Source organism: Embleya sp. NPDC025285 (assembly GCF_055558835.1).
Window position 1 is genome coordinate 1 of record NZ_JBVHLU010000092.1, and the last position, 42,223, is coordinate 42,223.

General features: G+C 71.2%; 29 protein-coding genes. 17 read left to right on the forward strand and 12 right to left on the reverse strand.

Annotated features, from left to right (window positions below; genetic code table 11):
• Positions 1 to 188 precede the first annotated feature (188 nt).
• From ACZ4FV_RS40160 to ACZ4FV_RS40170, 3 genes are read right to left on the reverse strand one after another with little or no spacing between them, the layout of a single operon-like run.
• Positions 189 to 1,181: a ricin-type beta-trefoil lectin domain protein gene (locus tag ACZ4FV_RS40160; protein ID WP_465325639.1), complete on the reverse strand. Its 993-nt coding sequence runs from the start codon at positions 1,179 to 1,181 to the stop codon at positions 189 to 191.
• Between the two features lie 47 nt (positions 1,182 to 1,228).
• Entirely contained in the window at positions 1,229 to 3,862 is a 2,634-nt protein-coding gene (locus ACZ4FV_RS40165) for a right-handed parallel beta-helix repeat-containing protein (protein ID WP_465325642.1), read from the reverse strand.
• Entirely contained in the window at positions 3,859 to 12,471 is an 8,613-nt protein-coding gene (locus ACZ4FV_RS40170; RefSeq protein ID WP_465325644.1) for a hypothetical protein, read from the reverse strand. The genes ACZ4FV_RS40165 and ACZ4FV_RS40170 overlap by 4 nt, the downstream gene beginning before the upstream one ends.
• A gap of 183 nt (positions 12,472 to 12,654) precedes the next feature.
• Here ACZ4FV_RS40170 and ACZ4FV_RS40175 point away from each other — a divergent pair, with 183 nt between their 5' ends.
• From ACZ4FV_RS40175 to ACZ4FV_RS40185, 3 genes are all read left to right on the forward strand, one after another.
• Positions 12,655 to 13,671 (forward strand): serine/arginine repetitive matrix protein 2, encoded by a 1,017-nt coding sequence (locus tag ACZ4FV_RS40175; protein ID WP_395864804.1) that lies wholly within the window; start codon positions 12,655 to 12,657, stop codon positions 13,669 to 13,671.
• Between the two features lie 109 nt (positions 13,672 to 13,780).
• On the forward strand, positions 13,781 to 14,089 hold the full coding sequence (locus ACZ4FV_RS40180; protein ID WP_395864802.1) for a hypothetical protein: 309 nt from the start codon (positions 13,781 to 13,783) through the stop codon (positions 14,087 to 14,089).
• A 52-nt stretch (positions 14,090 to 14,141) separates the two neighbouring features.
• Positions 14,142 to 14,480, forward strand: coding sequence for a hypothetical protein (locus tag ACZ4FV_RS40185; RefSeq protein WP_395864800.1), 339 nt, complete (start codon positions 14,142 to 14,144; stop codon positions 14,478 to 14,480).
• 83 nt (positions 14,481 to 14,563) lie between these two features.
• Here ACZ4FV_RS40185 and ACZ4FV_RS40190 read toward each other — a convergent pair whose 3' ends face one another.
• From ACZ4FV_RS40190 to ACZ4FV_RS40205, 4 genes are all read right to left on the reverse strand, one after another.
• A complete protein-coding gene (locus tag ACZ4FV_RS40190) occupies positions 14,564 to 19,255 on the reverse strand; it encodes an FtsK/SpoIIIE domain-containing protein (RefSeq protein ID WP_402238122.1) in 4,692 nt (1,563 codons plus the stop codon).
• A gap of 91 nt (positions 19,256 to 19,346) precedes the next feature.
• Entirely contained in the window at positions 19,347 to 21,017 is a 1,671-nt protein-coding gene (locus ACZ4FV_RS40195) for a hypothetical protein (protein WP_465325648.1), read from the reverse strand.
• A 123-nt stretch (positions 21,018 to 21,140) separates the two neighbouring features.
• Positions 21,141 to 21,704, reverse strand: a complete 564-nt coding sequence (locus ACZ4FV_RS40200) for a sigma-70 family RNA polymerase sigma factor (RefSeq protein ID WP_402238127.1) — start codon at positions 21,702 to 21,704, stop codon at positions 21,141 to 21,143.
• Between the two features lie 633 nt (positions 21,705 to 22,337).
• Complete coding sequence (locus ACZ4FV_RS40205) at positions 22,338 to 22,556, reverse strand: hypothetical protein (RefSeq protein WP_465325650.1); 219 nt, start codon at positions 22,554 to 22,556, stop codon at positions 22,338 to 22,340.
• A gap of 230 nt (positions 22,557 to 22,786) precedes the next feature.
• On the opposite strand from ACZ4FV_RS40205, the gene ACZ4FV_RS40210 reads away from it, so the two are divergent.
• The 5 genes from ACZ4FV_RS40210 (at position 22,787) to ACZ4FV_RS40230 (ending at position 28,888) form a co-directional block, all read left to right on the forward strand.
• Positions 22,787 to 24,946: an MMPL family transporter gene (locus tag ACZ4FV_RS40210; protein WP_402238131.1), complete on the forward strand. Its 2,160-nt coding sequence runs from the start codon at positions 22,787 to 22,789 to the stop codon at positions 24,944 to 24,946.
• Positions 24,947 to 25,124: 178 nt separating this feature from the next.
• A complete protein-coding gene (locus tag ACZ4FV_RS40215; RefSeq protein ID WP_465325652.1) occupies positions 25,125 to 26,603 on the forward strand; it encodes an MFS transporter in 1,479 nt (492 codons plus the stop codon).
• A 53-nt stretch (positions 26,604 to 26,656) separates the two neighbouring features.
• A complete protein-coding gene (locus ACZ4FV_RS40220; protein WP_402238136.1) occupies positions 26,657 to 27,247 on the forward strand; it encodes a TetR/AcrR family transcriptional regulator in 591 nt (196 codons plus the stop codon).
• Positions 27,248 to 27,791: 544 nt separating this feature from the next.
• Entirely contained in the window at positions 27,792 to 28,088 is a 297-nt protein-coding gene (locus ACZ4FV_RS40225; RefSeq protein ID WP_395864784.1) for a hypothetical protein, read from the forward strand.
• Positions 28,089 to 28,192: 104 nt separating this feature from the next.
• Positions 28,193 to 28,888 carry a DUF305 domain-containing protein gene (locus ACZ4FV_RS40230; RefSeq protein WP_465325655.1) on the forward strand — a complete coding sequence of 232 codons (696 nt, stop codon included), beginning with the start codon at positions 28,193 to 28,195 and terminating at the stop codon, positions 28,886 to 28,888.
• A gap of 186 nt (positions 28,889 to 29,074) precedes the next feature.
• On the opposite strand, the gene nadE is transcribed toward ACZ4FV_RS40230, so the two are convergent.
• Positions 29,075 to 29,917, reverse strand: coding sequence for an ammonia-dependent NAD(+) synthetase (gene nadE, locus ACZ4FV_RS40235; protein ID WP_465325657.1), 843 nt, complete (start codon positions 29,915 to 29,917; stop codon positions 29,075 to 29,077).
• A 253-nt stretch (positions 29,918 to 30,170) separates the two neighbouring features.
• Here nadE and ACZ4FV_RS40240 point away from each other — a divergent pair, with 253 nt between their 5' ends.
• Both ACZ4FV_RS40240 and ACZ4FV_RS40245 read left to right on the forward strand, forming a co-directional pair.
• On the forward strand, positions 30,171 to 31,313 hold the full coding sequence (locus ACZ4FV_RS40240; RefSeq protein WP_465325661.1) for a hypothetical protein: 1,143 nt from the start codon (positions 30,171 to 30,173) through the stop codon (positions 31,311 to 31,313).
• A 361-nt stretch (positions 31,314 to 31,674) separates the two neighbouring features.
• Entirely contained in the window at positions 31,675 to 31,905 is a 231-nt protein-coding gene (locus ACZ4FV_RS40245; protein ID WP_395864776.1) for a hypothetical protein, read from the forward strand.
• Positions 31,906 to 32,137: 232 nt separating this feature from the next.
• On the opposite strand, the gene ACZ4FV_RS40250 is transcribed toward ACZ4FV_RS40245, so the two are convergent.
• Entirely contained in the window at positions 32,138 to 32,338 is a 201-nt protein-coding gene (locus tag ACZ4FV_RS40250; RefSeq protein ID WP_395864774.1) for a hypothetical protein, read from the reverse strand.
• A 617-nt stretch (positions 32,339 to 32,955) separates the two neighbouring features.
• Between ACZ4FV_RS40250 and ACZ4FV_RS40255 the strand changes: the two genes are divergently transcribed.
• Positions 32,956 to 33,255 (forward strand): hypothetical protein, encoded by a 300-nt coding sequence (locus tag ACZ4FV_RS40255; protein WP_465325664.1) that lies wholly within the window; start codon positions 32,956 to 32,958, stop codon positions 33,253 to 33,255.
• 391 nt (positions 33,256 to 33,646) lie between these two features.
• Complete coding sequence (locus tag ACZ4FV_RS40260) at positions 33,647 to 34,012, forward strand: cupin domain-containing protein (protein ID WP_395864770.1); 366 nt, start codon at positions 33,647 to 33,649, stop codon at positions 34,010 to 34,012.
• 86 nt (positions 34,013 to 34,098) lie between these two features.
• Here the strand turns inward: ACZ4FV_RS40260 and ACZ4FV_RS40265 are convergent, their stop codons facing one another.
• Positions 34,099 to 34,344 (reverse strand): hypothetical protein, encoded by a 246-nt coding sequence (locus tag ACZ4FV_RS40265; RefSeq protein WP_395864768.1) that lies wholly within the window; start codon positions 34,342 to 34,344, stop codon positions 34,099 to 34,101.
• 413 nt (positions 34,345 to 34,757) lie between these two features.
• Between ACZ4FV_RS40265 and gyrB the strand changes: the two genes are divergently transcribed.
• On the forward strand, positions 34,758 to 36,848 hold the full coding sequence (gyrB, locus tag ACZ4FV_RS40270; RefSeq protein WP_402238193.1) for a DNA topoisomerase (ATP-hydrolyzing) subunit B: 2,091 nt from the start codon (positions 34,758 to 34,760) through the stop codon (positions 36,846 to 36,848).
• Positions 36,849 to 36,992: 144 nt separating this feature from the next.
• On the opposite strand, the gene ACZ4FV_RS40275 is transcribed toward gyrB, so the two are convergent.
• Entirely contained in the window at positions 36,993 to 37,523 is a 531-nt protein-coding gene (locus ACZ4FV_RS40275; protein ID WP_465325668.1) for a MarR family winged helix-turn-helix transcriptional regulator, read from the reverse strand.
• Between the two features lie 103 nt (positions 37,524 to 37,626).
• On the opposite strand from ACZ4FV_RS40275, the gene ACZ4FV_RS40280 reads away from it, so the two are divergent.
• The 4 genes from ACZ4FV_RS40280 to ACZ4FV_RS40295 all read left to right on the forward strand — a co-directional run bounded on the left by ACZ4FV_RS40280 (position 37,627) and on the right by ACZ4FV_RS40295 (position 40,477).
• A complete protein-coding gene (locus ACZ4FV_RS40280; protein WP_395864764.1) occupies positions 37,627 to 38,571 on the forward strand; it encodes an EamA family transporter in 945 nt (314 codons plus the stop codon).
• 2 nt (positions 38,572 to 38,573) lie between these two features.
• Complete coding sequence (locus ACZ4FV_RS40285) at positions 38,574 to 39,473, forward strand: SDR family oxidoreductase (protein ID WP_402238146.1); 900 nt, start codon at positions 38,574 to 38,576, stop codon at positions 39,471 to 39,473.
• Between the two features lie 142 nt (positions 39,474 to 39,615).
• Positions 39,616 to 40,056, forward strand: coding sequence for a helix-turn-helix transcriptional regulator (locus tag ACZ4FV_RS40290; RefSeq protein WP_395864760.1), 441 nt, complete (start codon positions 39,616 to 39,618; stop codon positions 40,054 to 40,056).
• 10 nt (positions 40,057 to 40,066) lie between these two features.
• Positions 40,067 to 40,477 (forward strand): VOC family protein, encoded by a 411-nt coding sequence (locus ACZ4FV_RS40295; protein ID WP_395864758.1) that lies wholly within the window; start codon positions 40,067 to 40,069, stop codon positions 40,475 to 40,477.
• 165 nt (positions 40,478 to 40,642) lie between these two features.
• On the opposite strand, the gene ACZ4FV_RS40300 is transcribed toward ACZ4FV_RS40295, so the two are convergent.
• The gene (locus tag ACZ4FV_RS40300; protein ID WP_465325672.1) at positions 40,643 to 41,788 is read right to left on the reverse strand and encodes an isochorismate synthase; all 1,146 of its coding nucleotides are present in this window, start codon (positions 41,786 to 41,788) and stop codon (positions 40,643 to 40,645) included.
• Between the last annotated feature and the right edge of the window lie 435 nt (positions 41,789 to 42,223).

The window sequence follows — 42,223 nt, forward strand, 5'->3', positions numbered from 1 at the left end:
GATACCGCCCCGTCCAGCCCACACCCCCCCTCACCACAGAGCATATGCCGGGCCGGCCGTGCCCCCCCCCCCCCCCCCGCCCCGACCCCCCCCCCCCCCCCCCCCCCCCCCCCCCCCCCCCCCGGCCCCTGTTTCGGGGCGGAGCGGCCCGTGGTTCGGTCAGGGCCGTCGAGCGGGCGTTGCGGCACTCAGGCGCGGGTCCACACCTGGTTCTGCCCGGCGTGGCAGGGGTGGAGGCGGATTGCCGCGCCGTCGTTGGTCTTGAAGTCCCAGACGTCGGCGCACATGTTGGAAGCCTTCGCGTAGATGTTGTTGCCGCGCAGCGTGAACTGTTGGGCGGGGTTCCCACTGCAGTAGGCGAGTTGGATGACGGTGCCCTTCTGGGTGGAGCCCCAGGCCGCGTCCATGCACAGGCCCTTGGTGCGGATCGTGCCGTCGGATCTGATGTCCCACTTCTGGTTCACGTCTCCGTTGCACGACCACAGGACCAGCGGCGTGCCGTCGGAACCCGCGGACCCGCTCAGGCACTTGCCGGAGTACCCGTTCCGCAGCGGGTTGCCCGGGACGTTCGGCTTCGGCTGGGCCGGCGGGGGCTGGGGCGCCACCTTGGGTTGCTCCGGGGCGGGTTTGGTCAGCGGCATTTGCCGGGGCTCCATCGCGGGTTGCGTCGCGGGTCGCCCGGCGGCAGGGGGTCGCTCGGCGACCGGCGGCGCGGGAGTCGTGGCGGGCGGTGTCGACCCGGCGCCCGTCGGGGTCGAGCCGGCCTCGCCGGGCGCGCCGGCCTCCCCCGGTGCGCCGGGTGCACCGGGTAGGCCGGGCGCGCCGGGTGCTCCAGGCGAACCCGGTGCCCCGGGTGAACCGGGCAGACCACGCGCACCCGGTGCGCCGACCGCCCCGGGTTCCCCGGGCGGCACGGCGCCCGGCACCCCCGCCCCCGTCCCCGCCCCCGCGGCCGCGACCGTGCGATCGCCGGCCGACGTGTCGCCGCTCGCGCCGGTCGGGGTCAGCGCCACGGCCAGCGTCGTGACCGCGGCGATGCCCGCGGCCGAGCCGAGCGAGACCCACACCCGGCGCCCCGGTGCGAGACCGCGTCGGGGCCGGGTCGGCCGGCGGGCGTACGCCTGCGCCAACGAGGGCGCGGACGAACCGACGTGCGCGCCGGTTTCGTTGGGTTCGGACACAAGCTCTCCTTCGTGGGCACGACATTCTGACGGGGCGGTGTGCGCCGTCAGTCGGAGCCGACCAGTCGCGGGAGGTCCATCTCGTCGAGGACGACCAGTTGCCGCTCGTCGGGCGTGTCGATCTCGGCCATCCGCATGGCCTGACGCTCGGTCATCTGCTGGAACACCTGGCGCGCGGTGCGGCCGTTGCCGAACTGCGCACCGCGCGGCATCGCGGTGAACAACTCGCCGAGCGCCTTGCGCGCGGGGATGCTGAGTTCGTAGCGGTGCAGGCCGGCGTGGTGCTCGACGATGCGCACCAGGTCGTCGGCCGAGTAGTCGTCGAACAGCAGGCTGCGGGTGAAACGCGAGGACAGGCCCGGGTTCGAGGCGATGAACCGCTCCATCTCGCCGGGGTATCCGGCGACGATCACGACGACTTCGTCCCGGTGGTCCTCCATGAGCTTCACGAGCGTCGCGACGGCCTCGCCGCCGAAGTCGTTCGCGACACCGGCGGGCACGAGCGCGTACGCCTCGTCGATGAACAACACGCCGCCGCGGGCACGATTGAACGACTCGGTCGTCTTCGGGCCGGTGTGCCCGACGTATTCGCCGACCAGGGAACTGCGGTCGACCTCGACCAGATGGCCGCGTTCGAGCAGGCCGAGCGCCTTCAACAACCTTCCGTACAGGCGGGCGATGGTCGTCTTCCCGGTGCCCGGGTTGCCCGCGAAGACCAGGTGACGACTCAGCGGTGGCGCGGGCAGCCCGGCCTCCTGACGCATGCGCACCGTCTGCATCAGCTTGACCATGCCGCCGACATCGCGTTTGACGCCGCCCAGTCCCACGAGTTCGGCGAGTTCGGCGAGCAGGTCCTCCAGGGTCTCGGGCGGCGGCGGAGCCTCGCCCGACTCGGCCAGGTCGGCCGACACCGGCGCGGCGACCGTGGGCGGCCCGCCCGCCGAAGCGACGCCGGCCGCGACCCCGGGCGGTGCCGCGGGTTGGCGCGGTGTCCGCGTGGACGCCTCCGACAGGGTGGGCAGCGAGGGCGCGGCCACCCGGACGGACACGCACTCCTCGAACACCGGGCGCGCACCCTCGCTGTGGCCGACGTCCTGTGCGCAGTCGAAGACCCGACAGCCGACGAAGCGCGGTTCGGCGTCGCGGCCGATGTGCAGGGCGGGGTACGCGCACGCCGACAGGTCGCTGTGTTCGATCACCCCACGCGCGCCCTCGCCGAACAGGATGCCGTTCTTCGCGGTCCCGTCCACCCGGATGCCGCGCACCGTCGGCTCGGCGCCGCGCCCCACCACCAGTCCGCTGCCGCCGACCGCGAAGATGCCGCCACCGTCCATCCGCAGCCGCGCACCGGCGTCGACGCTGACACCCGCGCTGCCGGTCTCGGCGATCCGGGTCGCGTACAGCGCGGCGACCGCGTCGGTGCCGATCTCGACGCCCGTCCTGCGCTGCCCGCTCACCACGCATTCGCGCAGCTCGCAGGCCGTGGAGGAGCGCAGACGGACGCCCGTCTCGCCGCCCTCGATCCGGCCGGCGCGCATCGAGAGCGTGGCCTGGTCGGCCACGTGCACTCCGCACATGCTCGCCCCCGTGACCGTGGTGTCCACGATCTCCGCGTCGGCGGACCCCACCACCGCGAAGCCGTGTTCCTCGCTGCCGTCGAGACGGCAACCGCCGATCCGGGCTCGGGCGTTCGCGCCGAGGTGCACCGCGGTGAATCCGGTGCGAGTGATCAGCGACGCGGTCACGGTCACCTCGGATTCGCCGAGCGCGACGACGCCGTTGGCGGCCGGGCCGGCGATCCGGCAGCCGTGCGCGGTGAGGTGCGCCGTACCGCCGACCGCCACCGCGCTGCCTTTGGCGTCGGTGATCCGGCAGTCGTCGAGGTGGACGCGGGCCTCGTGTTCGGCCTGGACGCCGCTGCGCCCGACGTCGCGCACGCGGCAGTCGTCGAGGCACACCTCGCCGCGCTCCTCGACCAGGACGCCGTTGCGTCCGGCGCCGTCGAGCGTGCTGTCCCGGGCCAGCAGTCGGGCGTCGCCGCGTACCCGCAGCGCCGAACCGGAGGTCTCGCGCACCCGCAACCGGTCGGCGATCAGTACCGCGTGACCGGACAACACCACCCCGACGCCGTCGATGGTCTCCAGGGTCGTGTCCTCGACGCGGGCCCGGGCGTCGCCGTCCAGCACCACCGCGGCGTGTCGCGCCCCGCGCAGCCGGGTCCGGCGGATCAGCAGGACGCCGCCGCCGGTCGGGTCGCCGAGGTCGGCGTCGAGGGTGTCGGCGAGGGTGAGTGTGGCGTTCCGCGCGTTGCCGCTCGCCTTCGCCGAGCCGAGCACGTCCACGCGGCCGCGGTCGAGTTCGCACGCGTCGAGGGTGAGGCCGGCCGCGTCCTCCACCCGGACCACCGGCTCCGCCGGGTCGGCGCCGTGCAGGACGAGGCCGCGGACCACGCAACCGGGGGCGGCGACGGTCAGGGCCACTCCGGCCGGCGGGCGGAGCACGACGGTTCCCGCCCCGTTCTCCGGCCGCAGGACCACCCGCCGCTCCAGCCGCAGGCGCTCCTCGTACTCGCCGGGCGCGACGAGGATTTCGGCGCCGGCGGGTGCGGCGGCGAGTGCGGCCCCGATGTCGCGGTGGGCGCCTCGGCCCCTGGGGCCGACGCGGAAGACCGGTGTGCTCATCCGGTACCCGTTCCTGGCAGTAGGTTGTCGGACGACGTTCCGTCGGGCACATGGCCGATCCAGCGCACGGTCGCGGGACTGAACACCAGCAGGCCGACGAGCTTGTCGACCAGCTTGCCCAGTGCGCCGACCACGAAGATGTCCATCGGCCCCTGGCGGTGGATCCACCGACTGCCGACCAAGTGCTGGACCAGGGTGCGGAGCGCGCCGACCGAGACGGTGTCGAGAGCCCCGCCGACCATGGACGCCAGGCCGGCCAACGCGGCGTCTCCGCCGGTGAGTTTGATGATCGCGCCGTCGGCGCTGCGGACCCCGAAGATGGCGGACTGCGACGCGCCGCTGACGAACCCGGCGAGCGCGCCGGTGGCGAGGCCGAGGGTGAACTCGTAGGTGCCGCCGCGCCACCGCACCGGACGCTCGTTCGCCCCCCACTCGGTGTTGTGGCTGTCGTCGTTGGGCCGCCAACTCCCCGGCATCCCGTAGTCGATGTTCGACCAGTGCACCTTCCAGCCGCCCCGGTTGAACGCCATGTGCGCCGCCGAGACGCTGCCCTTGGTCATCGAACTCAACGAGGCGCCGAACGCGGCGCGTCCGACGTCCACCATGCTCAACGCGCCGCCGGAGATCATCCGGACCATGGACAGGACGACGAGGTTCATGGCGAAGTCGAGCAGGAACTCGTGCGTCATGTCGATGCCGATGGACTGGATCGCCCGGAGCGCGAACGGCGCCGGGACCGCCTCGCCGTCCACGGACGGACCGAAGGTCCAGCGGTTCGGTTCGCGGAACGTGCGGTTGAGGCCGCGGTATTCGTTGGCCCAGCCGGTGAAGTGCGTCTCCCGTCCGATGATGGTGTCGACGCCGTTGACGTCGTACTCGTGGATGTACCCGGGGATCGTGCGGTCGTTGATGACGGTGACGCCGTCCGTGTCGTAGCGCCGCGCGTGCTTGTTGAAGTTGTTCGTCTCCAGGAACGTGCCGTCCGAGAGCCGAATCTTGACCTGGGCGAGGATGCCTTGGTCGGACTCCTGCCACACGTGCCGGTCGAACGCCGTGGTGGGCGAGGGGCGGAAGTCGCGCACCCGGAACGGGCTGTCGGTGAGAGAGTCCCGGAACGCGTTGGTGAACTTGCGCTCCGGGATCTCCTGGACCACCTGGTCGTCGAGGCTGCTGATCCGGTCGGACCACCGGGCGCCCTTCGCCCAGCCGGGGAGCCGGTTGCCGTCCGCGTCGAACCAGTGCCGGACGCGGTCGCCGACGCCGTCGCCGAAGGACATCACATTGCCGTTCGGGTCCAGCTTGTTCCAGTGCCAGACCTCATTGCCCCGGGCGTCGACGCCACGCCACGCCACGACGCTCAGACCCTCGCCGAGTTGTCGATGGTCGCGGATGAGGTTGCCGGTCGCGTCGTAGTCCTGGAACGACTCGCGGTCGAAGTGCCACGGCGTGATCTGCCGCTCGAACGCGGTGGTGCGGATGCCGCCCGTCTCCGGGTGGGCCGCGTCGTGCCACCGGAACCGGCGGGTGTTCGCCCCCATGGTGCCGACGATGTCGAGGTGCCCGGCCCCGTTGGGATCGGGAAAGGAATCCGAACGACCGACGACGACGCCGTGGTGGTTGTACATCGTCCAGTCGCCGTTGTGGGCATCGATGGAGGTGCGGGTGTTGGGCCCCGCGCCCCCCGCGCCGTCGTTCGGCCTGGGCCGGTAGTCGATGAACGTGCCGTCGTCGAAGCCGGTCCGGACCACGGTCCACGGCTTGGCGCCCGGGGTGTACCAGTCGCCGTCGGCCAGGTCGTTGGTGACGCGGTCCTGCCAGGTGACGCGCTTGCCGCCCACGCCCGGGGTCGGGACGAAGTCGCCCTGTACGAACGTCCGGTGGCCTTGGAGACCGTCGGCGCCTTCGGTCCACGGGAGGTAGTGCGGTCGATGTGCCACCGGCTGCCCCACGTTCGGCCCCGCGTGGACGGCGGGCAGCCGTACGTCGCCGACGGTCAGGGTCTTGCCGCCGAGCAGCGTGCGTGTCTCGCGGACGATGTCGCCGTTGCTCGCGACGTCGATCACGGTCTTGTTGTTGGTGGTGAACTGCACGCCGCGGGTGCCCGCGCCGCCGCCCGCCGGCTCCTGGGTCCACGTCGCCACGCGCAGGCGATTGTCCTTGGCCAGCCACTGGTGCCCGCTGAGGTCGGTGGTGCGGATGTCGGAGCTGAACATGTTGCGGAAGAACACCGGAGGCCGCTGCTCGGCGAACCGCTCGACCTTGAGGAAGTCGCCGTTGAACAGTGTCTTGCCGAACCCGTTGACGTTGCCGTCCGGGTGCCGGGAGACGAAGTCCCGCTTGGGGATGCCGTCCGGGCCCATCTCGACCTGGTGGTAGCGGCGCACGTCGTGCAGACCGAACTGGAAGCGGCCGTACTTCTCCTGGGAGGTGAGGAGTCGGTTCGTGATCGGATGGTTCATCTTGTCGGTCCAGCCACGCCCGGGACCCCAGTGCCGGGTTCCCGAGGCGATCTGCCCGAAGTCGGCGTCGTACCGCACCCATGTGGTGTCCGCGAAGCTCTGCCCGGCCGGCACGGTGTCCAGCCTGGCCAGCACGTGGCCGCCGTCCGCGCTGAGTTGGAAGTGCCGCACGCGGACGTCGAAGCCGAACACGCTCTTGACGTCGAACCAACTGCGCGTGCTTTCGCCCCAGTGCCGGGTGCCGTGCTGCACCAGGTTGCCGTTCGGGGTGAACTCGGCCCACGGTCCGCGCTGATTGAACCAGCCGAAGGTGCCCAGGGTGGCCGTCGAGTGGTGCGCGTCGAGCATGCCGCCGTCGGGCAACCAGCGACGTTCGAAGACGGTGACCTTGAGATGGCTGATCAGGTGGACCCGGCCCGCCGCCGCGCCCTGCATGTCGACCGGGCCGCCCTCGAACCACTTCCGGGTCGGCGGAGCGGGCACCGGTACGCCGTGCGCGTCGGTCTTGACCAGCGCCCACGTGGGATCGCCGTCGGCCGGGTGGGCGATCGCGAAGTGCCGATTCGGGTGGATCCGGCCCTTGGCGTCGACCATGTCGATGCGCTGGAACTCCAGGCGCCCGCCCGCGTCGAAGAGTCGGAACTCGCGGGTCTGCGCGCCGATGCCGTCAACCCGGTATCCGCCGCCCGGTTGCGGGATCGCCCGCAGGCCCGGGAGCGCGTCGAGATTGCCGTCCAGGATCCGCAGGTTGCCCGCCGTCGTGTCCAGGAATCGCGTCTGCCCGGGCTTGCCGATCCGGGCGTCCGACAGCCCGATGCCGTCGAAGCGGTGGACGCCGGTGCCGTCGTTCACCCGGAAGACGGTGATGTGGCCACCGTCGCGCGGCACCTGGTGCGGAGTCGCGGTGAATTCGAGCCCGCCGTTCTCGTCGAACAGGCGGAACCCGCCGTCGGCGGTGCGCACATTGAACCCGCCGCCGTCGCGCGGATGCACGGTGATGTTCGGGATGTCGACGAGGTCGCCGCCGACCAGGGAGTGTGCCCCGCCCGGGTGCACGCGGACGTTCTGCGGCAGGTGCGCGCCGCCCACGTCGCGCAGGCGCAACACCCGGAAGTCGAACTCGCCGGTGTTCGAGAAGACCCGAATCGACGGCGATTCGTGGCCGGCGACCTGGAGGGTGCCGTCGGGGCGGGTGTGCACCGAGAATTCGAGGTTTTGGCCGTTCGCGTGCTTGACGAGCGGCAGCGGGCCGGGCGCGGGCGCCCCGGCGGCCGGGGCGGGGTTGAAGAAGACGAACTCGCCCGTCGGAGCCCCATGGGGGCCACGCAGGCCGATGGCGTCGAAGCGGTGCTCGCCCCGCAGGCCCACGACGACGTGGTCGGTGTCGTCGAGGATCCGGAAGCCGTCTCCCCGCAACCCGTTCTGCCGCACGACGTGCGTGTCCGGGACGGGGCCGAGTCGTCCGTCCACGAGGGTGACGGTCCCGGCGGCGTCGACCCGGACGAACCGCCCCCCGAACGGGCCGCCGACCACGTGGATCGCCTGGTACCGGCGCACTCCGTCGAGACCGTGCGCGGCGAACGACCCGTCGGGGTCGGTGAGCCGCAGTTCGTCGCCGACCCGGGTGATGGTGACGTTCGGATCGGGTACGCCGGCCTGGTTGCTCGGGTGCGGCACCGGCACGTCGGGGGTGTCGACCGGCGTGTGCACGTACTGCCCGACCGACGCGTCGCCGACCCTGAGTTCGAGGACGTTGTGCGTGCGCGCGCCCGCGCCGTCGACGAGGATCGCGCCGCCGCGGTACTCGACCAGGTACCCGCCGCCGTGTTGCGGTGTGACGCTCGTGTGCGGCACGGTCGTGCCGTCGCCTCGGGTGAGGTGCGGGACGCCGCCGACGTTCTCGGGCATCCGGATGAACCCGCCGGGGGCACCGCCGCCGGTGAGCGGGAGCGCGGTGTGCGAGAACACGCCCTGTGGCGTGTGCACGTCCACCGTCCCATGCGGTTGCCCGTCGGGGCCGGTGCGGGTGATGTGGAACGTGTTGTCGACGTGGGCGACGGTCGCGGTCGTGGACGGCGTACCGTCCACGCCGCGCGGGGCGGGCAGCGGGTCCGCGGCGCCGACCGGGGTGAAGACGTGCAGCCCCGTTCCCCGGTTGTCGGCGGTGGTGAGGGTGACGACGTCGTGTCCGCGGGCGCCTGTGGCGTCGACGTGGAACTGCCCGCCCGGGTGCTGGATCCGGAACTCGCCGCCCACTTGCGGGACGACCCGGGTGCCGGGGATCGGCGTGCCGTCGGCGCCGGCCAGATGCGGCGTGTCGACATGCGGCGAGCGGATGTGACCACCCGGCACGCCCAGCCCGTCGATGCCGCCGAGCGCAAGCGAGTCGTGCGAGAACCGGCCGTTCGCGCCGAAGACCCGGACGGCGGGACCGGCGTCGGTGGGGACGACATGGAACATGCCGTTCGCACCCGGCGGCACGGTGACGGAGCCCAGGGTCCTGGTGGCGCCGGCGTCGACGAGGGAGAGGGCCCCGCCGTCGTCCGGGGTCAGCACGTGCATGGGCAGCACGTGGCCGGTGGAATCGGTCAGCCGCAGGCCGCTGTGCGAGGGTGCGCCGGTCGTCCGGTCGTGGATCCGGAAGCCGGTGCCGGTGGGGATGTTGACCCCGGTCGCGCTGACCCGTACCGGTGACCCGCCCGGGTTGTGCACCTTGCCGTCGGCGTCGAAGTGGGTGATACCGAGGGGTTGGTCCTCCACATCGACGCGGATGACGACGAGGTTGCGGTCGAAGTCGCCGCCGCTGAGCGTGATGCGCCGCTCGATGCCGACGAGTCGGCCGCCGGCCGCGGACATGTCGAAGTCCCAACGGCGGATCTCGACGTTCGGCACCACGTCCTGCTCGACGCGCACGATGGTGTTCCCGGACGGTCCGGTGTGGTGCGAGGGGATCAGCGGGGGTCCGTCCGCAGCGCCCACCGTGCGGATTCCTCCGATGCCGTCGGCGCCGAGGCGGACCTCGATCCGGGTCCCGGGCAGCCCCGGGATGTCGACGAGGTGCGAGCCCGGGCCGGTCACGGTGCCCGGGCCGGGCACCGTCGGCACGGTCGTGCCGGCACCGAGGGTCGTCGACCCGGTGATCGTGCCGGCCGGGGGCATGGTGGTCAGCTCGACGGACTGCCCGGGGACGGGGCCGGTGACGTGCGCGTCGATGATCTGGTCGTCGAGGAGTCGGTGGTTGTTCAGCGCGCTCAGTTCGTAGTCCCACCGGTGCACGCCGCCCGCGAAGGCCTGTTCGATCCGCAGGATCTGTTGGTCGCCGACGGTGATGTGGTTCGCGCTGATGTCGGTGCGCCCGCCCGAGGCGACGTGGATGTCGACGAGCCGGTCCGCCCGGGAGCTCGGCAGCACCCGCACCTCGACGCCGCCCAGGCCGGGGATGTTGCTGAAGGTGTGCGCGAAGTCGTACCGCACGTTGTTCACCATGAACACCGTGAGGTCGTCGGCCGCCGGGCGCAGCGTGGGGAAGTGGCCCCCGGTGGTGGGGACGCCGCCCACGCCCGCGGTGCCCGCGGGGCCCACCGGCGGGGTGTCGCCCGGTCCGCCGCGCGGCGACAGGGTGCCGAACGTCACGCGGCTGCCGTTGACGTCGACGTGTGTCGTCGCGCCGCCGGCGCCCTTGAGGTCGGCCGTGTTCGGGGCCGGCGTGGTGGGCGAGGTGGCGACGTGCCCACCCCGGACCGGGGGTATTTCGACGGCACCGGTGTTCGGCGCCCCGACCCCGGGGCCGGTGTGCGGCGTTCGGAGGTCGGGCGTGCCCACCTGGGTGATGCCCGACACTCCGCCGACGTTGGGCGTGGCCGGCTGTGCGACATTGGGCACGCTGCCGAGGTTCGGGGTCGCGACGTGTCCGAGTCCCCCGGTGACGCCGATCCCCGGCGTGGAGACCTGACCCGTGTCGGGTATCGCGCCGACGCTCGGCGCCTGGACCTGCGATGCGAGCGGGACCGAGCCGATCTCCGGGACGTTGACCCGGGCGCCGTCGTGCAGCCCGGTGACCTGCGGGGTGGAGAGGTTGGCGGAGGAAACGGCCGGTACGTCGGCCAGTTGTGCGCCGACGGTGGGCGGTTTGAGATCGCCGAGCAGTTGGCCCGGGAAGGCCCCGGCATTGTGGCCGAGCGTGGGGGCGAGGGAGCCGGTGAGGCCGGAGACGGGTGTGGTCGACACGGTCGGGAGATTGACGTGTGCCGGCGTCGGCGTCGCCACGTTGGGCAGCGCGGCGGTGCCCGAGTGCGGGAGCGAGACGTTGCCGATCTGCGGGAGGGCGACGGTCCCCATGCCTTCGACATGGGGGAGGGCGATCGAGCCGGTCGAGGGCAGGTCGTGCACCAGCGCGCTCGATCCCGGCAGCCCGACGTCGACCTTGGGCAGTGCGTTGGTGACCGTGTCGAGGTTCGGGATGCTGATGTGGCCGAGCGAACTCGCCGGTGCGTGGAGCCCGCCCGTGCCCAGCGCGGTCACGCCCGTCCCGGTGACGGCGGGCGGCACGCCGAGTCTGCCGCCGAGGTCCAACGTGCCCAGTCCGTTGAAGGAGAACGGCGGCAGGTCGACGATCTTGGCACCGAACCCGGTGAGCGGCACCACCGCGCCGAGGTTGCCGCTGTTGGCGAGATAGGTGTCCAGGCTCGGGAAGGTACCCGCGTGGAACCCGTCGCCGAACTTGCCGAGCGAGGGGACGTTCACCATGCCCAACTCGCCGAGTCCGCTGGTGAATCGCGTGGACAGGGGCGGCATGTCGAACCCGCGACCGAGTGGACCGGTGTTCAGCGCGTCGAGGCCACCGATGTCGACATGCGGCAGCTTCCCCAGACCGCCGCCCGATCCGAAGGCGGTGAAGCCCGCGTGTACGCCGCCGGTGATCTTGGAACCCGCGCCGATGAACTTGCCGTCGATGAAGGCGCCGTAGCGGTACATGTTGAACATGCCGCGGTCGATGAAGCCGATCCGGAAGGCGAGCCCCAGGCCCTGGCCCATCTCGTCGGCCGCCACCGGCAGGAACAGCCGCAGACTCTTGAAGCCGCTCAGGCCGCTCGCGATCGAACCCCCCAGCCCCTTGAAGGCGTTGACCGTTCTGACGACGCTGCGCAGGCCGAAGAACGTCTTCGCGCCGGCGAGGTTGATCACGGTCAGGTCGGCGCCGATCGGGAAGACGCGGATGCCGCGCCCGACATTGACGCCGAACATGGAGAGTTCGGGTATGTGGGTCAGGGCGGGACCGAGCTTGATGCCTTGGATCCCGCCCTTGATCCACGCGCCGCCCGCGGCGAGCGCGTCGTCGATACCCAGCCCCATCCGGCCGAGCAGCCCGAACGAGTTGGCGCCGCCGCGGAAGAAGGTCTTCGTGCCGGCGAGGCCGCGCGTACCGATGCCCTTGATGACGTTCCACAGACTGCCGAGATGCAGTCCCTTGGTGGTCGGGGCGATCATCCCCAGGATGCCCAGCACGAGCTCGGTGACGCCCGCCTTGCCGTGCGCGAAGTCGATCGCGGTCTTGATCATGAGCGCGACATTCAGGGCGATGGACAGCAGCGCGACCACGCCGCCGAGGAAGATCGCCGGAACGACCAGGAACATCGCGATCCAGGAGAGCGCCTTCCAGAACTCGTCGCACTCGTCCACGGGGGAGGCGATGGACTCGGCGGCGGCGTTGAGCGCTCGCGCGGCGGTGTCGGCCGCGTCCTCCAGGGTGGTCTTGGCATCCGCCGCGGTGGCTTTGTGCGTGTCCCGGCCCGCGTCGTCGTCCTCGGACAGCGCGGCGGCCGCGGACAGGGCCGTGTCCGCGCGTTGTTGCTGCGTGCGCATGATGGCGACGTAGGTCACCAGGGCGGCGCGTACCTTTTCGTGCGCCTTCTTGTACGTCGAGATGTAGTTGCGCAGATTGCCGTCGATGACGCCGCGCATGGCGTCCGCCGTCTTGCCGATGAAGACGGTGCTCGCGGTGTTCTTGACCTCGTTCAGGCCGTTGTCGATCTCCCGTGCGAGATCGATGAATTCGAGTTCCGCGGCGATCACGCGGTCGATCCGGTCGGGGTCGCCGGGGGTGGGGTCGCGGTCGAGACCGAGCGCACTCCAGTCTCCCGGACGAGCCATCGAGGTGCCCCTTTCGCTCGATCGTGCAACCACGGCCGCCTTCTGTACGCGCCTTCCTCGGGAGAGGTTCAATCTTTCTCCGAGTAACGTCGTTGAACCTCCATCGGTTGCAACGCGTACAGAAGTGGAGGCAGTTCGAGGAGCGGTGCACGACGCGGTCTCGTCGAGGGGCAGGAGGTCGAAATGGTCGATTTCGCGGTCGACTACAACAACCTGTACACGATCCAGAGCAAGCTGCGAAACCTTGCCAAGCAGGCCGATTCGGGCAGTGGCGGAGCATTTCGGGAGCTCGGCGAGGCGGCGGCCGGCGAACGAAAGGCGTGTCTGGGCACGTCGAGTCTGTCGTACGCGTTCAACAGCTTCCACCGCCACTCGAAGTCCCGTACCGGTAAAGCGAAGGAGGGTCTCAACCAGCTTGCGGACACCTTCAAGGCGGTGTCCGACCGGTTCTTCGACGCCGACCAGCGGATTGCCGCCGGGGCCGGTCTGATGACCGTGGGTCTGGGCCTGGACAAGTGGCGGAACATCAAGGCGACGCACGACAAGTGGGTGGCGGACAAGGCCAAGTGGGACGCGTACCTGGCCTCGATCGGTGCCACCGACTACTTCCGCGACCATCCCGACCAGAGAATCCGGTCGGTATGCCACGCCCCGGACGCCCCGGCGTGGTGTGCCGCGTGGATCGCCAAGGGCGAGGACAGCGCACCTCCCAACCCCGGGAAGGAGCCGCCCAAACCCGACGACAAGCCCCCGACCTCGTACCACCACGAGGACAAGGACGGCAAGATCGACGTCAGCGTCGAGTTGGACAAGGACAACAACGTCGTCAAGGAGACCTCGAAGATCACCACCGCGCAGGGGCAGAGCTACGAGACGATCACGACGTACAAGGGCCCGCCGGAATGGGTCGAGATCCCGGACGGCGACGACAAGGGCAACGAGCCGGACCGGATCGACGTCCGCGACTACACCATCACCACCAACTTCGGTGACGGTACCTCGAGTACGGCCGTCTTCACGATCAACAAGGACGGCGGCGGCACGATGGTCTCCACTGCGGACGGCAAGTCCGAGCACTACATCCGGAGCGGACCGAAAGACAAGTGGAAGCCGGATCCCGCGTACGCCGACAGCGACTCCGGTCGCGACAAGAAGACGGGCACCGGCACCGGCGACAAGGGAAAGAACCACATCATTTGACCCCCGCCCCACCGGCGTTCACCCGCGCACTCGTACCCGCCTCCGCACCGACTCCCGTTCCCGCTCCCGTTCCCGATTCCGTTCGCTTCCGTGACCGAGGAGATTCGCCATGGCCGCCAACATCAAACTCACCTACGCCGAGATAACCCGGGTGTCCAATCTGTTGGACAACAGTGTCGACCACACGCTCGTGCCCCGGATGAAGGAGGCCAAGGACGAGGTGGACACCCTGCTCACCCAGAACCTCGTGCTGACCAAGGCCAGTCCGGCGTTGCAGAGCCAGTACGAGAAGTTCAACACCGCGCTCACCCAGGCCACCGAGAGCATCAAGGGCTACGCGACGCAGTTCCGCCAGATCATGACGTCCGTGCAGGACCTGGACAAGGACATCGCGGACAAGGTCAACTCGCCCCAGTAGCAGCCCGTTTACCCATGCAAGCAACCGTCCAGCGACCCCTTGGGAGGACCTCATGGCCGATATCCACGTCGATGTCGACGAAATCGCCCGCGGCGCAACGAGAATGGCTGCCAAGCTGGCCGACATCTCCAAAGAGCTCGGCGACCTGGAGACGGCCGTGAGCGGTCTGCTTCAAGACGGCCTGGTGTTCGAGAAGGCCAGCCCCGCCCTGACGGAGGCATACAACACGTTCAGCGCGCAGATGAAGTCGTCCGCGAAGAACATCGACTCGTACGGCCAGAACTTCCGCGAGATCGCGAAGTCGCTCACGGATTCCGACGAGAACCTGACGACCGAGATCAGGAAAGCCATCGACAAGATGCAGGCCGACGCGGCGGCCCAGAAGAAGTAGCCGCCGCAAGGGCGGCGGGCGGCGCACACACCGCCGTTCCGCCGCCCCACCTCGCGCGCAGGTGCCGTGCGCGCTCCCGCCCGTCAGCCGTCCAGGACCGTGAGCGGCACCTGCACCGCGATCGCCGACCCCGCGTCGCCCGCGGTCCAGCCCCGACCCGGACCCAGTGACGCGCGCACCTGCTCGGCCGACAACCTGACCCCGATCAGGTCTCCCTCACCCAGGGTCTTCGGCCCCAACAGCAGGCCGCGGCGCGACCTGCGGGCCATGCCCACCCAGCCCAGCGAACTCATCGACTCCGCCGTGCCGGCCAGCAACAGACCCTGCCCGCGGTCGCGGCCCGACGTCGCCAACTTCCGCAGCACCGAGTCGGCGTCGCACGCCAGCATGAGATCGGCATCGTCCACCACGACCACCACCGGCTTCCCCTCTACCGCGGCCAACGCCTCGTTCAGTTCCTCCGGGGACGGATCGGGGTCGGTGAGCACCTGGGCGAGGCCGTGCGCGGCCAGCTTGCGCAACTGTGAGTCGCGCGGCGTGAGCACGATCAGATGGGTACCGCCCATCAGCAGCGACACGCACATGGCGGCCAACGCCGTGCTGCGCCCACTGCGCGGCGGCCCGGTGACCATGAACGACCCGGCGCCGTCCGAGAAGTCGTAGCTCAGCGGCTCGACCGCGTCGCCCCCTACGCCCAACAGGGCCCGCAGCGGCGTGCGCAGCGCCTGCGGCACCCGGTCGTGGGCCTCCTGGAAGCCGATCAGCGTCGGCATCTCGTTGACCCGGAACGGTCGCCGCACGCCCGGCACATTGCTGTCGCGGATCGTCGCCCGCCGAGCCAGGTCCCGCATCGCCTCGGCCTGGTCGCTCTGGTCGCCCGCGGAGGTGTCGCCTGCCTCGACGGCACCCGCGGCGGAGGCCGTCGACGGCTGATCGATCGACGGCCGGCCGATGGACGACTCGGCGGTCGACGGCAACAACGCGATCTGGGCCTCGACCGCCCCCGGCGCGAACCAGCCGCGCCCCGGGGGGACATGCGTCGGAACGCTGTTGCGGGGAATGCCGATGAGCGTGAAGTCGCCCGGGTCGGTCTGCCGCAACAACAGTCTGCGGTCGTTGTGCGCCGCGAGGCGTCCACCCAGCAGCAGGCGCTCGGAGGTCGCGATCACGTGGATCCCGGCCGCCTGCCCTTCACGCAACAGCCGCACGAATTCGGCGTACAGTCGGCCGCCGTCGTAGTCGTCGAGCATGTTGCTCAGCGCGTCCCAGCCGTCCACCATGAACACCAGGTGCGCGGGGCGGCGGTCCTTGGGCAGCTTGGCCCGCAGTTCGGTGACGCCCGCGCAGTCGTGCTGCGCGATGAGCCGCTGTCGCAGGGTCAGTTCGCCGGACAGGCGGGTGATCAGCCGTTCCATGCGCTCCGCGTCGTGGCGCGAGACGACCGCGCCGCAATGCGGCAGCGCCTCCAATACGCCCAGCCCGCCGCCCGCCGCGTCGATGGCGTAGATGTGCAGGTCCGAGCAGGGGATGGTGAGGGCCGCCGCGCCCGCGATGCTGCGCAGGACCTGGGTGCGGCCCGAGCGGGGTGCGCCGATGATGTACAGGTGCCCGAAGGTCGCGAAGTCGATCGCGGCGAGCCGTCGGGCCTGCAACTGCGGGATGTCGAGCAGCGCGTAGGGGACCATCGGCAGCGCGCCGGGCTCGGGTTCCGGGATGGCCGGCAGATCGTCGAGACGCAGCCGGCTGTCGAGCGCCGGCAGCCAGGGACTGGGCAGCGGCTCGAAGTCGGGCAGTCGGTCCGCCGCCTCGCGCAGCACGTCCACCAACGCGCGCAGGTCGGTGGGCTGTTCCTCGGACGGCGTGGTCGTACCGCCCTCCTGCGGGTCGGCGGGCGAGTCCGGAGCCAGGACCGAGAGGTCCAGTGGGCGGCCCAGGCGCTGCCAGCCGAGTTGCACGCCGCGTACCGGCCGGGCCACCGCGGCCTCGGCGACCGCGCTCGGGATCGCACCGGGCCGCTCCGCGCCGACGAACGCGGTCTGGAACGGCGTGGGCGCGCCCTCACCCCGGCGGACCAGTGCCCGACCCGGATTGTTCGGTGAGATCCCGGCGGCGTCGCCGCTGTCGATGATGTCTTGGCTCTCTGAACGGTCGGTGACGCGCAGGGCGATCCGCAGGTTGGTGTTGGCCTTGATCTCGTTGCTGACCGAGCCGCCCGGCCGCTGGGTGGCCAGCAGCAAGTGCAGGCCCAGTGAACGGCCGCGCTGGGCGAGGCTGATCAGACCGGGCACGAAGTCCGGCAGTTCGCGGACCAGGGTGGCGAACTCGTCGATCACCAGAATGAGTCGGGGAAGCGCGGGCAGTCGCGGATCGCGCGAGCGCTTGATCCGGTACTCGGTGTGGTCCTTGGCCTCGACCACGTTCAGGACCGTCTCGCGGCGCCGGAGTTCGGCGTCCAGGGAGGCCAGGGCACGTTTGACCAGATGGCCGTCGAGGTCGGTGATCATGCCGAGGGTGTGCGGCAGTTCGGCGCATTCGCGGAACGCGCTGCCGCCCTTGTAGTCGACCAGGACGAAGGTGAGTTCGTCGGGCCGGTTGGCCGCGGCGAGCGAGGCGATCACGGTCTGGAGCAGTTCCGACTTGCCCGAGCCGGTGGTGCCGCCGATCAGGCCGTGCGGGCCGTCGCGGACCAGGTCCAGCCGCAGGGTGCCCTCGTACCCGGAGCCCAGCACGAACGTCGTGGACGCCGGGCGGCGCGCCCACTCGCCCACCACGACGTCGGCGTCCGGCGGCTCCTGGCCGATCAGCGGCAGCAGCGCGACCTCGGCCGGCAGGCCCGAGTCGCTCTCCACGCTGACGTCGCGCATCGGCGCGATCGCCCGCGCGACCTCCTCGCACCAGGCCGGGTCGACCAGATCGGCCCGCACGTCCGCCACCTCCGGAACGTGCGACGCCTTCACGTTCAGGCGAGCGCCGTTCGCGGTCACCACGGCCGTGCACTCCTCCGGCAACTGGTGTTCGCGTTCCTCCAGGCACAGACTGAACACGCGTACGGCCGGTCCGGTCGTCAACACCTCGATCACGCCCGGCACATCGCGCAACCGACGGGCGCCGTCCAGGATCACCAGGACGTCCGGTACGCGCAGCAGCGTGCGGCCCAGCGCCGACTGCGCGGAGTCGACGCGGGTCTGGATGTCGGCGATCAACTCGTTGACCCGATGCGCGGTGCTCTCGGGATCGGTGCCCAGCCCCACCACCGCCGCGCCCGCCCGGCCCGGCCGCAGGTGCGGCAACCAGCGGACCCACTGCCACGCGTCGGCGTGTTCGTCCTCGGTCAACACGACGATGCGCACGTCGCGCGGGCTGTGCAGCACGGCCGTCTGGATCACCGCCCAACTCGCGATCCGGCGCGGCGCGGCCCCGGGACCGCTGATGCCCAGCACGCCGAAGTCCGCCATCTCCACACCGAACGGCACGTCGGCCAGGCGCCAGTTGACCTGCCGGTAGTGCGTCTCGCGCGCCTGGTCGTCGATCCGCTTGAGCGACGCGCGGGTGAGCGTGCCCAGCCGGATGGTCATGTGGTCGGTGTCCCGGCGGCGGCGCTGCCACAGACCCAGGCCCGGCCCGGTCGCGGTCAGCAGGACCGCCGCGGGATCCGGGAACGTCGAGTTGCGCAGCCCGCGTTCCTCCACGGTCGCGCGCCGCATCTCCAGTTCCAGGGCCGACCGGCGGATCCGGAAGACCCGCTTCGCCTCCTCGTACTGCTTGCGCCCGCTGCGCCGACCGGAGACCCAGTTGCCGACCGCCATGATCGGTGTGAAGAAGATGAAGACGACGAAGAACAGGCTCCGGAACAGGAACATCATCGCCAGGCCCATCACGAGCGGGGCCATCATCATCAGGAAGGGGAACGGCCGCTTGGTGTTGTCGGTCGGCGGACCCATCATCCGGATCGACTCGCCGTCCAGGTGCGGCGCGATGCGCGGCGGTCGGTTGTACTCCACGCCGAGTCCGTCCGACGACGCGCGCACCGCCGCCTCGGGCTCGTCCGGCGGGCCCAGGCGCAGGAGATGGTCGCCGAGCGACAGGTCGGCGTACGTCGGCCAGGGGAGCGAGCCGTCGTCGGGCGGTGGAAGGTAACCGATCGGCGGCAACGGCGGCGCGATCGGCAGCCCGTCCGGCCCCGGTGGCGCGGGCTCGGTGGAATGCCCGCCGGGGCCGCCCTCCTGCGTCCCGGCCGGCTCCTCGGCGGTGAGGGGCGTACCGGTGATCGGATCCACGGGCGGCGGCGGGGTGAGGCTGCGCAGGCCGCACCGGTCCTCGTCCGCGTCCTTCGGCAGCGCGACCGCGACGGATCCGTTCGTGGCGACCGTGATCCACGTGCCCTGCGCGGGTGCCTCGCCGCCGTCCAGGCGCAACGCACACGCCCGGTCCGTGCCGACCTCGTGACGCCCCGGGCCGAGCCGCCACACCCGACCCGCACCGGGGCCCGACACGTGGCGCACGGTGACGAGCACCGGATCCGACCCGGGCGGTCGCCACGCGCGCGTCGCCGTCTCGGTCGGCGCGGGGGCGTCGAGGCCGAGCAGCGCCCCGGTGCGGATGCCGCTCGCACCCACGCGCACGTCGGGGTTGAGCCGTCGACTCCCCAGGAACAGGTCGGCGGCACCGAGCACTGAACCGAGTTCGGCGACGGTCGCCGAATCGGGGACGTCCAGCAGGTGATCGGCGCGGCGGCCCTGCGGATCGGTGGTGGTGACGGCGAGATTCACGGGCATCCAACTCTCTCGCGGGGAGGGCGAGACGGCGAGACGGCGGGGTGGGGGTGGGCAGGGACCGCGGGGGACGGTCGGGAAGCGGTGGCGGGGCCTATGACGGCGGGGCGGGGGGAGATGGGGGCCGGGGGCCGACCGTCGGGCGGTTCGCGGCGTCGGGCTCTCGCGTGGGGTCGGTGTCGGGCGCCGGGTCGGGATCGTGGGTGGGTTCGGGCTCGGGTGTCGGGTCGGGTTGGAGGGTCGGTTCGGGGTGGGGTGTCGGGTCGGGCTGCGGTGTCGGTTCGGGCTCGGGTGTCGGGTCGGGGACGGGAGCCCGATTCGGACCGTCGTCCGGAGTCGGCGGCTTCGGCTCCGGCTCCCGCTCCGACGTCGGATTCCTTCGGGCCGACACGGCGGGTGAGAACGGCGGTTCGTGGTCCGATGCCAGGGTTGCCGACACCGTCGCGGTCGACGTTCGTGCGGGGGGCCCGGCCGCCGGTTCGCCGACCGAAGGAGCGGGCACGGGGCCCGCGTCGGCGACAGGCGACGCGGGGCGTGTGCTCCACGCCGCCGGCCGGGACGTACCCGGAGCGGCCTGTCCGCCCGACGATCGCGCGGGCGGCTCCGAGACGGCGGTACGTGCCGAGACCGCGGACGCCATGGTTCCGGCCGGTTCCAGGGTCGTCACCGGATCCACCGTTGCCGTCCGCGCCGCCTGCGGTTCCGCGAGCGCGGTTCCGCTCTCCTCCTCCGTGAACCACTCGGCGTGACCCGCTCCGGACCGGGAAACCGGCGCGGGGACGGGCGGAAGCACCGGCGGAACGGTCGGCAGTACCCGGGCGAGGGCAGCCCCGAGTGCGTTGCACGAGACCACCAACGGGGTTCCGGGTACGGCGACTCGACCGTGCACATCGGTCAACAACGTCCGTACATGACTCCGCCCCGGTCCGCCGAGCAGCACGCGCAAGGAGGGTGAATCGCCCTGCGGCTCTGCGAGTTCGGGCGGCAACGGGTCGGGCAGTTCCGGGGTCGCCAGGAACACCGGCAGGCCCAGTCGAGGCGGCGTGGCGCGGGCGGCCCGGTACGCGTCCCGTACCGGCGCTCCGGGTACGTCGCGGTGCACCCCGTCGGCGACCACGACCTGTCCACCGGGCAGCCGCGCGTCCAGCTGCGCCGCGACGGCCTGGAACAGTGCCGGTCCCGACCGAGGATCGCCCTGCACGCACACCATCGGCGGGCCGACCACCAGGTCGAGGAACACACAGTCCCGGTCGCGCTCGCCCAAGGCGACGACGACCGGTCTGCTTCCCTCGGCGTCCGGCGTGACCGACGGCAGCTGTGCCCTGGAGGCCGTCCACGCCCAGGGGTCGTCCGGCACCGGCTGCCAAAGGCCCGAAGGCGGCGGTATGTCGGCGGCGGCGAACAGCACCGTCACCGTTTCGTCGCCGACGACCGCGGCGTACGGCTGACCGGGAGCGGCGGGGAACTTGGCCGCCACCAGGGCACGTTCCGCGTCCCGCCAGGTCGTGCTCGCGCCCAATCGCTCCACCAGCAGCCGCACCGAGCGTCGGTAGCGCAGCCAGGTCCGCATCGGGGCACCGAACGCGTATGCCGTCAGCGCGATTTCCCGACCCAGGCGACGTGATGCCGCCTTCCATCCACCGAATCGCATCGCGATGGATCGGATGATCAGGAAGAGGACCAGGGCGGCGGCGGAGATGCCGCCCCAACGGAGGATCGTGTCACGGTGGTTCGTGAAGAAGTCGAGCGGATCGGTGTTCCTCATGTGCCGGGTAACTCCTCCCAACGGACTTCCAGGGGATCACCCGGTCGCGGCGCCGCGCCTCTCGGGCGACACACCATGGAATCCCGAGTGCCTATCGTGCGCTGCGCTCCCCCTGCGCCGCGTTCATCCTGCACTGCCCTCGTCCAGAGCCTGACGCAGGGCTCGGATCGCGTAGTGGATACGGGACTTCACCGTTCCCACCGGGATGCCGAGGATCTCGGCGGCCTGCTGGAGTCCACGGTCGCGCAACACCGTCTCGGTGAGGATCTCGCGATGCGCGTCGGTGAGCGAGGGCAGTGCGTCGGCCACGGCCATCTTCCAGAGCAGGGGTTCCCACTGGTCGTCGGCCGGTACGTACTCCAGCGGTTCGGGGCTGCACTCCTGCGGCCTGGCGCGGCGCGCACGACGATCGTCCATGACGATTCGGCGCGACACCGTCGCCAGCCATGGCATCAGGTCCGACGCGGCGTCGGCGATCGAGTCCGCGTGGCGCCATGCCCGCAGCATGGTCTCCTGGACGACGTCCTCGGCCCACGGTCGGTCTCCCCCGGTGAGCTTGAGGCAGAAGGACAACAACTGCATGGAGTAGCGCCGGTAGACCAGTTCGGCGAGTTCGGCGAGTTCGCTCTCGGGTGTCGGGTGTGCCTGGCTGCCGGTGTCACGGTCATGGGTACAGATGGCTGTCACGTCCCCGGATCCTCGCTTCCCCCGATGTGTCGGCTCGGAACCGCGAACACTAACCAGGGCGGGCTACAGGTTCGTTGGATCTGTGCTGAATTTGAGGATTCGACATCCGTGGTTTGCCGCGGACGCCGCGGATCGACGGGGAAACGTTCCTGATCGCTTTGCCGGGATTACTTGTCGCGGACGTTCCCCCGGGATCGATACGGCCGGGATGCCCGGGACGTCCGATCGAGTTCGCCCGCTCCGTGTCCGGATCCGAACGCTCACCGCGCTATGCCTTTCGATTCGAGGTTCGCGCCCCAGGTATCGATGAATTGATGGCTGCGACGCCGAACCGACACCGGATCCTTTGCGTCTTCCCGGGGAAATTTCGGTAGGGAAAGGGAAATCGGGTGAAGGATCCGACTTCCAAAGACCCGAGCACGTTGCTCGAACTGGTTCGCGATATGAACGAAGTGGGGTAATGCCGACGATGAGTTGGTCGCCGGCGGGATTCTCGATCGCCTCGATCGCCTCGATCGGCTCGTCGGGCGTGACTCCGTCTCGTACAACCGGTTCGATCATGAGTCGTCGAGGGTTCGGTCCGTGTGCCCTTGGCTACACCGCGTGCCCTCCGTCACGCGGAGGGTGGTCGGGTCATCGGACGTCGCTCCGGGGCCACTCGTCGCCGCCCTCCCACGCGACCCGGTCGCGGTCCGTGGGGTCGAGGCCGAGATGCGCGGCGAGTTCGTCGAGTTCGCGACGGCTGTGCAGTTGGCGGTAGGAGCCGTCGGCGAGCATCACCAGTCGGTACGGCTGCCCCGGGGGATACGCCTGGACCACCAAATCGAAGTGGCCGTGTGCCTTGTCGCTCATGTCCTCCACGGTCGCGCGGCGGGCAACGATCGGCGAATCGCCGTGCCGCAGGCGGGTCGCCCCCACCCGCGCCGGACGCGGATCGCCCTACCGGGGGCGCCTGTTCGCAGCGTTCCGCTCGTGCGGAGGGTTCCAGCGGGCGCGTGATCGAGGGCCCGATGCCATCCTGGTGAGAGTGCACCTCGGGGGACACCACATCACATCACGTTCGAGCGGTGGAGGTGGCCACGATGGGCGGAGCGGGGCGAGCCGCGCGGCTGGTATGCGGTCGGCGCGCCAAGTGGATCATCCTTGTGCTGTGGGTCGTGGTACTCGCCGCGGCCGGGCCGGCGGCAAGCAAGTTGACGGACGCGGAGAAGAACGACGCCTCCGCGTGGTTGCCGGGCAACGCCGAGTCGACCAAGGTCGTCGACCAGTCCAAGGACTTCCTGCCGCAGAACGTCACAGCCGTGGTCGTGTTCGCGCGCTCGTCCGGTCTGACGCCGGCCGACGACCGGATCATCGCCTCCGACGCCGCACAGATGCGCACCCTGACCGCTCACGGGATCGTCGGCGCCCAGGTGCAGGGCCCCATCCTCGATCGGACGGAGGCACCACGCGCCGCGCTCGTCCTGGTGCCGATCACCTTCGGTGACAACGGGTGGAACTCCATCAGCAAGGCCGTGGACGAGATCCGCGCGGTCCTGGACGACAACCCCGACAACGGCCTTCAAACGCACATCACCGGCCCCGGCGGGGTCGCCGCCGACAGCAGCGAGGCGTTCGAGGGCATCGACGGAACCCTGTTGTTCGCGGCGCTGGCCGTGGTCGTGGTGATCCTGCTGTTCACCTACCGCAGCCCGACGCTGCTCCTGGTCCCGGTGGTGTGTGTGGTCGGTGCGCTGTTCGTCGCGCAGGCGCTGATCTACGTGCTGGCCCGACACGCGTCGCTGGTGGTCAACGCGCAGAGCGCGGGCATTCTGACCGTCCTGGTGTTCGGTGCCGGCACCGACTACGCACTGTTGCTCGTCGCCCGCTACCGTGAGGAACTGCGCCGTCACGAGGATCGACACGAGGCGATGGCGCTCGCCCTGCATCGGGCCGGCCCCGCGGTGATCGCCAGTGCCTCGACCGTGATCCTCGGCATGCTGTGTCTGCTCGCCGCCGAGATGAACTCCACCAACGGCCTGGGTCCCGTCGCCGCGATCGGCGTCGCGGTGGCCCTGCTCGTGATGCTGACCCTGTTCCCGGCGGTGCTGCTCATCCTCGGGCGGTGGATCTTCTGGCCGGTCATCCCGCACCTGGGCTCGCCCGAGCCCACCGAGACGGGCCTGTGGGCCCGGACCGGTCAGCGCATCGCCCGCCGGCCGCGCGCGGTGTGGATCGGCACCGTCGCGGCCCTGGGCGCGTTGTCGTTCGGCCTGCTGGCGCTGAACGCCGAAGGGCTCACCACCGCCGAGAGCTTCACCGGCAAACCCGATTCGGTGGTCGGCCAGACGGTGCAGGCCCGCTACTTCCCGGCGGGTACCGGGCAGCCGCTCCAGGTCGTCGCGAACACACCATCCCTGGACGCGGTCCGCGCGTCGTTGGCGACCGTACCCGGCGTGGTGCCGGAGAGCATCGTGGTGCCGCCGGACGTTCCCGCGGAGCGTGACGGGCGGTCCTACCTGGAGGCCACCCTCACCGACGCCGCCGACAGTAGCGCGGCCCAGGACACGGTCGACGACGCCCGTGCCGCGGTACACGCGGTGCCGCGGGCCGACGCGCTCGTGGGCGGCGGTACGGCGGCCCAACTCGACAGCAACCGGGCGTCGGTGCGGGACGAGAAGCTGCTGATCCCGGTCATCCTCGCGGTCGTGCTGATCATCCTGGCGCTGCTGCTGCGGGCCGTGGTCGCCCCGGTGGTGCTGATCGCCACGGTGGTGTTGTCGTTCACCGCGGCGCTCGGTGTCAGCGCGCTGGTGTTCCGGCACATCTTCGACTTCCCCGCCGAGGACACATCCTTCCCCCTGCTCGTCTTCGTCTTCCTGGTCGCGCTGGGTATCGACTACAACATCTTCCTGACCACCCGGGTACGAGAGGAGAGCATCCGCAGCGACACCCGGACCGGTGCGTTGACCGGCCTCGCGGCGACCGGCGGCGTGATCACCTCGGCCGGTCTGGTCCTCGCGGGCACCTTCGCCGCCCTGGCGACGCTGCCGATCGTCGGTTTCGCCGAGATCGGCTTCGCGGTGGCACTGGGTGTGCTGGTCGACACACTGGTGGTGCGTTCCGTGGTCGTCACCGCGCTGATCCTCGACCTCCGCGAACGCATGTGGTGGCCGAGCGCCCTGTGGCGCAGGGACGCGCGGCACACGCACCCGACACCGCCGGCCGGGCCGGATTCGAGCGAGTCCCGAACGCACCCGTGAGCCGGGGCAAACTCCGCTCGACGCGCGGGTCGGGCAGCTAACTCGAACATGGTTGAACACGTTCGATGCATGCGGTTCGCTATCCCGTACACACCTGTACGGGATATCGGCATGTGTCGACGGGCCCGGATTCGGAAGGCCGGCCCGGCGGCCCGTGTCGGCGGCGAAGGAGCGGACCTTGACCCACGACACCCACGGCGTCCACCACACAGGCGGCGGCGCCGACCACCACGCGCACGACGCAGCACACGAGTCCGCGCCGAGCCGGCGGTGGTTCGTGCTGACCCTGGTGTGCGTCGCGCAGTTCATGCTGATCCTGGACGTCACGGTGGTGAACGTCGCGCTGCCGAGCATCGGCGCGGACCTGGGATTGGGGCGGGAGTCCCTGACCTGGGTGGTCACCGCCTACGCGCTCACCTTCGGCGGCCTGATGATCCTCGGCGGCCGGATCGCGGACACGCTGGGTCGGCGGACCGGATTTCTGCTCGGCCTGGCCGTCTTCACCGCCGCGTCGCTGACCGCCGGCTTCGCGCCCAACGGCGCGGTACTGCTGGCCGGCCGCGTCGCCCAGGGAGCCGCCGCCGCGCTGTTGTCGCCGTCCGCGCTCGCGCTCGTGACGGTCACCTTCCACGGCCGCGAGCGCAACCGCGCCCTCGGGGTGTGGGCCGCGATCGGCGGCGCGGGCGCGGCGGCCGGGGTCCTGGTCGGCGGACTGGCGACCGCCGGGCCGGGTTGGGAATGGATCTTCTTCGCCAACGTCCCCATCGGCCTTATCGTTTCGGTCCTGGCGGTGTCGGTGATACCGGCGGAAGTGCGGGTCGCCTCGGGCGCACGTCCGGACCTGCCGGGCGCGCTCGCGGCCACCGGGGGCACCGTGGCGCTGATCCTGGGTGTGACCCGTGCGGGCGAGGCCGGCTGGGGGTCGCCCCGGACGCTGGTGCCGCTGGCCGGTGCCGCCGTCGGGTACACGCTCTTCGTGCTCGTCGAACGCACGACCCGCCATCCACTGGTGCCCTTGGCGCTGCTGACCCGACGGCCCGTCGTCTCCGGCGCGTTCGTGATGACGGTGGCGAGCGCGCTGATGATCCCGCTGTTCTTCCTCGGTTCGCTCTACATGCAACACACGCTCGGATTCGGCCCGTTGCGCACCGGAGCGGCCTTCCTCCCGGTCGCCGTCGCGGTGACCCTCGGGGCGCACGTCGGGGGACTGCTCGTCGGCCGCCTCGGCGCCCGGCCGGTGGGAGCCCTCGGCCTGACGGTCGCCGCGGCTGGGGCACTGTGGCTGAGCCGGTTGCCCGCTCACGGCGGCGACACGCTCGACATCGTCCCCGGACTGGCCCTGGCCGCGGCCGGCGTGGGACCCGCGTTCGTCGCGGCGACCACGACCGCGATGGCCCAGGTGCGACACCACGAGGCGGGCATCACCTCGGGGGTCGTCAACACCTTCCACGAACTCGGCGGCGCGCTCGGCGTCGCCCTGGCGTCGGCGATCGCCGCGCCCAGCCTCGTCGCCGGGGCCGATGCCGGCGTCGTCGACGGCTACACCGACGCGTTCCGGGCCTGCGCGGGCACGGCCTTCGTCGCGGCGCTCGTGGTGGTCGTACTCGTGCCGGCGGGCAGGCCGCCGGTCTCCGACGGCCCGCGGCACGTGCACTGAGCAGCCCCGCCCGCACGACCCCCACCACGTTCCCGACCGTAGGGTTGACCACCATGGGCGCGACACCACCACCCGGCACACGTCGACGGGCGGACGCCGAACGCAACATCGCCGCGATCCTGGCCGCCGCGATCGGCGCCTTCGCGCGCGATCCCGATGTCACGATGACCGACATCGCGCGAGCGGCCGGGGTCGGACGGGTGACCCTGTACGGGCACTTCGGCTCCCGCGAGGTGTTGATCGAGGCCGCGATCAAGGAGGTCCTGGGCGAACTGCACGCCGCGATGGACGACGCCGGGATCACCGTCGGACCCGCCCCGCAGGCGCTGACCCGACTGGCCCGCGAGGGCTGGCAGGTGTTGGACCGCTGCCGGGGCCTGCGTACGGCGGCCCTGAAGGCACTGGGCGAGGCGAGCCTGCGCCGGCAGCATGCCCACGTCCTGGCCAGGGTCGACGAACTCGTCGAGCGCGGTCGGCGCGAGGGCGACATCCGTACCGACCTGCCCGCCGCGTGGCTCACCGCGGCGTACTACGGCCTGATCCACACCGCCGCCGACGAGGTCGACGCGGGCCGCCTCGATCGCGCCGCCGCGGGCGAGACCATCGCCGCGACGCTGCGCACGGTCCTGGCCGTACCCGGGTGAGGCGCCGACACCCGGTCGTGGACGCTGCGTTCGGCCCCGGCACGCCGGTTCGGTGGGCGTCGTGGCCAGGGCGGTGGCGGGAGGGAACAGCGCCGGCGGTCGGCGGCAGGGTCGGTCGATCGCGCGGTCGGCGGCACAGTCCTTCCGAGTACGCCCTGTCGGCGCGGGACATCGCCGAGCCGGCACCATGGGACGCGACCGGTGCCGGCGCGGGCGTCGGTACGCCGGCGACGCGAGACGGGAGGTGAGCGACGTGGTCCCCACGACCCGATCCGCCTCCCGCGGGCGAAACCGGCGGGTCGGTGTGCTCACCCGGTGGATTCTGCTCGTCGTCCTCGCGTGTGGTGTGGTCGGCATGCACACCCTGGGCCACCCGGCGAGCGCCGCTGTCGGGTCCGGAGGGGTGTCCGGTTCCGGGTCCGGCGGGGCCGCGGGCGTCGCGTTCGTTGCCGGGTCCGGCGTCGCGTCGCGAGCCGAGCCCGTCGTCGCGTCGGGTGCCGAGTCCGTCGCCGGGACGCGGGTCGCGGCCGACGCGGATCATGCGGTGACGAACGAACCCGCGATCGGTCACGGGGAGGCGTGCCCGCGCGGTGACTGCGCGCCGGGGGACGGGTCCGGTGACAAGCACGGGTCCGAGCACGGGACCGACCCGGCCTCGATGTGCCTGGCGGTCCTGTTCGCCGGCCTCGGCGCGCTCGCCACGGCGCTGGCCCTGCTCGCCCTTCGCCGCGCCCGCGATCTGCCCGCGTTCCGTCCGCGGGCGCGAGCGGCGCGGTTCGTGTCGGGCCTGCCCCCGCCCGGGCCAGCGGAACTCTCGCTCCTGCAGGTACTGCGCATATAGGCCGCCGCTCGGTCACGAGCCACGGCCCGTGACGTCGCGCCCTCTTTCGCATCCTCGGGCCGTCGCACCGCGCGGACCCGGGTACCTCCAGGAGACGAACCACCGTGAAACGACTGTCCCGCAGCATCGCCCTGACCGCGACCGCCACCACCGCGGCGCTCGTCCTCGCCGCCTGCGGCAGCGACGACAAGGGTCACGACATGGACGGCATGGACAAGCCGTCGGCCTCGGCCCCGGCGAACCCCCAGGCCGCGCCGAGCACTTCCGCCTCGGTATCGGCTGGTGCGTTCAACGACGCGGACGTGATGTTCGCGCAGATGATGATCCCGCATCACGAACAGGCCGTGGAGATGGCCAAGGAAGCCCCGGCCAAGGCGGCCGACCCCGAGGTGAAGAAGCTCGCGGCCGCGATCGAGGCCGCACAGGCCCCGGAGATCGCACAGATGAAGGGTTGGCTGGCCGGCTGGGGCAAGCCCGCGGCCGCACCCGGCGGCATGACCCACGGCGACGGCATGATGTCGGACGCGGACATGACCACGTTCAAGGCGTCCACCGGCGCCGAGTTCGACAGGCAGTTCCTCGCCATGATGATCGCCCACCACAACGGCGCGATCGCCATGGCCGACACCGAACGCGCCAAGGGCACCAACCCCGACGCCCGCAGGCTCGCCGAACGGATCAAGACCTCCCAGGCGACGGAGATCCGGCAGATGCAACAACTCCTCGGCGGGAAGGGCGGCGCGACGCCGAGCATCCCCGGTACGCCGAGCACGTCGGCGATGCCCGGCACGCACCACTGACCCACCCCGGATTCGCCGTCGCCCGTTTATCGGGCGACGGCGGAATCGGCCCCTCGTCCGGGCCGGCACCGGGAAGGGCCGGCCCGGGCGGCGGCGACGGTTACGACGTGGGCGTGGCGCTTGCCGGCAACGCCGACCCGAGCGACCCGAGCGCTCCGGACGATCGCCGGCGGTTGCCGTGCCGGATCAGCCCTGCCACCAGTCGTCGAGCGGCGTGACCGGGACGGTCCGCTTGTGTCGTGTCGCGAGGTATACCGACTCGACCTTCGCCGCCAGGTCCGGCGTGACGTCGGTGCCTTCCAGGTAGTCGTCGATCTGGGCGTACGTCAGGCCCAGGGCCACCTCGTCGGGCAGCGCTGGCCGGTCGTCCTCGAGGTCGGCGGTCGGCACCTTCTCCCAGGTGCTCGGCGGTGCACCCAACTCCTGCAACAGCGCGGCGCCTTGGCGCTTGGTCAGACCGGTCAGCGGGGTGATGTCGACGCCGCCGTCGCCGTACTTGGTGAAGAAGCCGGTCACCGCCTCGGCCGCATGGTCGGTGCCCACGACGAGCAGGCCGAGCTGGCCGGCGATGGAGTACTGGATCACCATGCGTTCGCGGGCCTTGATGTTGCCCCGTACGAAGTCCCGCAGCGTGGGCTCGTCGCCGAGCAGCTCCCGCAGGCCGAGTGCCGCCTCGGCGGCGACGGCGTCCGCGCTCGGCTTGACGTTGACCGTGATCGACCGGTCCGGCTTGACGAACTCCAACGCGATCTGCGCGTCGTGCTCGTCGGCCTGTACGCCGTACGGCAACCGCACCGCGACGAAGACCGCCTCGTGCCCCTCGGCCCGCAGCTCCTCGCTCGCGAGTTGGCACAACCGCCCGGTCAGCGTGCTGTCCTGGCCGCCACTGATCCCGAGCACGTAGCCCTTGGCCGGGGTCGACCGCAGGTAGTCCTTGAGGAAGTCGACCCGTTGCCGGATCTCGACCTTGGGCACGATGGTCGCCTTGACGCCGAGTTCGGCGAGAATCTGCTCGCGTGGGTTCGCCATCCACGTACTGTACTGGCCGGAATCGACGTGGTCGGCGACCGGGCGGCGCTGCCCGGTGTCCGCCTGCGTCGGTGCGGAAGGGGGCTCGTCCGGTGCCCCGCGCAGGGCCGACCCCGGCGCCTGTCGGCCGGGGCACGGAGCCGGCCGATCGCTCGTGCGTGAGAGGAGGGCGACGTCGTGACGGCGGGGTTTGTCGCGGCAGCGCACGGTGAGCCCTCGTCGGGCCGGGCAGGCGTCGACGCAACGTGCGCGGGTGCCACGGCCGGGAGGACCGGCGGCGGCCCGGGAGCCCTTCCCGCTCGACGGGGAGATGTACCTGGGCACGCTGGTCTGCCGGGCCTACGTCGAGGCGGCGGTCGGCGACTGGGACGCCGCCGTCGGGCTGATCGCCTCGGTCATCGGCTTCGACCCCACCACGCCCTGGACCCCGGCGGCCTGGCCGGCCGCGACGGAGCCGGCACAACTTCTCGACCCGGACGCGCTCGCGGAGGCGGTCTCCCGCGCAATCGCATCCCTGCCCGACCCGACGTCCGAGGAACAGCGGTTTTTACTGCGGCCGTTCGAGCAACTCGTGCGCTCGGTCGCGGCCCGACACCCCGACCACGCCTTGTTGTCGGTGATGACCTCCGCACTCGTCAGGCGCATGGGTGACACCGCCGAGGCGGTCCGTATCGCCGAACACGCGCATCGGATCGCCCCCGGCTACATGCCCGCGGTGATGCTCGGCAACGCCCTGCGCGCCGACGGCCGCCCCGGCCGGGCCCTGGCGGTCTGGGAGGCCCAACCGGCCCGCGAATTCGACACCCACCTGGCCGTGGACGTCGCCGAACTGTACGGCGCGACCGACCGCCCGGCCGAGGGCCTGAACCGGCTCGAGCGGGTCTTGGCCACCGAACCGGATCACCCCACCGCGGCTCCCGCCCGATACGGTCTGCGCCCCCGGGCCGACGGCGACATCGCCCACCCGCTCGGCCTGGCCGCCGGCTTCGCGCTGGTCGCCGTCGCGTGGACCCACCCCGACACCCGCGACGACATCGGCGCACTCGTGCTGGAACGGCTGGTGAACATCGCCGAGAGCGTTCGACACCGCGAGGTGACGATCCTGCGCTCGATCCGCGCGCTGATGCTCTGCTGCGCCTGGATGGACGAACACGCCCTGCGCCTGGCGCGGAATCTGGCCGAACGGGAGCGCCGGGAGGCCGACGAGACCTCCGATCAGGACGAGAACGAGCCATCGGACGAGCCGGACGAGGGCGTGCGCTCACCGACGGACGATCGCACCGCGAAGGCCGGCGCGGGCACGGACGATGCCGCGCCCGTCGCGCCCTCCGCATCCGCCGCGCCGCCCGCCGGATCCCGGCCGGGCCGATTCAAGCGACTCTTCGGACGGCGGTGATCGGACGGCAGTGAGCCGCGAGTCCGACCACGAACGCTCTGATCGGCGCGTGCGCCGTGCCCACTCGCGTGTGGGGTCGCCACCGACAGCCCGGGGCGACCCCACACGCCTGCGGTACGGCCGCCTCAAGGCCACACGAGGATCCAGCCGTCCCGCGATCGCCGGGACAACCGCATCGTCGGCGTCCGGGGTGTCGCCGGCGCGCACCCGCCCTGTGTTCACCCGATGGAGTGGCGGACCGTCCGCCTGCGGAGCGTCACGGCCCGGCCGGAGGTGTGGACTGGAACCCTCACAACCGGCGGGGAACTCCCGTGCAGAGTCGACCTTGGCGCAGGGCCAAACCCTCGGAGGATGAGTTTCGTTGGCGACGAGCATGCATGTGGTCTGGAACTCGGAGGCGGCCGAGCACGTCGTGTACGAGACATATTCGATCGAGGTGGTCGAGGACGGCGGCGTTCACGGCGAGGTGGTCAGCAACCGGCACGACACGGTGATCCGTAGCCGGGCGCATGCCCGGGAAATCGCCGCGGAGCACGGCTACGAACTCTTCAGCGACGGCGACGCGTGGCAGAGCCTCCCGGAAGAGGGCTGAAGCCCCCGCTCGACTCTCCTTGGCCGGTGGCGGCGCGCCGGTACGTCCGGGTACAGACGTCGATCCGGGATCGGCCGACCGGGATCGGGCCGAGGTTCGTCCGTGCACGATCGGGGCCGCTCATCCGAGAGCACCGTTCGGCCCGCAGCGCGCCGCGAATCGTCGCGGTGCCTGCGGCCCGGCCCGGAAAGCAACCGTGGTGGCGCCCTCGGACCCGGTCGGAATTCGAGCTTCACACGGTCACGACCTGTGTGGGATCGACGGGAACGTCGACGCTGCGGGTACCGCCGAAGACTCCGGGCAGCACGAACCGGACGATGATTCTTCCGCCGAACGCCTTGCCGGTCACCACTCCTTCCGTCCCCTGGGGCACTCGCTGCTGCAGGCCCTCACCGATGTCCTGTTGGGCTTTGACCTTCGTGCCGATGTTCACGCGTTGGTTCCCAACTTTCCTCAGGGCGAGCGGAGTTCCAGTCGCCGAAGGTCGACCGGGCGCACCTGGGGAGGGGCCGGTCGAGGGGAGTTCGAATATCGCCTCGCACGGCCGGGGCGAGCCCGGATCGGCGGCGTTCGCTCATGGTGGTCAACGGCCGGGACCGGCGACAGAGCGCGTGGATGTGCGAGTAAGGCGTGCGGCGGTCACGTCCCACTCGAACGCGCGCCCGACCAACCGAGTGGCTACCGCCCGACCCCGGGCCGGTCCGCCGACCGGCCCCGCAGTCGCGGTGGCACACCGGGTGCGCCGGGCGCGGCGCCGGTGGTAGGAAGGTGGCCCGCGGCACGTCGCGCCCAACCGTCGGTCGAGGCGAGCACCGCCAGCAAAGCCCCCGAGATCCCGCGGCGCTCGGGTCGTGCCCTGATCCGGCCGGGGCGGGGGCGAACTCGGGGGTCGGGTGGGTGATGTGTTGGGTGGTCGTGGCAGCATGCGTGGCATGACGACGAACCGAAAGGTCCATGCCGCGTAGGCGGCCGGGATACGTCCGGGCCGGCATGTCGCGTCGGCGGGCACCGGGGAAGAGGACGGCGATCGACGGACTGTCCGCACGGGCGATGTCCGAGATCTTCCGGCTCGAACGCACCCGCAACTACCTGCAACCGGGAGACGTCGGCGCGGCCGTGCGTCTGTGGAGGAACCACGTCGGCCGTTCCGAGCGCGAACTGTGGCACGACTACGAGTGGGGCAACGCGCACTGGTACTGCTGCGGCAGTTCCCTCGAAGCCCGCGCTCTCCTCGACACCCTGACGTCGGCTCTGTCGCGTCGAAGCGCACGGGAACTCCACCTGGTCATCGACAGGTTGGACGGCTTCAGGAACCGACCGTCACCGCCGTACGAGGCAGGCGAAGGCTGAAGGATGGGTCGGCGGTCGGCGGTCGGCTGCATCGGAGGGGAACGGATCGTCGACGGCGCACGCACGTCGTCGCCGCCGGGGGATAGCTCTCGCTCACCGTTCGTGGCATCTCGCACGGGCTGGGCGGATGCCGATGGCCGAGCGACCGGGGTAGTCCCGGGACGATCACCGAGGTGGCATCGGCGTGTCGCCGACTTCCTCGCGCAGTGTCACTCTGGAAGGGGCTGCACCGCAGCCGCGGTCGAGACGGCTTGTGGCCGTGTCGACCGCGGTCCGTGACCGGGTCGGTGCCGGTTTCCGGCGGTCCGATGGGCGTGGTCGTCGACTCGGTGGTTCGGTGCGTCCGAGCGCGTGCCCACCGCCACCGCGCCCATCGCCACATGGAGGAGCCATGACGGCAACGACACGTTACGACGCACCCGTTGCGATCGAAGGCGACGGTGTCGAACTTCGGATGCGCGAAGTCGGTGGTGGGATGTCCGTCGCATTCGTGCGATTCCCGCGAGGCGCCGACATGGCACCGGGGCTCGAAGGACTGCCCGACGGTATGTGCCAGTGCCCGCACTGGGGTTACCTGCTCAAGGGGCGGCTGAGGATGCGCACGAAGGACGGGAACGAGATCTACGAGGCGGGCCAGGCGTTCTATTGGGCACCCGGTCACGTGCCGGAGGCGCTGGAGGATTGCGAGTACGTGGACTTCTCGCCGACCGAGGAATTCACCGAGGTGATCGACCACATCAAGGCTCGGATGAGCTGACCGGCACACCAGGCAGCTCTGCCGGCGGGACTGGTGTGGTGCGCGACCTGTGACGAGCGCCTGCGGTTCGAGGTCGAGGGCGATGTCTATCGCTGCGGGGCGTGTCGGTTCGCCGTGCGGGGGCTGATGCCGGAGGAGGTGGTGGCGACACAGGTCGTGACCGCCATCTGCGCGTCGAGGAAGCTCGCGTCCGCGAAGCGCACCGTCGACGAGGTGGTCGAGATGTGGAACGCGTCTCGACCGGGACCGCAACGCGGGCTCGGTGGCCGGGTGACGGCGCTCTCGGACGCCTTGTCGGGTTCCTCCTTCCCGGCCTCTCGTTGCGTGTTCACGGGCCGGCGTCCGGAGGAGGTCCCGTCACCTTCGGGAGGGGGAACCAGCGGCTCCCAGGCCCCTCCGGCGGCCTGCGAAGGGGCACTGGGAGTCGGGTTCAGGGGTGCTCTGCCCGTTGTCCATCGAGGCTCTGTGTGGCGATCTGCGGGCCTGGGAGCATTTCAGCGTGGGGGGACTTGTCGGTCGGTATTTTTGGATCCTGGATCGATGATGAAACGGCTTCCATGCCTGTTTGATGAGCGCGCGATCGGTATGCTTGAGCCCGTTCTCGCTTGAGGAGTACCGCCCTTGGAGGGCCTTGTTCGGCCTGCCCGCGTGCGGCCGGCTCCACCCGACGACACGTACGCTCCCGCCGCCCGGCGGGAGCGCGGCTTGTAGTGCCAGAAATGAGTGCCTTGTGACTGATTCCGGCATCCTCTCCGTCGCCACCGAGTCCGAAGCCGACGGTTCCCTCGATCCCACCGCCGTCCGCGCCCCCGGCTCGGCCGCCGCCCCCGCACCCACGTCCGGCGACGGCGGGGAGGGTGTGGCGTACGGCGCCAACGAGATCAGCGTGCTGGAGGGGCTGGACCCCGTTCGCAAACGGCCCGGCATGTACATCGGTTCGACCGGTGAGCCCGGCCTGCACCACATGGTGCAGGAGATCGTGGACAATTCGGTCGACGAGGCCCTGGCCGGTTTCGCGGACCGGATCGATGTGACGCTGCTCGGCGACGGCGGTGTTCGGGTGGTGGACAACGGGCGTGGCATTCCCGTGGGTCTGCACCCGGAGAAGCGGAAACCGGCCGTCGAACTCGTGTTGACCGTGCTGCATGCCGGCGGCAAATTCGGCGGCGGCGGATACGCGGTCTCCGGCGGGCTCCACGGAGTGGGGCTGTCGGTGGTCAACGCCCTGTCCACGCGCCTGTTCGTGGAGGTGCGCGCCGACGGATACCGGTGGAGTCAGGGATATCGCAACGGTGTGCCGACCGCGCCGTTGGCGCGGCACGAAGGCGTGACCGACACGGGCACCTCACTCACCTTCTGGGCCGATCCGAACGTCTTCGAGACCACCGAGTACTCCTTCGAGACGCTGGCCCGCCGCCTCCAGGAGATGGCCTTCCTCAACAAGGGCCTGACCCTGACCCTGACGGACGAACGCGCGGGCGCGCGGGCGCCGTCGGGCTCGGGCGACGGCGGTGTCGAGAAGGCGGGGGCGGACCGGGCCCGATCGGTCTCGTACCGCTACCAGGGCGGCATCGTCGACTTCGTGCAGCACCTCAACTCCCGCAGGGGCGACCCGGTACACCCCTCGGTCATCTCCCTCCGGGCCCAGGGTACGGGGCAACACCTGTCCGTGGACGTCGCGATGCAGTGGAGCACCCGCTTCAACGAAGGCGTGTACTCGTTCGCCAACACCATCCACACCCACGACGGCGGCACGCACGAGGAGGGATTCCGTACCGCGCTGACCGGCGTGGTCAACCGCTACGCCCGAGAGCGGAGGCTGCTGCGGGACAAGGACGACAACTTCTCCGGTGAGGACGTGCGCGAGGGGTTGACGGCGATCGTCTCGGTGAAGTTGGCGGAGCCGCAGTTCGAGGGCCAGACCAAGACCAAGTTGGGCAACACGCAGGCGCGGACGTCCGTCCACAAGGTGGTCCACGAGCAGTTGGCGGACTGGTTCGACCGGAACCCGAACGAAGCGGCGGACATCGTCCGCAAGGCGATCGCGGCCCGGAGTGCCCGTGTCGCCGCCCGCAAGGCGCGTGATCTCACCCGCCGCAAGGGCATGTTGGAATCCGCAGCGCTTCCCGGCAAGCTCGCGGACTGCCAGTCCACCGAGGCCGACGCGTGCGAGATCTTCATCGTCGAGGGCGACTCGGCCGGCGGTTCCGCGAAGTCCGGCCGCGACCCCCGGTACCAGGCGATTCTGCCGATTCGCGGCAAGATCCTGAACGTCGAGAAGGCGCGCATCGACAAGATCCTGCACAACCAGGAGATCCAGGCGCTCATCTCGGCGTTCGGCACCGGGGTCCACGAGGACTTCGACCTCGGCAAGCTCCGCTATCACAAGATCATCCTGATGGCGGACGCCGACGTCGACGGCCGGCACATCAACACCCTGCTGCTGACCTTCCTCTTCCGCTTCATGCGGCCCCTGATCGAAGCCGGACACATCTACCTCTCCCGACCCCCGCTCTACAAGATCAAGTGGAGCCGGGACGACAGCGAGTACGCCTACACCGACCGTGAACGCGACACCCTCGTCGAAATCGGTCGGCGACAGGGCAAGCGTCTGCGCGACGACACCATCCAACGCTTCAAGGGGCTCGGCGAGATGAACGCCGAGGAGCTCCGTGTCACGACCATGGACCCGGACCACCGTGTGCTGGGGCAGATCACGCTGGACGACGCCGCCCTGGCCGACGACCTGTTCGCCGTCCTGATGGGCGAAGACGTGGAGGCCCGACGCTCGTTCATCCAACACAACGCCCAGGACGTGCGCTTCCTCGACATCTGATCCACCCTCGGCGCCGTCGCCACCGGCCACGACGGGCACCCCTCGCGGAGCATCCCACGCCGAACCCCACAAGCGCGGCTTACCCGAACGTTCGTGAGATCGACCCGTGTTCCGCGGCGGATCGCCCGTACTCCCGCGTGGGGGCTACGCGTTGGGTCGGTCGGTTTTCAGGGGGTTGCCGGGGGCGTGGTCGCCGAGGCTGTTGAGGAGTTGGCGCAGGAGGCCGGCGAGGCGTTCCTGGTCGTCGTCGCTCAGTTTCGCGAGGAGTCTCGCCTCCAGGTCGACATGGTCGACGACGACGCCGTCGATGAGTTCGCGGCCACGGTCGGTCAAGGTGATCAGCACGCTGCGCCGATTGAGCGGATCGAGTTCGCGGGTCACCATCTCCCTCGCAACGAGACGGTCGATCCGGTTGGTGATCGCCCCGGAGGTGACCATCGACGACTCGACGAGTTGCTTGGCGGTGAGCCGGTACGGGTGACCGGATCGGCGCAGCGTGCCCAGGATGTCGAACTCCCAAAGCTGCAGGTCATGCGTGGCGAAGTGGTCGCGAAGCTCCCGCTCGAGCAGTCGGCAGGCGCGCTGGATCCGGGCGACGACGCCCATCGGCGTGGGGTCGATGTCGGGCCGCTCGACCCGCCACTGGTTCATCCGCCAGTCGACGTTGTCCTCCACGGGCTGCCGCCTCCCAGAACCTCTTAACGTGAAACTGTTTGACGTCATCCTAACAGGGAGCTACATTCGCCAACGTTGAATAGTTCAACGTTAAGGAGAATTGATGCTCCGGGACCCGAGCCGGTCCGGAACGGGACGTGCGTCCCCGCCCGGCGGCACGCTGGGACTGACCCTGCTGACCGCGACCGCACCGGCCACGTGGGGCACGACATACCTGGTCACCACCGAGTTCCTCCCGGTCGGCTATCCGCTGGTGTCCGGAGTGATCCGCGCGCTGCCGGCGGGGCTGATCCTGCTCGCCGTCACCCGGCGACTGCCGCACGGCACGTGGCTGTGGCGCTCCCTGCTGCTCGGCACCCTCAACATCGGCGCGCTCTTCGCCCTGCTGTTCGTGGCCGCCTACCGCCTGCCGGGTGGCGTCGCGGGGACCCTCACCGCCGTCCAGCCACTGCTCGTCGTCGGCCTGGCGTACCTGCTCCTGGGCGAGAGGCCCACCGGCTGGCGGCTGGGCTGGGGGCTGGTCGGTGTGCTGGGCGTCGGGTTGATCGTGCTGCGCGGCCGGCTCTCCTTCGACCTGCTCGGCGTCCTGGCCGGAATAGCGGCCGCCGGCGTGATGGCAGGCGGGATCGTCCTGACCAAACGCTGGGGGCGTCCGGACGGCGTCGGCCCGGCGACCATCGCCGCGTGGCAGCTCACCGCCGGTGGGCTCGTGCTCCTGCCGCTCGCGCTCGTCTTCGAAGGACTTCCGTCCGGACTGGACGCTCGTGCGCTCGGCGGCTACGCGTGGTTGTCCGGTGTGGGCGCACTGCTTTCCTTCCTGGTCTGGTTCCAGGGCATCGGCAGGCTGCCCGTGGTCGCCGTGTCGTTCCTGGCCCTGCTCTCGCCCGTGGTGGCCACGCTCCTGGGCTGGTTGTTCCTGGACGAGTCGCTCACCCCGTGGCAGTGCTTCGGGTTCGTGCTCGCGCTGACCGCCGTCGCCGCCGCGCAACTGACCCCCGACGTCGTCCGTGACCTGCTCCGTATCCCCGCCACCGCCAAGGGAGAATGAACATGACGCGCACCGTGCTGATCACCGGAGCCACCGGAACCGTGTCCACCGCACTGCTGAACACGCTGACGGCGAAGGACGTGGCGCTTCGCGCGCTCGTGCACGACGAACGCAAGGCGGACGGCCCGCGCGCGCAGGGCGCCGAGGTCTTCGTCGCCGACCTCGACGACGCCCGGTCGCTGCCGCCCGCCTTCGAGGGTGTGCACGACCTGTGGCTGCTCACCCCGAACGGTCCGCGCGCCCCGGAGAACAACATGAACCTGCTCTGGGCCGCCCGCCGGGCAGGTGTGGAGCGCGTCGTACGCCTGTCCGTGGTCGGCGCGGCGCACGACGCGCCGAACCGCAGCGGCAGGCTGCACGCGCTGTCCGACCGGGAGACCGAACGCTGCGGCATGCGCTGGACGATCCTGCGCCCGCACTGGTTCATGCAGAACCTGCTGAACGAGGCCGGCGACATTCGTGCCGGCGGCACGTTCGCGCTGAACATGGCCTCGGCTCGGATCGGCATGATCGACGCACGCGACATCGCCGCGTGCGCGGCCCGCGTGTTGTCGGACGACCCGGATCGCCACCACGGCAAGACGTACACCCTCACCGGCCCGCGCTCGCTGAGCTTCGACGAGGTCGCCGAGCAGACCGGCCGGGTTCTCGGCAGACCCACGGCGTACCTGCCGGTCGGCGACGCGGCCAAGCGCGAGACGTTGCTCGGCTACGGCGTTCCGCCGTGGATCGTCGACATGCTCGAGGAGTACGCACAGGCGTACGCCTCCGGGTGGGGGGACTTCACCTCCGGTACGGTCGCCGACCTGCTCGGTCGCCCGCCGCGCGACATCGCCGACTTCGTCCGCGACCACGCCGCGGCGTTCACGACCGACGACTCCCGGTCGGCCGTGGACGCCTGAGACCGTGACCGGCCGCCCGGCCCGATCGCGCGGGTGCGCGACGGGGCCGGCGGCGGGTCCGCGATCGCCCGGGCACGAACCCCGCCGAGCCGCTTTCACGCAGGTCGGCGGGGCTGTCGGGATGCGGCGGTAGGGTCGTGGCATGGACCAGCAACACCTTGCCAATCTCGCGCACCTGCGCCGAGCGCGGGATCTGGTGGACCGCGAGTACGCGCGTCCGCTGGACGTGCCGACCATGGCCCGCCACGCGCTGATGTCGCCGGGGCACTTCTCCCGGGCCTTTCGGGCGGCCTACGGCGAGACGCCGTACGGCTACATCATGACCCGTCGGGTCGAGCGGGCGATGGCGCTGTTGCGCGAGGGCATGAGTGTGACCGACGCGTGCATGGCGGTCGGCTGTACCTCGCTGGGCTCGTTCAGCTCGCGGTTCACCGAGTTGGTGGGCATGACGCCGAGCGCGTACCGCGCGGCGGACCACGAGGCCGTGCTGGCGATGCCCACGTGTGTGGCCAAGGTGCGCACCCGGCCGACCAGGGAGTCATCCGTCAGGATTGGAGAAGCGGCTCCCGGCACCGCCGTCTAGCGTTGTTCGCATGACCATTTCACTCCAGTACTGCCACATCACCGTCAACGACGTGGACGAGTCGCTCGCGTTCTACCGCGACGGACTCGGCTACGAGGTGCGCAACGACGTCGGCTCGGACGGGATCCGGTGGATCACGCTCGGCAGCCCCTCCCAGTCGGACGCCGAACTCGTCCTGTCGGTGCCGCACGCCGGCCGGTCCGAGGCCGACGGGGACACCCTGCAGGAACTGCTCGTCAAGGGTGTGCTGCCGATGGTCGTGTTCCGCACCGATGATCTCGACGCGACCTTCGAGAGGGTGCGCGCCTCCGGTGCCGAGGTGCTCCAGGAGCCCATCGACCAACCCTGGGGCCCGCGCGACTGCGCGTTCCGGGACCCCTCGGGCAACATGGTGCGCATCTCGCAGACTCCCAAGGCGTAGCAACCGGCACACGGACGCGGCTTTCGCGCGCCGCCGCCCCGGGGCTCGCCCGCCTCCGGGGTCGGCTGCGCGCGGAAGCCGGGCGTGCCGTCGATGGATCCCACGGCGGACCCGGCCCCGTGTTCGTGCCCGGGAACCGCGCCGGGGCAGTGGTGTGTTCGGGGATCACCGGAAGGCGGCGCTGGGGCTCAGGACGGCCGGAGCCGGTCGCAGGGCGTCCAGCATGGTGGTGAACTCGGCCCTGGTCTGGGCGAGTTCGCGTCTCGGATCGGATTCGGCGAGGATGCCCGCCCCCGCGTGCAGGCGTACGCCGTCCGGGTCGGTCTGCGCGCACCGCAGGGCGACGACCCATTGGCCGTCGCCGTGGCGGTTGGTCCAGCCGACGAGACCGCCGTAGTAGTCGCGGGGGCGGGTCTCCAGTCGGCGGATCAGCGTGTGCGCGGCGTCGCGGGGCAGGCCGCACACCGCGGGGGCGGGATGGAGCAGGGCGGCCAACGCGAACGCGGTGGGCGCGGGCCGGCGCAGCCGGGCGCGGATCGGGGTGCACAGGTGCCATAGGCGTCCGGCGGCCTTGAGCCGGGGTCGGTCGGGGATGTGCAGGCGGGTGCACAGCGGATGCAGGACGCGGCGCAGTTCGTCGACGACCAGGGCGTGCTCGCGCAGCTCCTTGACGGAGCTGGCGAGCGCGTGTGCCGCCGCCAGGTCGCGGACGGGGTCGCGGTGCCGGGAGGCGGTGCCGGCGAGCGGGTTCAGGGCCAGCAGGTCGCCCTGTCGGGTGAGCAGTAGTTCGGGAGAGGCGCCCAGCAGCGCTCGGGCGCCGGGCGTGCCCGGCGGGTCGAGGGCGACGTGGAAGAGATGGGCCAGTGGGTGGAGACGGTCCAGCAGGGCCAGGGTCGCGACGGGGTCGATGTCGCGGCGCAGGGTCAGCGTCCGGGCCAGGACCACCTTGTGGGCCTCGCCGGCCCGCAGACGGCGCACGGCCTTGGCGACGGCTCCCACATAGGCCGCCTCCCCCCGCGTGTCGACGCGATGGGGTCCGGTTGGTACGGCCGGTGGGCCCGGCCGGCGCTGCCGGGGTGTGGCCGTCACCCGGCCGAGCGCGAGCGCCGCGGGGGTGTCCTCGTCGAAGGGCAGGGCGCCGACGACGCACCAGCGCGGGTCGGCGTCGCGCAGTGTTCTCGCGGCCGCGTGCGCGGCTCGGGTGAACTGCCCAGGACCGAGCGGGACTTGGGTCGGAAGAGGGGTGGTGGACCGGGCCCGCAGGACGTGCCGGGACGTGGTCAGGAGCCAGTGTGCCGGGTCGTGGGACATGATCCGCTCCCGGGGGTCGTGCGGCCGGTGGTGCCGGCCGCGCGGGGACGCACCGTCGTCGACATGGCGGCGGTGCGGGTGATACGAGGGATGTGATCGGAGACGGGGGACGCGACAACGTCGGCGATGACGCGGGGTAGGTGACGCCGGCGGGATCCCCCCGCGATGCGCGGCCGCATGGCCGTGCGCACCGTGCGGTCGTTGCCGCCCACCGCGCCGGTGACGACGGGTGCATCCTGGTCCGCCCCGGTCGGTCGCACGCCGCTCCTTCCGGGCGGCCGCGTGGCCGCCCGGCTGCCACTCCACCACCCGAACCCCCTCGCGTGGCAGGGCGTGTGGGGGTGGGGGGGGGGGGGGGGGGGGGGGGGGGGGGGGGGGGGGGGGGGGGGGGGAGGGGGGGGGGGGGGGGGGGGGGGGGGAGGGGGGGGGGAAGGG

What these genes read in the sequence shown, in the direction of transcription:
- ACZ4FV_RS40165 (WP_465325642.1), bottom strand. Translation starts at nt 3,862, where the DNA reads ATGAGCACACCGGTCTTCCGCGTCGGCCCCAGGGGCCGAGGCGCCCAC.
- ACZ4FV_RS40170 (WP_465325644.1), bottom strand. Translation starts at nt 12,471, where the DNA reads ATGGCTCGTCCGGGAGACTGGAGTGCGCTCGGTCTCGACCGCGACCCC.
- ACZ4FV_RS40175 (WP_395864804.1), top strand. Translation starts at nt 12,655, where the DNA reads ATGGTCGATTTCGCGGTCGACTACAACAACCTGTACACGATCCAGAGC.
- ACZ4FV_RS40180 (WP_395864802.1), top strand. Translation starts at nt 13,781, where the DNA reads ATGGCCGCCAACATCAAACTCACCTACGCCGAGATAACCCGGGTGTCC.
- ACZ4FV_RS40185 (WP_395864800.1), top strand. Translation starts at nt 14,142, where the DNA reads ATGGCCGATATCCACGTCGATGTCGACGAAATCGCCCGCGGCGCAACG.
- ACZ4FV_RS40190 (WP_402238122.1), bottom strand. Translation starts at nt 19,255, where the DNA reads ATGCCCGTGAATCTCGCCGTCACCACCACCGATCCGCAGGGCCGCCGC.
- ACZ4FV_RS40195 (WP_465325648.1), bottom strand. Translation starts at nt 21,017, where the DNA reads ATGAGGAACACCGATCCGCTCGACTTCTTCACGAACCACCGTGACACG.
- ACZ4FV_RS40205 (WP_465325650.1), bottom strand. Translation starts at nt 22,556, where the DNA reads ATGAGCGACAAGGCACACGGCCACTTCGATTTGGTGGTCCAGGCGTAT.
- ACZ4FV_RS40210 (WP_402238131.1), top strand. Translation starts at nt 22,787, where the DNA reads ATGGGCGGAGCGGGGCGAGCCGCGCGGCTGGTATGCGGTCGGCGCGCC.
- ACZ4FV_RS40220 (WP_402238136.1), top strand. Translation starts at nt 26,657, where the DNA reads ATGGGCGCGACACCACCACCCGGCACACGTCGACGGGCGGACGCCGAA.
- nadE (WP_465325657.1), bottom strand. Translation starts at nt 29,917, where the DNA reads ATGGCGAACCCACGCGAGCAGATTCTCGCCGAACTCGGCGTCAAGGCG.
- ACZ4FV_RS40255 (WP_465325664.1), top strand. Translation starts at nt 32,956, where the DNA reads ATGTCCGAGATCTTCCGGCTCGAACGCACCCGCAACTACCTGCAACCG.
- ACZ4FV_RS40260 (WP_395864770.1), top strand. Translation starts at nt 33,647, where the DNA reads ATGACGGCAACGACACGTTACGACGCACCCGTTGCGATCGAAGGCGAC.
- ACZ4FV_RS40280 (WP_395864764.1), top strand. Translation starts at nt 37,627, where the DNA reads ATGCTCCGGGACCCGAGCCGGTCCGGAACGGGACGTGCGTCCCCGCCC.
- ACZ4FV_RS40285 (WP_402238146.1), top strand. Translation starts at nt 38,574, where the DNA reads ATGACGCGCACCGTGCTGATCACCGGAGCCACCGGAACCGTGTCCACC.
- ACZ4FV_RS40290 (WP_395864760.1), top strand. Translation starts at nt 39,616, where the DNA reads ATGGACCAGCAACACCTTGCCAATCTCGCGCACCTGCGCCGAGCGCGG.
- ACZ4FV_RS40295 (WP_395864758.1), top strand. Translation starts at nt 40,067, where the DNA reads ATGACCATTTCACTCCAGTACTGCCACATCACCGTCAACGACGTGGAC.
- ACZ4FV_RS40300 (WP_465325672.1), bottom strand. Translation starts at nt 41,788, where the DNA reads ATGTCCCACGACCCGGCACACTGGCTCCTGACCACGTCCCGGCACGTC.